Annotated in this window: 44 protein-coding genes (1 of these 44 running past the window's edge); 18 read left to right on the top strand and 26 right to left on the bottom strand. The window is 42.1% G+C overall.

What is annotated here, in order from left to right:
* On the bottom strand, window positions 1–252 hold the 5' end (the start) of the coding sequence (locus tag AC6UDF_RS04165) for an AEC family transporter (RefSeq protein WP_500695836.1). Its footprint begins 720 nt before the window's first position; the window shows 252 of its 972 coding nt (coding positions 1–252); it begins with the start codon at window positions 250–252; its stop codon lies beyond the left edge, outside the window.
* A gap of 16 nt (window positions 253–268) precedes the next feature.
* Window positions 269–1,924: a malolactic enzyme gene (locus tag AC6UDF_RS04160; protein WP_500707415.1), complete on the bottom strand. Its 1,656-nt coding sequence runs from the start codon at window positions 1,922–1,924 to the stop codon at window positions 269–271.
* 119 nt (window positions 1,925–2,043) lie between these two features.
* Between AC6UDF_RS04160 and AC6UDF_RS04155 the strand changes: the two genes are divergently transcribed.
* Entirely contained in the window at window positions 2,044–2,934 is an 891-nt protein-coding gene (locus AC6UDF_RS04155) for a LysR family transcriptional regulator (RefSeq protein WP_500707414.1), read from the top strand.
* Window positions 2,935–2,981: 47 nt separating this feature from the next.
* On the opposite strand, the gene adhE is transcribed toward AC6UDF_RS04155, so the two are convergent.
* The 3 genes from adhE to AC6UDF_RS04140 form a co-directional block, all read right to left on the bottom strand.
* On the bottom strand, window positions 2,982–5,600 hold the full coding sequence (gene adhE / locus AC6UDF_RS04150; RefSeq protein WP_500723875.1) for a bifunctional acetaldehyde-CoA/alcohol dehydrogenase: 2,619 nt from the start codon (window positions 5,598–5,600) through the stop codon (window positions 2,982–2,984).
* Between the two features lie 227 nt (window positions 5,601–5,827).
* Window positions 5,828–8,179: an HAD-IC family P-type ATPase gene (locus AC6UDF_RS04145; RefSeq protein WP_500694097.1), complete on the bottom strand. Its 2,352-nt coding sequence runs from the start codon at window positions 8,177–8,179 to the stop codon at window positions 5,828–5,830.
* A gap of 160 nt (window positions 8,180–8,339) precedes the next feature.
* Window positions 8,340–8,762 (bottom strand): Hsp20/alpha crystallin family protein, encoded by a 423-nt coding sequence (locus AC6UDF_RS04140; RefSeq protein WP_500694098.1) that lies wholly within the window; start codon window positions 8,760–8,762, stop codon window positions 8,340–8,342.
* Window positions 8,763–9,097: 335 nt separating this feature from the next.
* Between AC6UDF_RS04140 and AC6UDF_RS04135 the strand changes: the two genes are divergently transcribed.
* The 4 genes from AC6UDF_RS04135 (at window position 9,098) to AC6UDF_RS04120 (ending at window position 15,645) form a co-directional block, all read left to right on the top strand.
* A complete protein-coding gene (locus AC6UDF_RS04135; protein ID WP_500694099.1) occupies window positions 9,098–10,477 on the top strand; it encodes a hemolysin family protein in 1,380 nt (459 codons plus the stop codon).
* Window positions 10,478–10,539: 62 nt separating this feature from the next.
* Window positions 10,540–13,575 (top strand): YfhO family protein, encoded by a 3,036-nt coding sequence (locus AC6UDF_RS04130; protein WP_500723873.1) that lies wholly within the window; start codon window positions 10,540–10,542, stop codon window positions 13,573–13,575.
* A gap of 129 nt (window positions 13,576–13,704) precedes the next feature.
* Window positions 13,705–14,190, top strand: coding sequence for a class Ib ribonucleoside-diphosphate reductase assembly flavoprotein NrdI (gene nrdI / locus AC6UDF_RS04125; RefSeq protein ID WP_500723962.1), 486 nt, complete (start codon window positions 13,705–13,707; stop codon window positions 14,188–14,190).
* Window positions 14,191–14,298: 108 nt separating this feature from the next.
* Window positions 14,299–15,645, top strand: a complete 1,347-nt coding sequence (locus AC6UDF_RS04120) for an FAD-dependent oxidoreductase (protein ID WP_500723871.1) — start codon at window positions 14,299–14,301, stop codon at window positions 15,643–15,645.
* 73 nt (window positions 15,646–15,718) lie between these two features.
* On the opposite strand, the gene AC6UDF_RS04115 is transcribed toward AC6UDF_RS04120, so the two are convergent.
* Together AC6UDF_RS04115 and AC6UDF_RS04110 are read right to left on the bottom strand one after the other, a co-directional pair.
* Window positions 15,719–16,897, bottom strand: a complete 1,179-nt coding sequence (locus tag AC6UDF_RS04115) for an aminotransferase class I/II-fold pyridoxal phosphate-dependent enzyme (RefSeq protein ID WP_500723869.1) — start codon at window positions 16,895–16,897, stop codon at window positions 15,719–15,721.
* A 365-nt stretch (window positions 16,898–17,262) separates the two neighbouring features.
* On the bottom strand, window positions 17,263–17,679 hold the full coding sequence (locus AC6UDF_RS04110; protein WP_500694103.1) for a hypothetical protein: 417 nt from the start codon (window positions 17,677–17,679) through the stop codon (window positions 17,263–17,265).
* 194 nt (window positions 17,680–17,873) lie between these two features.
* Here AC6UDF_RS04110 and AC6UDF_RS04105 point away from each other — a divergent pair, with 194 nt between their 5' ends.
* Entirely contained in the window at window positions 17,874–18,635 is a 762-nt protein-coding gene (locus AC6UDF_RS04105) for a hypothetical protein (RefSeq protein ID WP_500723867.1), read from the top strand.
* A gap of 45 nt (window positions 18,636–18,680) precedes the next feature.
* Here the strand turns inward: AC6UDF_RS04105 and AC6UDF_RS04100 are convergent, their stop codons facing one another.
* The 3 genes from AC6UDF_RS04100 to AC6UDF_RS04090 form a co-directional block, all read right to left on the bottom strand.
* Complete coding sequence (locus tag AC6UDF_RS04100) at window positions 18,681–20,954, bottom strand: ATP-binding cassette domain-containing protein (RefSeq protein WP_500723864.1); 2,274 nt, start codon at window positions 20,952–20,954, stop codon at window positions 18,681–18,683.
* 11 nt (window positions 20,955–20,965) lie between these two features.
* Window positions 20,966–22,159 (bottom strand): MDR family MFS transporter, encoded by a 1,194-nt coding sequence (locus AC6UDF_RS04095; RefSeq protein ID WP_500694106.1) that lies wholly within the window; start codon window positions 22,157–22,159, stop codon window positions 20,966–20,968.
* Window positions 22,160–22,279: 120 nt separating this feature from the next.
* Entirely contained in the window at window positions 22,280–22,402 is a 123-nt protein-coding gene (locus AC6UDF_RS04090; RefSeq protein ID WP_500694107.1) for a hypothetical protein, read from the bottom strand.
* Between the two features lie 279 nt (window positions 22,403–22,681).
* On the opposite strand from AC6UDF_RS04090, the gene AC6UDF_RS04085 reads away from it, so the two are divergent.
* The 4 genes from AC6UDF_RS04085 (at window position 22,682) to AC6UDF_RS04070 (ending at window position 24,885) form a co-directional block, all read left to right on the top strand.
* Window positions 22,682–23,518, top strand: a complete 837-nt coding sequence (locus tag AC6UDF_RS04085) for a DegV family protein (protein ID WP_500694108.1) — start codon at window positions 22,682–22,684, stop codon at window positions 23,516–23,518.
* A gap of 63 nt (window positions 23,519–23,581) precedes the next feature.
* A complete protein-coding gene (locus AC6UDF_RS04080) occupies window positions 23,582–23,968 on the top strand; it encodes a fluoride efflux transporter FluC (protein ID WP_500694109.1) in 387 nt (128 codons plus the stop codon).
* Window positions 23,961–24,314, top strand: coding sequence for a fluoride efflux transporter FluC (locus AC6UDF_RS04075; RefSeq protein WP_500694110.1), 354 nt, complete (start codon window positions 23,961–23,963; stop codon window positions 24,312–24,314). The genes AC6UDF_RS04080 and AC6UDF_RS04075 overlap by 8 nt, the downstream gene beginning before the upstream one ends.
* Before the next feature lie 67 nt (window positions 24,315–24,381).
* A complete protein-coding gene (locus AC6UDF_RS04070; RefSeq protein WP_500694111.1) occupies window positions 24,382–24,885 on the top strand; it encodes a TetR/AcrR family transcriptional regulator in 504 nt (167 codons plus the stop codon).
* Between the two features lie 68 nt (window positions 24,886–24,953).
* On the opposite strand, the gene AC6UDF_RS04065 is transcribed toward AC6UDF_RS04070, so the two are convergent.
* Entirely contained in the window at window positions 24,954–25,790 is an 837-nt protein-coding gene (locus tag AC6UDF_RS04065) for an aldo/keto reductase (protein ID WP_500694112.1), read from the bottom strand.
* A gap of 111 nt (window positions 25,791–25,901) precedes the next feature.
* Here AC6UDF_RS04065 and AC6UDF_RS04060 point away from each other — a divergent pair, with 111 nt between their 5' ends.
* The 3 genes from AC6UDF_RS04060 to AC6UDF_RS04050 all read left to right on the top strand — a co-directional run bounded on the left by AC6UDF_RS04060 (window position 25,902) and on the right by AC6UDF_RS04050 (window position 30,953).
* Entirely contained in the window at window positions 25,902–27,647 is a 1,746-nt protein-coding gene (locus AC6UDF_RS04060; protein ID WP_500694113.1) for an ABC transporter ATP-binding protein, read from the top strand.
* Between the two features lie 92 nt (window positions 27,648–27,739).
* Complete coding sequence (gene yjeM, locus AC6UDF_RS04055; protein WP_500694114.1) at window positions 27,740–29,224, top strand: glutamate/gamma-aminobutyrate family transporter YjeM; 1,485 nt, start codon at window positions 27,740–27,742, stop codon at window positions 29,222–29,224.
* Window positions 29,225–29,366: 142 nt separating this feature from the next.
* A complete protein-coding gene (locus tag AC6UDF_RS04050; protein WP_500694115.1) occupies window positions 29,367–30,953 on the top strand; it encodes an L-lactate permease in 1,587 nt (528 codons plus the stop codon).
* A gap of 73 nt (window positions 30,954–31,026) precedes the next feature.
* Here the strand turns inward: AC6UDF_RS04050 and AC6UDF_RS04045 are convergent, their stop codons facing one another.
* The 8 genes from AC6UDF_RS04045 to apf all read right to left on the bottom strand — a co-directional run bounded on the left by AC6UDF_RS04045 (window position 31,027) and on the right by apf (window position 39,393).
* The gene (locus tag AC6UDF_RS04045; RefSeq protein WP_500694116.1) at window positions 31,027–31,407 is read right to left on the bottom strand and encodes a hypothetical protein; all 381 of its coding nucleotides are present in this window, start codon (window positions 31,405–31,407) and stop codon (window positions 31,027–31,029) included.
* Between the two features lie 133 nt (window positions 31,408–31,540).
* Window positions 31,541–32,326, bottom strand: a complete 786-nt coding sequence (locus tag AC6UDF_RS04040; protein ID WP_500694117.1) for a TMEM175 family protein — start codon at window positions 32,324–32,326, stop codon at window positions 31,541–31,543.
* 191 nt (window positions 32,327–32,517) lie between these two features.
* On the bottom strand, window positions 32,518–34,902 hold the full coding sequence (locus AC6UDF_RS04035) for a hypothetical protein (protein ID WP_500723862.1): 2,385 nt from the start codon (window positions 34,900–34,902) through the stop codon (window positions 32,518–32,520).
* 69 nt (window positions 34,903–34,971) lie between these two features.
* On the bottom strand, window positions 34,972–35,940 hold the full coding sequence (locus AC6UDF_RS04030) for a WxL protein host-binding domain-containing protein (RefSeq protein WP_500694119.1): 969 nt from the start codon (window positions 35,938–35,940) through the stop codon (window positions 34,972–34,974).
* A 7-nt stretch (window positions 35,941–35,947) separates the two neighbouring features.
* A complete protein-coding gene (locus AC6UDF_RS04025) occupies window positions 35,948–36,349 on the bottom strand; it encodes a hypothetical protein (protein WP_500694120.1) in 402 nt (133 codons plus the stop codon).
* Window positions 36,350–36,369: 20 nt separating this feature from the next.
* Window positions 36,370–37,437, bottom strand: a complete 1,068-nt coding sequence (locus tag AC6UDF_RS04020) for a DUF916 domain-containing protein (protein WP_500723860.1) — start codon at window positions 37,435–37,437, stop codon at window positions 36,370–36,372.
* Window positions 37,438–37,554: 117 nt separating this feature from the next.
* The gene (locus AC6UDF_RS04015; RefSeq protein ID WP_500694122.1) at window positions 37,555–38,235 is read right to left on the bottom strand and encodes a WxL domain-containing protein; all 681 of its coding nucleotides are present in this window, start codon (window positions 38,233–38,235) and stop codon (window positions 37,555–37,557) included.
* Between the two features lie 327 nt (window positions 38,236–38,562).
* Complete coding sequence (gene apf / locus AC6UDF_RS04010) at window positions 38,563–39,393, bottom strand: aggregation-promoting factor (protein ID WP_500723858.1); 831 nt, start codon at window positions 39,391–39,393, stop codon at window positions 38,563–38,565.
* 721 nt (window positions 39,394–40,114) lie between these two features.
* Between apf and zwf the strand changes: the two genes are divergently transcribed.
* From zwf to AC6UDF_RS03985, 5 genes are all read left to right on the top strand, one after another.
* The gene (gene zwf / locus AC6UDF_RS04005; protein ID WP_500706762.1) at window positions 40,115–41,590 is read left to right on the top strand and encodes a glucose-6-phosphate dehydrogenase; all 1,476 of its coding nucleotides are present in this window, start codon (window positions 40,115–40,117) and stop codon (window positions 41,588–41,590) included.
* Window positions 41,591–41,696: 106 nt separating this feature from the next.
* Window positions 41,697–43,127 carry an NADP-dependent phosphogluconate dehydrogenase gene (gene gnd, locus AC6UDF_RS04000; RefSeq protein WP_500694125.1) on the top strand — a complete coding sequence of 477 codons (1,431 nt, stop codon included), beginning with the start codon at window positions 41,697–41,699 and terminating at the stop codon, window positions 43,125–43,127.
* 136 nt (window positions 43,128–43,263) lie between these two features.
* Window positions 43,264–44,811 carry a multicopper oxidase family protein gene (locus tag AC6UDF_RS03995; protein ID WP_500723856.1) on the top strand — a complete coding sequence of 516 codons (1,548 nt, stop codon included), beginning with the start codon at window positions 43,264–43,266 and terminating at the stop codon, window positions 44,809–44,811.
* A gap of 310 nt (window positions 44,812–45,121) precedes the next feature.
* Complete coding sequence (locus AC6UDF_RS03990) at window positions 45,122–46,369, top strand: MFS transporter (protein WP_500699561.1); 1,248 nt, start codon at window positions 45,122–45,124, stop codon at window positions 46,367–46,369.
* A gap of 4 nt (window positions 46,370–46,373) precedes the next feature.
* The gene (locus AC6UDF_RS03985; protein WP_500723854.1) at window positions 46,374–47,924 is read left to right on the top strand and encodes a bifunctional metallophosphatase/5'-nucleotidase; all 1,551 of its coding nucleotides are present in this window, start codon (window positions 46,374–46,376) and stop codon (window positions 47,922–47,924) included.
* Between the two features lie 30 nt (window positions 47,925–47,954).
* On the opposite strand, the gene AC6UDF_RS03980 is transcribed toward AC6UDF_RS03985, so the two are convergent.
* The 7 genes from AC6UDF_RS03980 to AC6UDF_RS03950 all read right to left on the bottom strand — a co-directional run bounded on the left by AC6UDF_RS03980 (window position 47,955) and on the right by AC6UDF_RS03950 (window position 57,497).
* Complete coding sequence (locus AC6UDF_RS03980) at window positions 47,955–48,716, bottom strand: amino acid ABC transporter ATP-binding protein (protein WP_500723851.1); 762 nt, start codon at window positions 48,714–48,716, stop codon at window positions 47,955–47,957.
* A complete protein-coding gene (locus AC6UDF_RS03975; protein ID WP_500723849.1) occupies window positions 48,709–50,178 on the bottom strand; it encodes an ABC transporter substrate-binding protein/permease in 1,470 nt (489 codons plus the stop codon). Before AC6UDF_RS03975 ends, AC6UDF_RS03980 begins: the two co-directional genes overlap by 8 nt.
* A 145-nt stretch (window positions 50,179–50,323) precedes the next feature.
* The gene (gene argH / locus AC6UDF_RS03970; RefSeq protein WP_500694131.1) at window positions 50,324–51,700 is read right to left on the bottom strand and encodes an argininosuccinate lyase; all 1,377 of its coding nucleotides are present in this window, start codon (window positions 51,698–51,700) and stop codon (window positions 50,324–50,326) included.
* A complete protein-coding gene (locus AC6UDF_RS03965) occupies window positions 51,697–52,923 on the bottom strand; it encodes an argininosuccinate synthase (RefSeq protein WP_500694132.1) in 1,227 nt (408 codons plus the stop codon). Before AC6UDF_RS03965 ends, argH begins: the two co-directional genes overlap by 4 nt.
* Before the next feature lie 96 nt (window positions 52,924–53,019).
* On the bottom strand, window positions 53,020–54,483 hold the full coding sequence (locus AC6UDF_RS03960) for an APC family permease (protein WP_500694133.1): 1,464 nt from the start codon (window positions 54,481–54,483) through the stop codon (window positions 53,020–53,022).
* A gap of 18 nt (window positions 54,484–54,501) precedes the next feature.
* Complete coding sequence (locus tag AC6UDF_RS03955) at window positions 54,502–55,833, bottom strand: aspartate aminotransferase family protein (protein WP_500694134.1); 1,332 nt, start codon at window positions 55,831–55,833, stop codon at window positions 54,502–54,504.
* A gap of 377 nt (window positions 55,834–56,210) precedes the next feature.
* On the bottom strand, window positions 56,211–57,497 hold the full coding sequence (locus tag AC6UDF_RS03950) for a cation:dicarboxylate symporter family transporter (RefSeq protein WP_500694135.1): 1,287 nt from the start codon (window positions 57,495–57,497) through the stop codon (window positions 56,211–56,213).
* Window positions 57,498–57,671: the final 174 nt, after the last annotated feature.

Genomic DNA, 57,671 nt, shown 5'->3' with positions numbered 1-57,671 from the left:
GACAACGTAACCTAACGCAAAACTAATTACGGTGTATAACAGTCCGCCTGCCAGCCCGACTAACTTTCCACGGGTCAAATTATCTAATACTGATACGAAGATTGAAATGGGCAAAGCCACATTCATGATTAAGAATGAGATGTTTCCCTTGAAACTGTCGGCGAATTTTCCAGACTTTCTCAAGAAATATCCAAGTGCAATGACAATGACAATCTCAGCAACACTTTCTAGTGAAGTAATAAACGCTGCCAATGTAACATTCCTCCAATTATTTGTTTAAATTAGTTAAATCTGGGTATTCGGGATACCATTTTTCATCATCAACGGCCGACTTAACGTCCGTAATCTTTTCGCGCGTAATCCCTTGATCAACTGCGCTCTGAGCAACAGCAATCGCAACGGTCTCAGAGAATTCGGTTAACTGGTCAACTGGTGGCAAAATGGCAGCCCCAGGAACCGTTGAATCCACAATTCCACCAAGGGAATGAGCAGCAGCACTAATCATGTCGTCGTTAAGTTTAGTGGCGGTGGCAGCAATGGCACCTAACCCAATTCCTGGGTAGACTAAGGCGTTGTTAGCCTGCCCAATCTCATACTTAACTCCGTTGTATTCAACGGGTGCACTTGGAACACCGGTAGCGACTAAGGCACGACCATCAGTCCATTTGATCAAATCGGAAGCAGTTGCTTCAGCCAACTTAGTTGGGTTTGAGATTGGCATGATGATTGGACGGTCAGTATGAGCGGCCATTTCCTTAATAACGTCTTCAGTGAAGGCGCCGTGTTGAGTAGAAGTTCCAACCATGATTGATGGATGAACAGCCTTCACAATTGAGAGTAAGTCGGTCAGGTTTTCTGAGTCAGAGAATTCAGAACGACTTCTCGCAAACTCTTTTTGTCCAGGAGTTAGGTCGGACATGTCGTCAAACAAGAGGCCTTGCTTATCAACCATGTAGAAATGCTTCTTAGCTTCTTCCTCGGATAAGCCAGCTTGCACCATCTCTTCACAAACCCGTTCGGCAATTCCGACGCCGGCAGTTCCGGCACCAAAGCACAGGTACTTCTGATCGGTCATCTTTTCACCAGAAATCTTAAGGCCACCTAAGACACCAGCAAGGACGATAATTCCAGTTCCCTGGATGTCATCGTTAAAGACCAAGTAGTCATCCTTGTACTTATCAAGGATGTTTGAAGCGTTGGCACGCCCAAAGTCTTCAAAGTGCAAGTATAAATTAGGAAATAAGTCTTCTGCTTCTTTTACAAACTTGTCAACGAAGTCGTAGTACTTTTGACCGTAGTCGCGGTCCTGATGATTACCAAGGTAGAGTGGATTGTCGAGTAAACTCTTGTTAGTAGTTCCAACGTCTAAGACCACTGGTAGGACTTCAGATGGGTCAATGCCAGCAGCGGCACTGTAAACCATTAATTTACCAACTGGGATGTCAATTCCTTGAGTTCCCCAGTCACCAATTCCAAGGATTCCTTCGCCATCGGTTACAACGATCAACTTGATATTGCGTCCGGAAGCAGTGTTCTTCAAACTTTCACGGATCGTTTCAGGGTCATCGTGATTGATTGATAAAAACGCCGCGTTTTGTGGGTTAACGTACAGTCTGGAGTAATTTTCAATTGAGTCAGCAATCGTTGGATCGTAAACGACTGGCATGAATTCAGTGACATGTTTAGCGAAGGTAGCATAGAATAGAACCCGATTTTCGTTGAAAATACTCATCAAGTAGATGCGTTTTTCAAGGTCACTACCCTTGTGTTGGTATTCGTCATAAACGTTTTCAACCTGTTCGCCCAAAGTTTGAACGTTCGGTGGAAGCATCCCCACCAGTCCTAATGTCTTTCGTTCATCATCAGTAAATGCAGTCCCTTTATTGATAAAGGGATTGTTCAATATTTCTTCACCTTTAGCCATATTTTAAGACTCCTTTTTGTAGTAAAATAGTCTGTAATTGATTCTTTTAAATACTAATTCACTATCAAAAAGATAGTCAAACACAATTTATTCATAAATTTAATTTATATGAGGTCATCATGAAGCTAAAAGATTTAATGTACTTCAACAAGTTAACCGAGCTTAAAAATTACACCGACGTTTCTAAGTATTATCACGTTAAACAGCCGACGATTACCATGGCCATTAAGCGTTTAGAGGATAACTTCAACGTCGAATTAATTAATCGAAATCAGGCCCACCACCAAATTAAACTCACTAAGGCCGGCGCCGACCTTGAAAAACACGTCCAGGTAATTATGAAGGAAGTAGACAAAATTAACAACGAAATGGGCAGCATCAGTGACCATGTCATTCGCTTTGGTCTTCCACCAATCATTGGCAACTATTATTTTCCCAAGCTGGCGTCTAAACTATTTTCACTTGGGATCCTAAATGATCTTGATAACTCAGAGAGTGGTTCCAAAAAGCTTTTAGGGGAATTAAAAGACGGTCGAATCGACTTAGCACTTTTAGGATCATCCAAACCGCTTGAAAGTAGTGAGATTGACGCAACGGTTTTAACCAAAGACCACTTCATGCTGGTCGTGAATCGACAGTCACCACTGGCAGACGCTCACTCCGTTAAATTTGCTGACCTCAAAAACGAAGAGTTTGTGGGCCTCTCCAGTGACTTCGTTCACACTCAGGTTTTTTCGGATCTGTCTAAGCTTCACGCCATTCACCCCAAAATTAAGTATCGTACGTCTGACATTGAGCTAGCCAAACAATTAGTCTCTGAAGACGTGGGGATCACCTTTTTGGTTAGTAAGGCCATTAAACCTTCCGACAACCTTGTCCCCATCCCAATTGACGATGAAGATTTACCCCCGTTTTATGTTTCGGTGGCCTTTCGTAAAAGTCACGTTCTTTCACCCGAAGAGCAAGAATTAATCAACGTTTTAACCAAATCAATTGCACAAAAAAAGTAGGAATTCCGTTTGGAATTCCTACTTTTTAGTTCTTAATAACTTAGAAACTAAACTTCTTTATCAGTTTGCGTTTCAACCCCAACACCTTCGTATTCGTCAAGAATCATCTTCTTGAGATCTGCGATCAGTGGTTCTTTCGGGTTAGCAGTTGTACATTGATCAGCATATGCCAGTTCGGCAAGATGATCGGCAGCTGCTTCTAACTCTTGTTTGCTTACACCCTGTGACTTCAGATCAAGTTCAACTCCAACCGAGTGAGCTAATTCGATGAAGCGGTGAACCAAGGCTTCCTTCAATTCTTCATTGGAGTTTCCAGGAAGACCAAGGTAGCGAGCGATGTTAGCGTAATCGTCGTCGGCTCTAAATGATTCGTACTTAGGCCATGTGGCAATCTTCTTTGGTTTCTTGAAGTTATATCTGATAACGTGTGGCAAAGTAATGGCAATGGCAAGCCCGTGGGTGATCCCGAATTGTCCACCAATCTTATGAGCAATTGAGTGGGTAATTCCAAGGAAAGCGTTCGCAAATGCCATTCCGGCGATCGTTGAGGCAGTATGCATCTTGTCTCGAGCTTCCATGTTACCGTTGTACGAGTCAGTCAGGTTATCAAAAATCATCTTGATGGCCTGAAGTGACATTGGACGAGTGTAATCTGAAGCCATGGTTGAGACGTATGACTCAATCGCGTGAGTTAAGGCATCAAGTCCTGAGGCAGCAATGGTGCCCTTTGGTACCGTCTTAACAAACTGTGGATCAACAATGGCAACGTCAGGTGTCAAAGCGTAGTCAGCTAATGGATACTTAACGTGAAGCTTTGAATCAGTAATAACTGAGAATGGCGTTACTTCTGAACCAGTTCCAGAAGTACTTGGAATGGCAACCATTTGTGATTTTTCTGGTTTGTTGTATCTGTAAGCACGTTTTCTGATATCCAAGAACTTCTGTTTTGCACCAAAGAAGTCAGTCTCAGGGTTTTCGTAAATCAACCACATCATCTTAGCGGCATCAAGTGGTGATCCTCCACCAAGGGCGATGATGGTATCTGGCTTAAAGGCGTTCATTTGGGTAACCCCAGCGTTAACCATGTCAGTTGTTGGTTCACCATGAATGTCATCGAAGATGTAGTACTGAACGTCATCTTCTCTTCGGTTCAATTCATCTAAGACTTTGTCAACGTAGTGATACTTAACCATGGAAGGACTAGTAACAATAAAGGCCTTTTTAATACCAGGCATGTCGTGGAGGTAGCGAACTGAGTTCTTTTCGAAGTAGATTCGAGGTAGTTTAATCCATTGCATATTATTTCTTCTCTTTGCGATAGTTTTAATGTTCAACAAGTCATAATCAGTAACGTTATGGGAGATTGAGTTTTTACCCCATGATCCAGTTCCAAGCGTAAGTGATGGAGTCATGTTGTTGTACAAGTTACCAACTCCAGCAAGACCAGATGGTGAGTTAACGATCACTCTCGAAGCCTTAACGGCTACCCCAAAGTCAACGGCCAATTGATCATCTGAGGTTTGAATTGCTGCGGTATGGCCTAATCCACCGTAGTTTAGAAGCTCAGCACAAATTCTGAAAGCATCATTGTGGTCTTTTGACTTGTAGACCGAAAGAACTGGTGATAATTTTTCCCCTGACATTGGGTACTTAGGACCAATTCCAGTCATCTCAACGGCAAGCACTTGAGTGTCTTCTGGGATCTTGATCTTAGCCATGTCAGCAATTTGTTGCGCAGTGGCACCAGCAATTGGACCCTTAACACTAAGACGCTTGCTGTCAAACATGGCGTCAGTTAATTTTTGTTTTTCTTTTTCTGGAACAAAGTAAACCCGGTTTAATTCGAGCTGTTCCTTTACATCCTTGTAAATGTCAGCATCGATTACGGCACTGTTTTCAGTGGCACAGATCATCCCGTTATCAAAGGTCTTTGATAAAACGATATCGTTAACGGCACGTGGGATGTTGGCGGTTTTTTCAACGTAAACGGGACCATTACCAGGACCAACTCCTAAAGCTGGTTTCCCAGCGGAGTATGCGGCCTTAACCAATCCAGGACCACCAGTTGCAAGAGTAATGTCAACGCCAGGGTTCTGAATCAAAGCGTTCGTAGCTTCTCGACTAGGCTTTTCAATCCATTGAATGGCGTCCTTAGGTGCACCAGCTTTCACCGCAGCATCACGCACGATTCGAGCAGCTTCAATTGACGATTGAAGGGCTTGAGGGTGCAAACTAAAGATGATGGCGTTTCTAGTCTTCATTGAAATAATTGCCTTGAATAAAGTAGTTGAGGTTGGGTTAGTAACTGGAGTGATTCCAGCAATAACACCAAGTGGTTCAGCAACTTTAATCAGGTCATTTTCAGAGTCTTCTGAGATGATCCCAACGGTTTTATCATTACGAATATCGTGCCAAATTTCTTCGGTGGCAAACAAGTTCTTAATGGCCTTGTCTTCTTCAACACCACGTCCGGTTTCTTCATAAGCCATTTTAGCTAATTTTTGGTGGGCGTTAACCCCAGCAAGTACCATGGCGTGGGTAATCTTATCAACCTTATCCTGGTCGAAATTACTCATCTCATCTACGGCAATGCGTGCTTTTTGAACTTTGGCATCAATATTCTTATCGATCTCTTCAACATTGGGTTGTTGCTTTGCATCTGTCATACTTCCAGCCTCCAATATTTTCTTGTTATTTTCTTCACAACTAATATCATATCATCATCTTTTTCAAAAAGCAATGGTTCATTGTTATTTTTATCACTTATTATTCTGACGGTTATTAAACTCTTAAAAAATAATTAATTAATTTGACGAATACTATTGTTAAATAATGCACTAACTGTTAATTAAAAAGACAAATAACGCCCTCATGACGCTATCTGTCTAAATCCTTATTTGTTAAAAAGTTTATGTCTAACTAATCTGACACACTTTTGCACCCCAACAAATGTAAAATCAGTTGTAAGAGCTAATAATAATCCAATTCCTCCGACTGACCACGTAAAGATCGTGACCAACGAGAAAATTTTACCAAGAAAGATGAACACCGACAAAAAGAGTGTGATACTCAAAACGACGATGGTTAGTTTGTAGCGGTTAAATGGTCGACAAACCATTGTCAAAGCCAACCAACAGATGACACCAGTAATCAAAACACTCAGTGATGAAGTAATTGAGGTGAATAGTCCAAAAATATCGCCAATCACACCAATCACTAAAATGTAGAAAACGACACTTAGTGCGGCTGGAAGTGAAATTTCATAAATGTTAGAAGCAAAGCGGTCCTTTAAAGCTCGATAATTCGGTTCAAGCGCCAAGAGAAACGATGGGATTCCGACCATTAAGTCATTAATCGGAGTGAGTTGAATTGGTTGAAACGGATAGTTTCTGGCAAAAAACAGAAAGAGCACGCTGAGCATGACCGAGAACATGGTCTTAATCAGGTACAGGCAGGCGATGCTATCAATGTTGTTAATAACCCTCCGACCTTCGTTTAACACTTTAATGAGGGCGTCGAAGTTGGAATCAATAATCACAAAATCGGCAATACTCTTGACACTCTCAGATCCTGATGCCATTGCGATTCCACAGTCTGACTGCTTTAAGGCCAGTAAGTCGTTGACCCCATCACCAGTCATGGCAACCGTCCGACCGTTTTCTTGTAGCGCCTTAATTAGCCGTTGTTTCTGGTCGGGTTTGACCCGTCCAAACACCAAGTACTGCTTGACCAAATCACGGTAGTCGGCGTCGTCTTCAATCGTCGTCATGTCAATGTAATCGTAGGCATTGTGAATGCCGACCCGATTGGCAATGCTTGAAACGGTGACCGGATCATCGCCAGAAATGACCTTTAAGTCGACCCCCTGGTTATAGAAGAACTGCAGGGTTTCAGAAGCGTTTGGTCGAATGACATCCGTAATCAAGATTAAAGCAATCAGTTCACTACCCGCGATACTATCCTCGTTTAGTTGGTCCACCTTGGCGAGCGCAATGACCCGAAAACCCTGTTCGGCGTAATGTTTAACTTCTTGTTGTTGCTTGTCAGTTAGATCCAAAATGAACTGAGGTGCTCCGAAGACGTATTTGCCTTTGTCGTCTAACTCAGCCCCACTCCACTTTCTCGCTGAAGAGAACGGCACGATCATACTAGCAGCGTATGGGTGCTGCTTGAACTCATTTTTAAGCGCTGAAGCGGTCTCGTTATTGTCATCAATTTCATGGACCAAAGAGCCCATGATTTCAGCAATTTGTTGATCAGTGTAATTAGGGGCTTCTTTCACCATCTGTTTAAATTTCAATTCGCCACTGGTAATCGTCCCGGTTTTATCCAGGCAGATCGTGTTCACCCGTGCCAGAGTTTCAATGGAAGAAAGGTCTCTGACTAAGACCCGTTTTTTGGCCAGGTGATAGGCAGAAATTGCGAGGGTCACTGACGTCAAAAGAACCAATCCTTCAGGAATCATCCCAATCATGGCCGCCACGGTTCCCAGAATGGCATTATTAACGCTCACTCCGTGCATCAAACGGGAAACAAAAAGTGCTACTCCAAGTGGAATGATAATAAACGTCAGAATTTTGATGATTTTTTTAATCAGTGAGATTAAGACACTGTTCTTACTCTTGTCGGTCTTAGCCTGGTTTGTAATCGTGTTAACAAAGGTCTTATCGCCAACTTTAGTTGCAAGCATGAATGCTTTTCCACTAACCAGAAAACTACCAGACGTCAGTTCATCGCCAGTGGTTTTCTCAATTGGATTGGATTCACCGGTGATTTGAGACTCATCCACCTCAATCCCCTTGGTTTGTTTTACGACTCCGTCAACCGGTACCTGGTCCCCACGATCCAGTTCAACGATGTCTCCTAAAACAATCTGGTCCGGTTGAATAAGTTCAATTTTTCCGTTCCGTCTAACTTTGATCTTGCTCTGAGACAACAACGCCATTTTGTCAACCTGGCGCTTAGAACGAATCTCCTGAAAGATTCCGATGGTAGTGTTCGCTATGGCAATCACCAAGAACAACATGTTGATATAGCTACCGGTATAGAATACTAGCGCACCAAGAACTACGTTGATTACGTTAAACAGCGTAAAGATGTTTTCCACCAAGATCTGTTTCACAGACTTCGTTAGTGGTTTAGGCGCCGTATTCTTATAACCGTCTGCCACCTGTTGTTTAACTTCCGTACTCGTTAGTCCCTCACTTGAATTCACGTTATTAATATCGATCTGGTCACTTGCCACAGTTACACCTCCTTATGTAATTAATTCATTTCTAATTAATATTGTATAAGAAGGAATTAAATTTTGCACCACTAATGAAAGAAAAGCGCAAAGCTTTAAAAATAGTTAAAAAAAGAGATGGTCCAACCGGATCATCTCTTAACACTTATTCTAAATTAAATTAGTCGATTTCAACGTGATGGTTTTGGGTTTCATCATCTTGTGATTTTGGTAAAGTAATGGTTAAAACACCGCCATCGTAATCAGCTGAAATCTTGGTCTCATCAACATCAGGGATGTAAAACGAACGGTTAACGTCACTTGATGAACGTTCTCTACTTAAGATCCGACCATTGTCACCCTTGTTTTCCTTGTCAATGTCATGAACAGCATGAATTGATAGGGTATCATTATCATAACTGATGTCAATATCATTTTTTCTAAAGCCAGGTAATTCTGCCTTTACGACGTAGTCATCGCCTTGGTCTAAAACATCAGTTTTCATTCTGTTGCTTCCAGCAACTGAGTTTAATAAACTCTTGCCAAAGTCGCCAAAAAAGTCATCCATTGGATCATAACTAGCTTTTCTTAAATCGTTTGCCATAACTAAAACCCCTTTTTATTATTTTATTTGCTAATCTCTTAGCACCGTCTATACTAGGATGGATCGTCCCTTTCACACAAGAAATTAGCTCATAATTGGGGTAAAAAGTGCTACTTACAAAATAACTTTCGTATTAACCGTTAATTTTTCTTAGAAACCGTAAAATCAAACATTTTTCGTAACATAATAAGGAATTTATTTTAATAAATTGCTTCCATTCAAGCGGCTTTATGATAAAATCAATTAATTATGCCACTCATCTTAAATACTTAAAAAAATGGATAAGTACGTTATAATATATTTATTGTTTAAAATTTTGAAATGAGGAATGAAATTTGAATACCGGTCAGATAATACTTGATCTAATAATTATTTTAATAACGTTCTTCTTTGCTGCATTCTTTGTCGCGTGTGAGTTCTCACTGGTCCAATCAAGGCCAAGTGCCCTCCAAGAAAAACTGGATGATGAAGATATCAGTGACAAAAAGAAGAAAAAAGTTAATCGTGAAATGAAAATGGTAACCAACCTTAATGAGTATCTTTCGACAACCCAAGTAGGTGTTTCACTTGCGGGAATCATTCTTGGTTGGATTGGTGAATCATTCGTGATTGAAATCCTGGTTTCCATCATGGAATTAAAGGATTTCAGTGTTAATCCTGCTACCGCTCACAGTGTTGGTGCGATTGTTGGGGTACTTTTACTTACCTATTTAGAAGTGGTCTTTACCGAAATTGTGCCTAAAAATATTAGTATTGACATGCCACTGAAGGTTTTGAGCGTGATTGCTGGTCCGCTTCACTTCTTTCACATTTTATTCTATCCATTTGTGTGGTTACTAAATGTGTCAGCAACTGGCGTAGTTAAGTTACTGGGAATCCCCGTGGCAAACGAAAACGACGAGGCCTTCTCACAATCAGAAATTTTGAGTCTTTCAAAGGATGCCGTTAAAAATGGTGATCTAGAGCGAAACGACTACTTGTACATGCAGCGTTCGTTTGAATTAAACGACAAAGTGGCCAGGGACATCATGATTGACCGGACCCAATTGGTAACGATCGACATCAACGATACGGTCCAAGACGCCATCAACGTTTACATTCAAAAGAAATTCAGTCGAATTCCCGTTGTCAAAGACAACGATAAGGATAACATCCTTGGCTATGTCTACAGTTACGATTTGGTCAGACAATCGCAGGTCGATTCAAACGTTAAGGTCGGAAAGTTAATCCGAAAGATTAGTACCACCCCCGAAACCACTCCCATTACGATGGTGCTTCAACAAATGATTAAGATGCACCAACCGATTGTCGTGGTCATCGACGAATACGGTGGAACTTCGGGATTAATTACCGATAAAGATATTTACGAAGAGTTGTTTGGAACCGTTCGAGACGAGATTGACCCACAGGTTAATGAGTACATCTTTAAACAGCCCAATGGCACCTTCCAGGTGAACGGAAAATTAAACACGTATGACTTTGAAAAGTACTTCGACGTTGAGATGCCTGCTTTTGACGACTCTGACATCGTTACGATTGCTGGTTTCATCATCGAACAGAACCCTCACATTAAAGTGGGTGACGTTGTTACAATTGACGGCTTTCAGTTTAAAGTTCTTGACTACAAGAACTCGTTCATTAACTGGCTAGAGGTCAACAAACTGGAACCAACTGATGATGAATCAGACGCAGATGACGACCAAAAAGACAAATAACTAATATCAATAAAGCCGAGGCTGTCCCTCGGCTTTACTAATACATAGGGGTAATAGAAACAATGAAAACAGTTTTAAAAAAATGTCCGGATTGGCTTTTTTACAGTCTAATTTTTCTGATTATTATCATGGCCTACATCTGGACGTTTTACTTAACCGGTAACTCACTAATTTGGGGAATGGACGGAATTGCCCAACACTATCCCATCCTCGTAAACTTTAAACACATGCTAACTGAATTTCTTGCCCATCCCAGTCACGGCTTTACCAACTGGTCGTTTAACATTGGCCTCGGTGCTGATCAGTTAACCAGTTTTTCGTACTACGTTGTCGGTGATCTCTTCAACTACCTGATCGTTTTATTTCCAGACCACTTACTGGAACTGGGTTACGGACTCCTGGTAATCCTGCGCCTGTACGTTGCTGGATTGGCCTTTTTACTATTCATCAAACAATTTCATTTTAAAAAATACAGTGTCGTACTCGGAACTTTAACTTACACGTTTGCGGGTTACGCCCTTTATTCGGGGATGCACCATCCCTTTTTTATTCTACCGATGATTTTCTTCCCACTGATTTGCTACGGCGTCGAACGCATCATTTCTAACCATTCCTTCATTCCACTGATGCTGGCCGTTTCCTTAACTTTTTTAAGTAACTTCTACTTTGCCTACATCATTGGACTTGGCAGTATTATCTACGTCATCATTAGGTATTTCAGCATTCGTAAAAATCCTGATTTTCATTTTGTGAGTTCACTGGTAAAAATGGTTGCGGCCATTCTAGCGGGAATTTTGATTAGTGCCGTCATTTTCGTTCCGACGCTCTTATTTGCCCTGAGTTCCACGAGGACCACATCGACCTTTGCGAACGGCTATCTTTTCTATCCTCTCTACTATTACCTTTCCATTCCAAGTAAAATTCTCGGAAATGGCTACCTGACCATTAGCTTCTGGCTCATTGTTGGGATTAGTGGACTCGGATTTTTTGGCATTGTTTACACGATGACTCACTTCAAGAAATACCTTTACCTAAACATCGGCCTGTTGGTGGTTTTCATTGGTGCCCTGATTCCGGCTTTTGGAGCGGTCTTTAACGCCATATCGACCCCATCAAACCGGTGGATGTGTTTGGGCTTACTTCCAATTGGGATGGCTGCCACAATTCTTTCAGATCATCTCACCACGTTAACTAAGCGTGACGTAGAAGTCATGATTGTCGCAATCATCGCTCTCATTGTGTTTATTTGGGCTTCTCGTGGATTCATCATGAAGTTAAGTGCGCATGACTACGGCGAAATCGTCCTCCTGCTGATTTTAATGGGAGTCATCCTATGTAGTCAGCTCTTCCATTTAAAGCCAGTGACAACCATTGGAAGTGTGACCGCGGTTTTAATCGTTAACCTTATCTCACTTGGCATTGGCTACTACAGTCCCAACGTTGCCGGCTTTTCAAAGGGCATGCTTAATAAACACGTTGCCACTAACTTCATCAATAATTTCTACGACGGAGCCGATCAGTACGTTGAACCACGGTTAGGTGGATATCGGACCTCACTTGGTAATCGATACCACTATGCTGGTCGAAACGACGTCAACTTATCAAACTACTCTAACATCAATACCAACATCCCGATGTTATTTTCGACCCGTGATATTTCATCATATCTGACGGTGGAAAATGGGGCCGTTGGTCAACTTGAAAACTCCGTTCAAAATAACCAACGGACCTTTAACGCTCCGGTCGCTCAAAATGACTACCGCACCACCCTCGATAACCTAATGGGGGTCAAGTACCTCTTTATTCGCACGGGTCAACAAAACAAATCACAACCCTTTGGCTTTAAGATGGTCAAAGGTAAGGACAAAAAGCCGCTCCTATTTGCGTCTGATAATCCGCTCGTGAATCAAAAAGACCCCGACGGAACCTACGTTTTAAAAAACAAAAACGCGCTCCCAATTGCTTACACCCAGGATCAAACAATCTCAAACCAGCAGTACCAAAAACTATCACCAACCGCACGTGAACAAGCAATGATCAGTGGGGTCCACGTTGACTCGTCAATTCAGGGCATCAAATCAGCCAAGCTAAAACAGAACCAAAAACAACTTAGTTATGAGGTGAAACCGGACTACGAAAAGACCCTTGATAACTACGATAAATTAACGGCATTCACTAACAATTCTAAGAGTATTGAGTACAACGAACCAACCATTAATCACACGTCTCAGAAGACCGCCTTAAAGATCCTTTCCGAAAACGTCCAATTAGAAAATGACACCAAGAAGCAAAATCAAGACGGTCTCCACGTGGTAACTAAGGATGCGCTTGGTAAATCAGTCCCGTATTTTCTTAAGATTAAGCAACCTAACCGCACCAAAAATGCCGAAATTTACTTACAATTAGAGGGTATTCAGAGTCACGATTACTCGTCGGCTTCAAAGGAAAGCATGACCAAAAGACAGCACGCCATCAAAAATCAACCGTACACGAAGATGATGAAACTAAACGAGAAACGAAAGAACCTCCACACTCCGTTTGTCGGTCAGTACTCCTTAAATGCCGCAACGAAAGGAATGAAGAACGGTTACTCACAGTATGGACGCGACAATCTCTCAAACTACACGCAAAAGAAAAACGCTTTAATTAACCTAGGGTATTCCACCAAACGCCGCAATCAAATTAAATTGACGTTTGATGGTGTCCACCAGATTAATTTTAAACATGCCAAGATTATCGCCGTTCCGTTTGGCAATTCGTATGAACAACAGATTCAAAAACTTCAACGCAACCGTCTCCAAAAACTTCAGGTTAAAAAGAACGAAGTCAAGGGAATCAGTAATAACCCGAAGAAATCCGTCTTAACCACTTCCATTCCATATTCAACGGGATGGAAACTCTTCGTCGACGGCAAACAGGTGCCCACTAGTCGGGTCAACACTGGCTTTGTCGGAGCACCCATTCAGGCTGGGAAACACCAGATTGAACTGAAATACCAAACTCCCGGACTGCTATTAGGATCAATTGCGAGTGCCTTTGGAATTTTAATCCTCGCTATCAGTGGAATCGTCATCTGGATCGTAAAGAAACGAAATTAAATTAAAAACGTACGGATAACTAACTCCGTGCGTTTTTTGGCTGCTTTAACTTCTAAGATTCTGTGCATTTAAACTTGTTAGAGGTTACACTAATAGTGACTATTTTTCATATTTAAGGAGGTAGTAATCATCAAACCCATTCGCATTTTATACATCTCAATTGCCGGCAACACCCGCAATTTCGTGCAAAATTTAGAGGACTACGCGGAAGCCGAGCACCAAAAAGATGCTAGTAATCCACTAATTGAATCAACCGAAATCTCAGATCAAAGTGACTTTGCTGACGAAACATCACCGTACTTTGTTTTCGTGCCAACCTATCTTGATGGCGGAAACGGAATCGATAACGGAGTTAAAGAACTCATGACCAACACCATGGGCGAATACGTTGCTTACGACCATAACGCTAACTACTGCATGGGAATCGTCGGCAGTGGTAATCGCAATTTTAACGTCCAATTTTGTCTCACAGCCAGAAGATATGCGGAACGTTTTAACGTCCCTGAAATTGCAGAATACGAATTAAGGGGCACCGATCGTGATGTCGTTCGCATTTATCAAATCATGTGTGAAAGATCCAGAGAGTATAGCAATGAAGTCGCTTTCAAAAAATAACAAATAAGAACCATTTTATGAGTGTATTGATTAGCATTTCACAATTTTATCTGGTAGGATAGCCTATAATTCATGAATATTGTTTCACACTAGGAGGTAAGTTGCATCATGAAAATTATTGTTGTTGGTTGTACCCATGCGGGAACTTTTGCGGTTAAACAAATCTTAAAAGAGCATCCCGATTATGACTTAACTGTCTATGAAAAAAATGACAATATCTCATTTCTATCATGTGGAATCGCCCTTTATTTAGGTGGCGAAGTTAAGGATCCAAAAGGCCTGTTCTATTCTGATCCAAAGGAATTAAAGGGACTTGGCGCCGACGTGCAAATGAAGCACGAAGTCACTAACATCGACTCAAATAACAAGGAAATCACCGTTAAGGATTTAGAATCCGGTGAAAGTAAGACCGAACATTACGACAAGCTCGTAATGACCAGTGGTTCCCTTCCGGTTGTCCCTCCAATCGAGGGCGTTCATAGCGATCACGTCAAGCTTTGTAAGAACTGGACCGACGCTCAGGTACTTTTCGATGACGCCAAGGACGCTAAACGGATCGCTGTCATTGGAGCTGGATACATCGGGGCCGAACTAGCCGAAGCCTATTCCAAGACTGGCCATGAGGTCACTTTGATTGATGGAGTTGACCGGGTTTTAAGTAAATACTATGACCCTAAGTTTACTGACATCGTTGAAAAAGACTACAAGGACCATGGGGTTAAATTCGAAGGAAACCAAATGGTGCAAAAGTTCATTGATAACGGTGATACAGTCTCAATTAAGACCAGCAGTGACGAATTTACTGCTGACCTAGCTATTTTGTGCATTGGTTTCAAACCCAACACGAGTCTACTCAAGGGTCAAGTTGACATGCTTGAAAACGGTGCAATCATCACCGATGATTACATGCATTCATCTAACAAGGACATCTTCGCCGCTGGTGACAGTGCCGCCGTTCACTACAATCCAACCCACAAAAACGCCTACATTCCGCTTGCCACCAATGCGGTTCGTCAAGGAATCTTGGTTGGAAAGAACATCGAAAACGACACCGAAAAATACATGGGAACGCAATCCTCATCTGGTTTAAAGTTGTACGACCGAAACCTCGCCTCAACCGGATTAACCATGAGTGCCGCTAAGGCTCAGGGCATTAACGCTCATCAAGTAATTGTTGAAGATAACTATCGTCCTGAATTCATGCCCACCACGACTCCTGTTCTAATGTCACTGGTTTACAGTCCTGACACCCGCAAAATCTTGGGTGGCGCATTGACCAGTCTTTATGACATTTCACAATCCGCTAACGTGCTTTCGGTTGCCATTCAAAACGAAAACACCATTGACGACCTGGCTATGGTTGACATGCTGTTTCAACCAAACTTTGACCGTCCGTTTAACTACCTCAACATCTTGGGTCAAGCGGCTCAGGAAAAAGAAGCCAAAAACAAGTAATTGTAAGTAAAATAAAATACACCGCAAAAGAGCCCTTAACTATCGTAAGTAGTTAAGGGCTTTAATGTCACAACTATTTCCCCATTTCTTTTTCGACATACTGACTAATTCGGTCCATGGCCTCTTTTAAGTTTTTCATTGAAGTAGCATAACTAATACGGACGTAACCCTCACCACCTGGGCCAAACGCACTTCCGGGAATGACGGCTACCTTAGCTTTACGGGCTAAGTCATAACTAAAGTCCATACTATTTTGAATTAAGCCAGCTGGGATTTTAGCGAAAATGTAAAAAGCGCCATCGGGATTGGCCATCTTAAAGCCCATCGCATTCAATTTCTCGTAAACAAAATCACGTCGCTTTCGGTACTCCTTTTTCATGGCATCAGTATCATTCATTCCGTTTCCAAGGGCTTCGGCGGCCGCAGCTTGCGCGTTTGTAGTGGTTGAAGTGATCGTAAATTGATCGATTTTTTCAAGTTGGCTGGTGATGTCTTTAGGCGCCGCCATGATCCCAATTCTCCATCCGGTCATCGCGTGTGACTTTGAAACTCCATTCAATAAAATGGTTTGTTCGGGAAGATATTTAGCGATTGAGGCGTGTTTGCCATCATAAGTCAGTTCGCTGTAAATTTCGTCAGAAATCACAAAAATATCATGCTTTTTAATCACATCGGCCAGTTTTTGAAGTTCGACAGGATGATAAGTTTTGCCAGTGGGATTAGTGGGAAAATTCAAAACAATCGCCTTGGTTTTGGGATGATCCTTTAAATTTTGTTCTAACTGTTCTGGAGTGAGGACAAAGTCAGTTTTAGCGGTGTCCATAAAAATCGGGGTGGCTCCCCGCAGTTTAATAATCGGAAAGTAGAGTGGAAAAATCGGCGTTGGAATTAAAACCTCATCCCCGGGATTTAAAACCGATGTTAACGCCGTATAAATTCCGCCGGTAGCTCCAGCGGTCATAATGATCTCCGTCTCCGGGTCGTAGTTTAAATCGTATTTACTTTGTAAAAAGTGCGCAGCTGCATCCCGAAGTCGCTTAGTTCCCTTCGTGGGAGCGTAGTGACTCTCATTTTGTTGAATGCTTTTAATTGCGGCATCCTTAACGTGTTCAGGGGTGTTAAAGTCTGGTTCACCTAACGTTAACGGAATAATATCAGGAATCTGACTCACCTCATCATTAAATTTTAAAATCGACGATGGTGATAGCTGCAGCATTTCTTGATTCATTTTACTTATTAGTGATTTTGACATTCTAATTCTCCTTTCGATAGACAAAAAAATCCCAGTTAACATTCGATGCTAACTGGGATTAAAAACACATTCGTTATTAGGAATATCCAACGATAATCTGTAATTAGCCTAGTTAGTATCCTTACGGTATCTAATTAGGCCCTCAAAACAACCTTACTTAGATACGCACTTGTACCAAGTAAAGTAAGTATAAAGGTCGTTTTGATGATCAATATGATTATTCATGGAATATTCCTCCTCTTCTTTAATTGCCACTAATTAAACAACTCAAATCATTTTCTGTCAATCATTTTTAAAATATTTACTTCAAAAACGCCATAAAAAAAGAGCTAACACCGAGATGTCAACTCTCTTTACACTTAATCTTATTGTTCGTTAAATTGTAAGTCCAAGCTAATGTGCTTACCATCTTTACTATCAATAACACGTGAATCAACAAAGACACTGTTCTTCTTAGTCTTAGTGATGTTGTCCGTTGGGTCAACGTCAACTAAAGTTTGAAAAGCGGCATCAGTTAATTTTGATAGTGGAACGTAAGGGATGAATGGAACACCCAAGTATGAGTGTAATGTTTCATCGTATTGGTCACGCAAAACGTTCATTTGGTCCAAAACGTCTTGAAGGTCTTTCCCAAAATCAGTTACATCCAAGAAGTAAACGTTTCGAACTTCATCAGTTTGTTCCCAAGGTTGGTCGGTCAAGATTGCTGATACTAAATCAGCCATTTTGTCTTCGTAATCTTTAATGTCATCGAGTTTTTCAATAATCTTTTTTTCGCTCATGTCATTCTTCCTCTCAATATTCAGTCTGATAGTTAATGACTATCACTTACAGTAATCATGATATCACATTTGAGGCGACTAATCGACACCTGATCACCCATTAAGGTGCGGGAAATTGGGTTGGATTCTTTTTGTGAGATTGAGAAATAATGGTAAGATAATGCATATAAACTGATTAAAGGAGCACTCAATCAATGAACAATGAAACAGTTGGTAGTCGAATGGACCGCAATGTCGGAAACGTAGTTATTAACGTTGTTGATAAAAACGGTCAAAATTTGACTAACCCATTAAAATATTCGCAAACTCCCGGGGAAGCATTTTCAATCGAAGTCCCTGACCTAAAGGGATACGTCGTTCAGGGACTTAGTGGTGATCAAAATGCCGTCAGTTACCTCACTAACGTCACCTTTAAACGAAACGTTGATTATCCGGCAAACATGGGTCGGGTTGTGGCCGTCAATCCGAACGAGAATATCAACGGAACTTTTGCAAGAGGAACGCTCACTTACAACTTGGTGTACGCACCAAGTGCGCAGGTGGTTTCCCCTGGTGTTGATAGAACAGCACCCAATCAAACGCTGTACCAAAGTGCTCCTAAAAAGAAGAAACACCACTGGTTCCGCTGGATCGTAATTATTTTCCTGATTATCATTTTGTTGGGAATCTTTGGCTTATACCGTTCAGGAAAGAGTGCCCAGCAACAGGTTAAACAAAATCCGCCCGTGGTGGTTAAAAATTATAACAATAAACCTGAGAATAATGCTGATAATGGTGGCAACAATGGCAGTAATGAAGCTAACCAAAAAACTCAAGATGTCATTGAAAAAGCCAAACAAGAAATCGAACAAAATGCTAGTGAACGGGATAATAATGCTCTTCAACAAATTATCATGACCATCCAAGATGGTATCAATATGATAAAAGCCAACATTGAGTCTTTCATCGGATTCTAATTCAAAAAGAGATCATCACTGATATCAGTGATGATCTCTTTTTGTTTATCTTTCTTTATAAGGCAACATGTACTTTTTAAGGGCTTTTCCAGTAAACGACTGAGGAACTTTTTCCGATCCCTCGGGAATTCCACTGTACAGGACGTTTCCACCGTACGTTCCGGCTCCAGGTCCCATGTCAATCAACCAGTCAGCCTGACTGATTACATCAAGGTTATGTTCGACGATAATTAAACTGTCACCCTCAGCAACCATCCGTTTAAATAGCTTCAGCAATCGTTGCGTATCATTCATGTGCAGACCAGCCGTGGGTTCATCAAGAAAGTAAATCTTGCCCTTCTCTTCTAGCATCTGGGCTAATCGTAGTCGTTGCAGTTCACCACCGGATAACGTGGTCAAAGCCTGATTTAACGCTAAATAATCCAGTCCAACTTCGCTCATCTGCTTCAACGGATTAGCGATTTCAGGGACATCCTTGAAGAATTCAGCCGCGTGAGCAACCGACATTGACAAAACGTCAGCGATGTCTTGTTCGTGATACTTATATCCTAAGGCTTCCTGACTGTAGCGTTTTCCGTGACACAACTCACAGGTCTGAACGACCGGATCCATAAAGGCCATGTTGGTAATTGTGACTCCTTTCCCCTTACAACGCGGACAAGCACCCTTGCCGTTGTAACTAAAGAGTTGGGTCGAAACGTTGTTGGCCTTCGCAAAAAGTCTTCGAATTGGGTTTAAAATGTTGAGATAGGTCACGGGAGTGGAACGAATGCTGATGCCGGCTTGTTTTTGCGTCAGATCAACGTAATCGCCGTTTAAATGGTCCTTCATGGCCTCCGCTAGTGAACTCTTACCTGAACCGGCAACTCCCGACAGAACGGTCATAATCCCGGTTGGCACCTTGACACTCACGTCGTCAATGTTATGCATGTGAACGTGCTTCAAGTCTACAAATCCCTTAGGTTGAAGTGGTTTGGCGAAGTGATGGGGTGCCCTTAACCATTTTCCGGTCAGGGTGTCAGAATCCAACACTTCTGGATAACTTCCAGTAAAGGTGATTTTACCACCGTCGGCACCAGATTTTGGTCCCACTTCGACCACGTGATCGGCAATCGACATGATCTCTGGGTTGTGGTCAACGATAAAGATGGTATTACCCTTTTTCTTTAGGTTAATCATGGCTTTTTTTATCAAAGCGATGTCGTGGGGATGAAGACCCACACTTGGTTCATCAAAAACGTACAGAATATCTGATAATGAATTAGTCAGGTGTTTAGCAATCTTAATACGTTGCACTTCACCACCTGATAAGGTGCTGGTGGTCCGATCGAGGGTCAAGTACCCTAATCCAATGTCGATTAAAGGTTTAATCTTAGACTCTAAACCCCGGATGATTTCATCTCCAAGGTTATCTTTAATGGACTCCAAAAAGTCCAAGAACTGAACCAGGTCCATCTTAGAAACGTCGTTAATGTTAAAATCATTAATCTTAACACTCAAAGATCTGGGGTTAAGTCGAGCTCCCTTACATACCGGGCAAACTTCCCGGGTCACAATCTCACTAATGGCTTCTTTGTGGTGCTTACCCTCACGACTGTTGATGATTGAACGTTTGATTCTGGGAACCACACCCTCGTACTGGCTCGTTTTGTAGTAAGCGGGCGCATTGGACAGTTTTTGTTGTGGCGCGTGCATCAACAAGTCATACTCTTCGGGAGTATAATCTTTAATTGGTTTGTCATTATCAAATAAACCACTGTAACCGTATCCCCGCCAACGCCAGGTTCCGGGTCCAAAACTAACGAAGGTAATCGCTCCGTCATTAAGTGACTTTTCTGGATCAATTAACTTTGACTCATCAACTTCATCGACATAACCTAATCCCTGACAGTACGGACACATCCCCTGCGGCAGGTTAAACGAAAAGACCTCCGAGTATCCCACAAATGGCTTTCCAACCCGTGAGAACAGGAGTCGTAATAACGAGTAGATTCCCGTATAGGTGGCAAGCGTCGACCGGGCGTTGCCGGTTAGTTGTTTCTGTTCAATTGCAATGGCAACTGGCAAATTTTTGATGTCACCAACGTGCGGCTGCCCGTACTTTGGGAGATACTGTTGTGAAAAACTAGGAAACGTTTCGTTTAGTTCACGACGTGACATGGCCGCAATCGTGTCGAATACTAACGACGATTTCCCCGATCCGGACTCACCGACAAAAACGGTGATTTCGTGTTTAGGGAGTTTGACGTTAACGTGCTTTAAATTATTTTGGTGTGCGTCAGACACATCAATTGAATCTTTATAATAAGTGTCGACCATGGTTTACCTCACTAATCTTGACGTGTTTTACTTAACTTTCTTGATTCGCTCATCACACAGAACAATGCGAATAAAATCAGTCCGCCGGATACGATAAATAAAGCGGGATAGTTGAAAAATTCAACCATTAATCCACCAAAGAGTGGGCCCACAGCCCTTCCAAGTGACATAAAAATATTAAATAGTCCCTGAAACTTTCCTTTTTGTCTGGGGTCCGCTAACGTATCAATCCACGCCGGAATTCCCGGCAATCCGTTCATCTCACCAAAGGTCAAAATAACCATGATAATTACGAAAACGGCGTACTGTCTAGCAAATATTAACATAAAGAAGCTTAGCGCGAAAATGATTACCCCAAAGGCAATCTGACGACTCATCTTAAACCGAGCCCCGATTTTATTAATAATCGGTTGAATGAAAACAATCAATAACCCATTAATCGTCCACAAGAAACTGTAATTTTCAAATGAGATCCCTAGTTGAGTCATGTGGACTGACATGACACTTTCCCAGAGCGTATAACTCATATAAATACAAAAAACCATGATGCAGATTAGCCAAATCAGTTTTAAACCGTGACTCTTTTTCTCAGAAACATCGTCGTCATCTTGTGAACGCTTAACGGCCGTCGGTTCTGGCCGATGTAATTTAATGTTGAATTCAAAAATCGTCATCAACAACAACACAATGTAAAAACCCGTTGCCACGATGAAAACAATCGAAATGCCGTACTTCATCAAGAAACCAACCAACGCGGTTCCGACAACGACCCCAAGGTTAAGTCCAACGTACAACGAATTAAAAACGTATCGCGTACTTTTAGAGGTGATCATTGAAGCATACGAATTTAAGAGCGTCATGCTGGACCCGTTACCCAGTCCATACAGCAGTAACATAATTCCAAAGATGGGCCAGCCGTGAAAGAAGATCAAAGTCACAATCGAAGTCATCGTAATTAGAACACTGATGATGGCAGTCTTGTATGGTGACCAGCGATCGAAAAGATAACCACCCAGATAGTTCCCAATAATCATGAACATTGACATGGCAAACAGCACGATGCCGGCCGTTGTCAGAGATTCATGAAGGTAATTATGCATGTAGACCGTGGTTAGCGGCCACATAAAGGATGACCCGGTATTTAATAGTAACGAATAGATTAAAACGGTACTCAACCTTAATTCTTTTTTTCTTCCCTTTACCATTTGCTTGCCTCACTTCATTATTCATTTTAATTTTTTCTTTAATTTCAATGCTTACACGATCGACCATAATAAAAGGGGAAACCCAACCGTAGTTGAAATCCCCCTAATAATCAGCAATGCTTACTTTTTTGTCGCATGCTTCTTTTCGTTATCACGCTTTTTGGCAACCAATCCGGCTACCATCGAACCCGCTACCAGCACCGAAACAACACTGGTTAACAGGATTTTCATTTTATTTTTCATGATGAAACTCCCTGCTTTTCTCCCTAATATAGTTATATCTTGTTTGCGACAAAAAAGCTACTTCTTTCTCTAATTTATAATTTTTATAATGTGATTGCCGACCGGTTACACCATTCACACTATGTAACCGCACTTTCAAAGATGAAGTTACCTGTCCCACGCTTAACCAAACTCTCTACTAAAATTAAATCCAATTTTAACTGGGAAAAAACCGATCCTTCTACTATAATTAAGGTCCATAAGGCAAATTAACGAAACGTTAATTGGAGGGAGAAACACATGATTCATATTGTTACTGATTCAACTGCTCAATTAACCCCAGATGAAATTCAAAAAAATAATCTCACGGTCGTACCACTTCAGGTTACCATTGATGGTAAAACTTATGAAGATGGTGTTGACATTACCAGAAAAGAATTCTCCGATCATCTTGCAAACGACAAAGAATTTCCGAAGACCAGTCAACCTTCTCTGGGTCAATTCATTCAAGCCTACGAAAAAATTCAAAAAGAAGATCCAGACGCTTCAATCATCTCCATTCATTTAACCAAGGTTTTAAGCGGAACGGTTGAGACGGCTAGGACCGCTGCCAAACAAGTGGGCGGAGACATCTCAGTCCTAGACAGTGATTCCACTGATAGTGGTCTTACTTTTGCCGTCATACGCGCTAAAAAATTGGCCGATCAAGGCAAGTCTGTTAACGAAATTATGGACAATTTAAAGGCTTTTGTACCAACCATCATGACCTACGTTTTCATCAACAGTTTTGATTACATGGTCAAGGGTGGGCGTGCTAGCCGGGCGGTTGGCTTTATCTCCTCACTAATTCAACTAAAGCCCGTAATTCAACTGACTGAGGGAACTTTAAAACTGAAGTACAAGTGCCGTGGCATCAAGAAAATGACCAAGATTGCCAACCAAGTCACTGATGAAATCATCAATAATAAGGATATTTCTGAAGTTGGTCTTTCATACGTTGATGACGGAACGGCCCCAAAGAAAATTGCCGCTAAGATCAAGGAAGCTAGACCTGACATCGACGTCACCTGCCGTCTGACAAGTCCCATCGTTATGACGCACGTTGGTCCCGGTGGATTTGGCTACATCTTCGCATAACTTAATCCTAACAATTAAGATCGGACATTTATGTTCGGTCTTTTATTATGAAAAGAGGAAATCATGGAATCTCTGTTAATTTTTGTTTTTGGTGCTCTTGGGGGAATTAGCCGATTAGCAATTACCAACTTAATCTACTACCACACTTTTCCCATTGCCACCCTTTTAATCAATTTAATTGGGACATTTCTTTTACCAATCTGGACGGACTACGGTTTTAAAAAGTTACGTCTTCCCAAAATCTTCAATCGGGTCATCGGCACGGGCTTCATTGGCTCGTTTACCACCTTTTCTGGTATCATGGCCGACACCATCAAGTTAGCACTGATGTCTAAATGGCTCTTTTTAGTCATCTATCTCGTAATTTCCATTTTTCTTGGTTTCGCCTTAGCATTGTTTGGCACTAATCTTGCCGCCAAATTAGTTGAAAGGAGTGAATTTAATGATTAGTTCATACCTTTTAGTCGCAGTTGGAACGGGGTTAGGCGCTGTTATGAGATTCACCATGACTCAATTATCCAAAAAACACAATCGTGGTGTGCTTGCCACACTAACTGTTAACACCGTGGGCAGTTTCATCTTGGGCATGTTAATTCCATTCGCGGGATCTGGACTAGCTTTCTTAATTGGGACAGGATTTTGTGGTGGTTTTACCACTTTTTCCACCTTCAACAGTGAGATTGTCAACTTTAAGTTCGAGCATAAATTCAAAGCGGCCCTCACCTATCCCATGATCAGTTATTCGTTAGGAATCCTTGCATATCTCTTCGGATTTTTCATCAATCGATTATTGTGAATTAGCGGTTAACACCGTGTCAACATGTGGGTATAATTAAATTATTACATAGAAGGAAGGATTTTTTATGCCATCATCAACTTTTGTAAATCTCCCCCAGGCAAAAAAGGATCGCATCAACAGTGCCCTTTTAAATGAATTTTCCGCTCATCCCTTCTCTGACGCCCAAGTTGCCAGGATCATCAAGGATGCCAAAATCTCACGTGGAGCCTACTACAAATACTTCATTACCTTAAAGGGCGGCTATGATTACACGCGCAGACTGGTTTTATCAACCATTCACCAGCCTTTCACAAATAAAAAGCTTGATGAACTGAAACCAAGCGACTACGTTGATGCCGCCCGTTCCTTTCTAGAAGATAGTGCTGAAAGTGAATACTTTGAATTTATTCAGATGGACATCCTGCATAATCAGAAAAACATTGATGATTCGGCAATCATTAAGCTGCCAGCCAAACGGTGGGCCATTACCGTTCTGTGCCACCAGACGATTAAAGAAGCAATGGAATCTCCCAAAGATTCTGAAAAATTACTTCATCGGCTTCAAAAAGTTCTTGAAATTATTTATTAATTAATCCGTACAAAAAGGAGACCCACTTCTGGGCCTCCTTTATTAATTGATTTCAAGCATTAATTAATCTAAAATTCTTCGTAAGTGGCTGGATCTTGATTATGAGTTCGACCATCTGGCTTGGTTAACGAATCAATCGTTTCCATATCTTCAGGAGTAATCTCAAAGTCAAAGACGTTCAAATTACCACTCTGTCTACCAGGATGAGCTGACTTAGGAATTGGCAGCGTTCCCAACTGAATCTCCCAGCGTAAAATCAATTGACCAACGTTTTTATGGTACTTAGCGGCCATATCAACCAGAACTGGGTTCTTTAACATCTCACTGGCACGACCAAGTGGGCTCCAGTCTTCGGTTAAAATCCCGTGTTCTTCATCATAGTGACGCATATCAGCCTGATTAAAGTAGGGATGAAGTTCAATCTGGTTGATTGATGGAATGACACCAGTTTCATCAACTAGCTTGTCCAAGTAGTCTGGTAGGAAGTTACAGACTCCGATCGTCCGAATCAAACCATACTGTTGGGCATCAATCAGTGCTTGCCATGCTTCAACGTAGTTCCCCTCTTTGGGATTAGGCCAGTGCAACAAGTAGATATCAAAGTAGTCTAGACCAGCCCGATAAAGTGACTCTTGAATGGCATTAATGGCACTCTTTCGGTCGTAGTAACGGCCTGGCAACTTTGAAGTTACCAACAAATCAGAACGCCGTACGTTCGAGTTTTCAATTCCACGACCAACGGCCCCTTCGTTTTCATAATTATAGGCAGTGTCGATTAACCGATAACCTTTATGAATGGCAGAAGTGATCGCCATTGCACCTTCAAAACCCTTTAAAAGATAGGTCCCAAAACCAATCTTTGGAACCTGCATTCCGTTATTTAACGTGTAATACTCATATTCCATGATGAGAACTCCTCTCAATGTGTTTCTACGATTAGGATAGGCGGAATGAATATTCGTTTCAAGCAAGTCGATTTGTGATAGGATAGTAGTTACGATTTAAGGAGTGATAACGTGAAAAAGAAAAACCAAAAAAATAACGGATCCTTTAACTTTCGGGGATTCTTCCATCTAATTCGACAAACTAAACCCCACTACTGGCAACTAATGGTCGGACTGATCCTGGGACTAGTCGCTACTGGAGCCCAACTAACGGTTCCAAAGATTGCCCAGGTCATGGTGAACGACTTCGCCAAGGGCGTGAGTCTAGTCCTGATTTTTGCCATGGTTATTTTATTCGTCTTAAGTGCCCTAATTAACGCGGGCTCAGGAACGCTCCTGGGTTTCTTCGGTGAAGACGTAGTGGCTAACCTTCGAGAACTACTATGGGAGAAAATGGTGAAGTTAAACGTTCACTATTTTGATAGCGTGAAGACCGGAAAAATGACTTCGCGGCTCGTGAGTGACACGGATCAGATTAAAGACTTATTGTCAGTTTCATTTCCCAACACGATTACGTCGATCTTTCAACTGATCGGGGCTCTAATCATCATGCTAATCATGGACTGGCGAATGGCCTTAATCATGTTTATTGCCATTCCCATCGTCATGACTGTGATGCGACCCATTATTCACAAGTCAAGTCAGATTGGGAAGTCGCGTCAGGACCAAATGGCTGATTTCAGCGGAAAGGCGCAGGAAACTTTAAACGAAATTCGCTTAGTTAAATCATCAAATGCCGAACCGTACGAAACCAACGCTGGTTCTAACTTAATTCACAATCTGTATCGAATCGGTCTCAAAGAATCGGTCTATGACTCCATCGCGGGACCAATTCTGAACACGGTCATGATGGCCATGATCGTCGGCATTTTAGCATATGGCGCTCATCGGGTTGCCATTGGAGCCATGACCATCGGAACCATGTTTGCCTTTCTAATGTACCTGTTTCAAATCATTGGTCCCGTTAGCATGCTGGGTCGTTTTGTCACTGACCTCTCGAAGGCCAATGGTTCTACCGAACACGTCCGAGAACTCCTCATTGAACCCGAAGAAGACTTTGCGTCAGGCTTCTCGGATGATATTGGAGGTAAAACGTTGCGTCTCAATGACGTTAGTTTTGCCTACGACCCCGACGAACCGGTCCTAAAAAACGTCAACGTTGCCGCCAAGCCCAATCAAACCACGGCCTTCGTCGGACCTTCTGGAAGTGGTAAATCAACCATCTTCAGTTTGATTGAACGTTACTACCAGCCAACGTCTGGCACCCTTACGATTGGCAAGGAAAACATCGAGGACATTAACCTCTCTAACTGGCGACATCAAATCGGACTGGTTAGTCAGGATTCAGCCATCATGGCGGGAACGATTCGCCATAACTTGACCTATGGACTAGACGAACAGTTCACCGATGAACAACTTTGGCACGTCCTAAGCCTGGCGTACGCGGAGGGCTTTGTAAGGGAGATGCCTGAGGGACTTTCCACTCAAGTTGGTGAACGAGGAATCAAGGTCAGTGGTGGTCAAAGACAACGACTGGCGATCGCCCGGGCCTTTTTGCGGGATCCAAAGATTTTGATGCTTGACGAAGCTACCGCCAGTCTTGATTCACAATCAGAGGCCATGGTTCAAAAGGCGCTTCATCAACTCATGAAGGGTCGTACCACTCTCATCATTGCTCACCGATTGAGTACCATCGTTGATTCAGACGACATTTACTTTGTTGATCACGGTGAAATCAGTGGGCATGGGACTCATGAAGAGTTAATCAAGACCCTGCCCAAGTACCGCGAATACGTTAAAATTCAATTTAAAAAATAAAGAATTCAGCAATGAATTCTTTTTTTGTGTCACAAATCGGGATTTTCCTGTTATACTTTAAGAATTATTTAAGAAATTGGAGGTTACATTTGATGGACAATAAAAAGTTATCATTATTTGCGTTAGTCTTAATGATCTTTACATCCGTCTTCGGATCAGCGAACATTTCCAGAGCGTTCTATCTAATGGGGTATGCCTCAATCATCTGGTACATCCTGGCAGCGCTCTGCTTCTTCATCCCGTTCGCGTTCATGATTGCGGAGTTTGGTGCGGCTTTTTCAGAAAAACACGGTGGCATCTACACTTGGATGAGCGAATCAGTTAACCCTAAATTCGCCTTCACGGGAATCTCAATGTGGTATGCTTCCGCCATCATCTGGATGGTCAACACCAGTTCCGCCATCTGGGTCCCACTTTCAAATGCAATCTTCGGCGTTGATAAAACGTCAGATGCTCATCTCTTTGGACTTTCAAGCGTTGAAACCATCGGACTTTTAGCCGTCCTTTTAATGGTCGTAATTACGTTCATCGCTACCCGTGGAATCGGTCAAATTCAAAAGGTCACTTCCATCGGCGGGTTTGCGGCAATGCTAACCAACGTAATCCTCATTGTTGGTGGGGCCATCATCCTTTTAATTAACGGACATACCTTTCAGCCACTTTCCTGGAAAGCCGTCTTAGTATCACCCAATCCGCAATACGATTCATTAATTAATGTCCTCGGATTTATCGTATACGCAATCTTTGCCTATGGTGGACTAGAAACCATTGGGGGGCTCGTTGATCAAACCAAGACTCCCGAAAAGACTTTTCCTAAGGGAATCACCATCTCGGCCATCACTATTTCCGTTGTCTATTCGATTGGCATTTTCATGGTCGGAGCTTTTACGAACTGGAACCAGATCTTGGATTCAAAACACAACATTAACTTAGTCAACATCCCTTTCGTTATCATGAATAACTTTGGTTATCAACTGGGGACCGCCCTGAACTTTCCTCATGGCGTCTCCGTTCAAATCGGGATGTGGGTCAGCCGTTACGTCGGGGTTTCCATTTTTCTTGCGCTAAGTGGGGCCTTCATTACCCTCGTTATTTCGCCAATCAAGACGATCGTGGAAGGAACACCCAAAGAAATCTGGCCGAAGTTCTTTACCAAAATCAACCGACACAACGTACCAGGCAATGCCATGGTGATTCAGGGACTCTTAGTCATCTTATTCATCCTCGTAATCTCGTTTGGAGGACAAAGTGCCAAAGCTTTCTTCAACATTTTGGTTCAGATGACCAACGTGGCCATGGTAATTCCGTACCTGTTCATTGCCTTCTCGTTCATTGGTTTTAAAGCCAACCAGAAAATCAAGAAGCCCTTTGTCTTCTACAAGAATTCACTGGTCGCTAAATTAGCGGTCTGTGTCGTAATGCTAACGGTCGGTTTTGCCATTATTTTTACGATTATCGCTCCCGCTTTGAGTGGCAACTACGTAAGCAGTATCTGGATGGTCGTAGGACCAGTACTGTTTGGTATTGTGGGTTATCTTTTGTACCACCACTACGAAAAAAAATATCTAAGTAAATAAGCAAAAATGAGGTGTCCCTTTGGTGAGGGGCGTCTCATTTTACGTTTTAACTGTTCGATCTCCCTTAGCTTGAACTCGGTGACTCATGTATAATAGTTATAAGACATCTTTACCGCAAAGCACTAAGAGGAGAAAACATTATATGGAATTATTAGTTTCAATGTTTCCGATACTAGTCCCAATAATTCTGCTGGGCTTTTTAAACATGCCAGCTTTAAAGGGAATGAGTGTAACGGCAATACTTGTTATTTTAGCTAGTTTATTGGTTTGGAAGATGCCAATGAAAGCTCTGGCAGCCTCAGCCATTCAGGGAGTCCACAAAAGTCTGACGATTGCCTGGATTCTCCTTGGGGCACTGTTATTACTAAGAGCACTGGAATACACCGGATCAGTGGACCGGATTAACGCTGGCTTCACCAATTTAACCACCGACATGCGCCTGCAAGCCATCCTGATTGTCTTTCTGTTTGGGTCCCTAATTGAGGGAGTCTCGGGCTTCGGTGCTCCAGCCATGGTCACCGCGCCACTGCTAATTGCTCTGGGCTTTAAACCGCTCTCTTCAATCGTTTTAGCCCTTGTAGCCGACTCAACTGCCGCCTCGTTTGGAGCCGTAGGAACTCCAATAACAGTTGGTCTAAGTAACACCGTTAGTCCCGCTGAGATGGGCAAAGTCGGGTTAAAGATTGCTAACCTCGAGTTAATCAGTGGGACCCTGGTTCCGCTGATCCTCATCGTTATGCTGGTCTTTTTGCTTCCCAATCAATACACCAAGCACCGCTTCAAATCAGTTTTACAGGTTACTCCATGGTGTCTTGCCATTGGGTTAATCTACTCGACTTCAACCATTATCAGTCAATTATTACTGGGGTACGAACTAACATCCGTTATCAGCCCCATCATTGCCCTGATTTTCGCCATCTTAAGTATTAAATTCAACATCTTACTACCAAGGGATGTTAAGAAAAATCCATGGCAGCAGTCCGAAAAAGTAACTATCAAAGAGCCCCGAACCGACATTTCACTAATTAGAGCGTGGTTACCATACGTCCTCGTGGTCGTTTTACTGGTAATCCCTAAACTCGTCAAACCGGTCCATAACTGGTTAAACAGCCACGTCAACCTATCATTAACCAACATTCTTGGCTTTAAGGCAATTGACTCGAGCTGGCTCCTTTTAGCTTCACCGGGAACCGTCCTCTTGATTGTTGCCCTACTAACGGTTCTGCTTCGTGAAGAATCATTTCGTTCGTTTTCACACGAAGCGTGGGACGTGGTGAAATCAATGAAGACCACGCTTCTGACCTTAATTGTGACTTTAATCATGGTCCAAGTCTTTACTAACACCAATTTTAACGGCGCCAAATTAGACAGCATGCCCGGTTACTTGGCATCGTTTATGGCTACTCACCTGCATGGCGTCTGGCTAGCAATCGCACCAATCCTAGGCGCGGTGGGATCATTTGTCACCGGGAGCACGACCGTCTCCACCTTGACTTTCTCATCAATTCAGGCTGATGTCGCCGTGGACGCTGGTTTAGATAAATTTCTCATTCTCGCCGGTCAGGTCATCGGCGCCGCCGTTGGAAACATGATTTGTGTCTACAACATTGTTTCCGTGAGTGGCGTAGTTGGCTTGAAGGGACAAGAGGGGACAGTAATGCGGAAGACTGCCATTCCAGCAGCCGCTTATCTCTTTTTTCTCATTATCTCCATCTTCATATTCAAATAATTATAGGTAAACAAAAAATCCATCCCAATTCAACATTGGAATGGATTTTTTTCAGATTTAATTATCAAAAATTTTAATCTTTAAACGTCCATACTTCGTTAAGTAAAAAGCCAATAAATCCTAGAATCAGGATTAAATCAGTCCACATAACGGAAAGATGAGAGATCCCGATTATTACCAAAAGAAACACCAGCAGGGTCACAACCCCACCCCAAACACGTTGCTTGGAGGTAATTTCACCCGCAATCTCCATCGCTGGATTCTTAATAAATAAGGTGACCGCCCAAATGATGATACAGAGGGCACTCAAAATAATCAAAATCCAGTCAATGAAACCAATGGGAAAACCGTAGATAATCTCCTGAATCCCCTCAACCACGCTGGTTCCAAATAAAATCATGGCCATGGCCGTCCACAGTAAACTGATACGACTAGTAAATGCGTTTTTCTTCATATTTAACACCTACCTTTAGATAAATTTTAACATATATTTAACTTTGAAAGAAAAATGTTGAAAAAAAAGGGACTAACATCATTTGTTCATTGACGTCAATCCCTAAAAATATTTTATAGCAATGCTTTAAGTTTTACCTCTGATCAGCGGCCCACTTGGCAAACTGGGTCCAAATCTCATGCTTTTCTTTCTCATCATCAGTACCTTTTGACGCCTTAATCGTCGAAGCTAACTTGGCTTTTAAGGATTTTTTCTGATCAGCCGTTAAATTCTTCACCGACTCGGTTAAATTAACCTGGCCCTCTTCCATTCCTTGATTAGCCAAGTTCAAGGTCCCGTGCTCGTGGCTGTTTTCAATAAACGACCAAATTGGAATAATGATAAATAAAGTCAAAGCAATTCTAGGAAAGAAAAACGCCAAAATAATCAAAATGACGTACGCCGCAATTGAATAGTTAAAGTTTCTGGCAAAAATATAGTTGAAAACTTCATGTTGCTTGGAGTGCTTTCGGTACTTGACTTCCGCAATTTGTGACACAATGATGCGAAAGACCACCAATAAAATTAGTGAAAGAGTGCCATAAAGCATCACCGTGATTTGCGATGTATCGTCGGTCATAAGCTTTGTAAAAGTTGGAATTAACGACATGAAAAAGAGGAACACCAGGTCCATGACAACCGTCTTGTTGGCAACTTTTTCGGTATCATTGAATACTTGTGCATGCTGGTACCACAAGTTCCCAACAAAACAGAAACTAACGGCATAGATTCCAATGGCACGAAATAGAACCAGATACTCAACGTTTCCACCCATTTTCTCAATCGGCAGTTCCAACACCATCACGGTAATAATGATGGCAATAATGGCGTCACTGAAGGCATCAAGTCGATCTTTCATTTTTTTCTTGATTTCACCCATAACGTTTCCTCACTTTGATAGATTTACGCTAATTATAGCACGCCATTATAGAGATTTTAAGCCCATCAGAAAAGCGTTTCACAATTACCAACGTTATGTTTAATTTACATGCAACAAAAAAGGCTATCAAGTCCTTGATAGCCTTTCGTTTGGCAAAATATCTCATAATCACGATCACTGATTGACCGTCTTTATGGCGTTCCACTATCTTTTGAACCATACTTGATGCTCCAATTAAGCGTAGCGTCATATCCTCCGGTACTACCGACGGCACTCCCACTCTGGTTCATCCTTAAATCAAGTCCTTGATTAGCATTCCATTTAATTGGAGTCGTAATCTTACCATCTTCCTTTTTCCCAGGATAGTTGTAAACCTGGACGTTGCCAGATCCTGGATTCAAAATGGTGGGTTGCTTGCTGTTTAAGGCAAAGTAAGCCAGTGAAAATGGTGAGCCGGGTCTTCCAATCTCATGTGGATTTTCAGGAGTATTCTCCTGAGAGATCCAGACACTGTACGGACTCTTAACACGACGGTCATCGGTTAAACTAGCAACCTCGTACCCTTTGTTGATGTCAATCGGGGTCTTTTTCTTGCCAAGGTTTCTTGGTTGCATGTACTGATCCTTAAAGAAGTAGTCATTTTGAAAGCCGTAGTCTAAATCCTGCGGTTGATTCAAAACAACCGATCCATTGTAGAAATTATAGGTCTCTTTTCGTCCTTGAAACTTAAGTGAATCCTGGTTGCGATCGGTTCCCGTCAATTCAGGGATTGAACTCATATTATCAGGATTATTGTCCCCAAGCTGAAGGTCAGCGGTAACATTAGTTACCTCTCGACCATTCATGTCTGGAAGATTCTTAATCGTAATCTTCTTAGCGTTCTTAAAGTTAGAGTTGGAGTCTTTCCCACTAATCTCATAATCGGTGGTGTCACTTACCGTATAATCACTATTACTAATTGGTTCTCCGTTAACATCAATGTTCTTGATGTCTTTAATACTTGGAACCACAAATGAATACGAACCATCTTTAAACTGCGTGCCTTCAATCATGTTATGAAGGGAAATCTTGTACTGGACCTCACTTCCGTCTTTGACGTTGGTCAGATTATTGGTCCAAGTATTACCACCGTCATTTGACATCTGGTTTTGTAAAATAACCCGTGGCTTAACGTTGTCGTACGGGTTATTCGACATTTCGACAGTCGCCTGACTTGACTTAACCACTCCGTCATCCGGTGCCGTAAAGTTACTTCCCTTAGCGGTTACCGTATTCTGCTTAGTATTAGGATCTGGATCAGTAATAATCGTTCGAAATCCAACCGAGTCAGGTTTCCCGTCATCGTCGATGGGTTCAATTCCGTTGGGGTATTCTGCCACGATTTGATCGTTATCGTCTAGACCACGCATCCCTAGATTGGTCATGTCATCCGTGACCTTAACGTTATCCCAGGTATTTCCTAAACCATTATCTTTGTAGTTATAGGTATCGACCTTATAAAGCATCACGTCTCCAACCTTAGCGTTAGTGACAAGGTCCTTAAATTCGCTCGGATCAATTTCCTTAATCATGTCATTTGCGGCACCGGTATCACTATCGTAGGGATTAATGTCCTTATACTTCCCCTCACGTTGAAGTGCACTTAAATCACAAACTAATTTTTTAACTCCAGGAATCTGAGGAATTTCGGTATTGGCAATGGCACTGACCATGTTCAACGCACCAGTTGCACCAGTAAATCCCCACCATGCGTAGTTACCTTGAAATTGGCTCAAAGGAACATTTTCAGTAGTGGTATGCTGATCAATTCCGTCAATTGAGTGACCAGACTTGGGATCATTATACGTAACGGTTGCGGTGGCATGATCCGACCTGGCGTTACTATCTGGTTGCCAGTCATTAGGCATCCACTTATAAGTCACCGGGATCCATGTTCCCTGATTAGCCGTTAAAGATGGCGTCTGACTATAATCATGGTGATTGATTCCAATATGATCTTTATCGTGCCAGTCAAATGGACCAGTGAATTCATTTGGGTAAATGAACGCCGTATGTGGAATCTTTCGCGGCAATTTATGGTCACTATAATCTCCGTTGTAGTATGGATCAAACTCAAACGATAAAGCATTGTGAATAAATTGGGTTCTCAAATATGCTTTTTTAGGATTAACATGATCATTGTCAATTGCCTTTGAAGCGGTTCGGACGTTTCCATATGAACCGAGTGATTCACCCGATGATCCGATGGCATTTGGATTGTCATTTTGCAGGGTAAAGGTCAGTCCATCAGCTAATGTTTTAACTTTTTTCGGGTTTTTCATATAAACGTAAAACTTAATTGTAAACGGTTTTTGTAAATCAACTTGGTTCTTCCACCACATGGTTTGAGCAGAATGATCATCACCAGTATTATCAGTTACCACCTGAACGTTGGGATATCTTTTTTGAACGCTTTCATTCGGTTGAATCCCAGCAAACATAAATTCGTCCATTGACGGACCTGATTCCGGTGGTGCAGGAATGTTATACGGATTATCTGGATCCGCCCTAACACTCATCATTGCGCCACAAATCATAAATACAGCAGTACAAACCACTCCTATTAATAGCTTATAAAGTACTTCTCTTTTTATTCTCATTTTTTCTCAATTCTTTTTATTTTTCTTTTTGTGATAGAACATCCGACAAATCCAAAAAATAATCCAAATTTCGATGGTCAAAAATACCGCAATTAAAACCGGTACGTATGACTCTACTTGGTTTGATAACTTTAGTGGGGTAAACGTCTTGTGCAATCGAACCGTTTGCTTGTCAGAATGGATCATAACATCCATTCGATACCTACCAGGTTGCAATTTTTGATAGGGAATTGTCCACACCAAAGGAGTATTCGGGGCAATACTGACATTCGAATATTCCTTTATCGTATCCACTTTTTCGTTATGAAAAACTTTGACTCGCACCCTCGCATGTTGAATCAGCTGTGGGTAATTATTCTTAATCGTAACTTTAAACGCATTTAATCCATCATAATTTCCACTCTCAATGTTTGAAATTTTTAAACGATCTAATTTCAATCCATCCTGTCCACTTAACGAAACTCCAATAACGTAACTGGCTAAACTGTTAACCTTCTCGTTTGAAACGGAAGGAACCACTCCAGTAGCAGTGATGCCAGCAAGTTCTGTTCCCATAACTCGTGAATTTGTCCTGATTTGGTAATTGACTACCTTACTTGCATCCGGAGCCAAATTCACTTCTCTTTTAAGTTTTCCAACAACTTGTCTAGAAACCGAATTCTGATCATTTTTAAGCACGCTTGGATTAGCGTATGAAATACTGCCACTCGACGTGGTCGTTGCATTATTCAGCGTTAACCTAATTTTAATGGGACGGTCTCCATGATTTTTCAAAAGAAGCGGAAGCTGGTATTCCCGATTCGGTTTAGCTTGAATCGCAAAATACTCTTTGCCCTTTTGAAGCGGGAGTCCACCCAAAACTGGCGTGGCAGAAAATGACGGGTAATCATCCGAATTGGCCTGGGAAGTCATTGGCACAAACAGTTCAATCAACAAAACTCCAACTAAAATTATAATTTTAATTAGTTTTCGCATTTGAATTTTATTTCGAATTCTTCAATTCTAATTTTTTAATGAAATGACGGTTTAATATAATCAGAAAAGCGATAAAGAGAAAAATCACTCCGGCTACCATTGTGCCCCATTTAAGCATTTGTCCTGTTTGAGGTAACGTACCTTGTTGCTCTCCACTAACAGCAATGGTTGGCGGAATTTTAGTGCCTTCTGATTCAGAGGGACCTGGGGTTTTATTAGACATATCTTCAGGTTGACCACCCTGTCCATTGGGTGCTGGGGTTACATTTCTACCAATTCGAATTGTGGTATTTGAATTAGATTCACTCTTCGCAAACGAAGCTGCATTCGCTTCTAACCCAACGGCTATTAAAATAGTTAATCCAGTTAACAGTACCATCCTTAAAAACTTAGAACATTGTATTCGCATTTGTACATCTCCCAACCTAGTTATTTAGATTGATCGTTTCTTTTATCAAGTTCTGCTTGCTGTGCGGCAATCAAATCCTTTTGTTTTTTGTGTTGACGGTACAAAACATAGCATAAGATCAAGATTAAGATTAACAAGATAATCAATAGGATGATCCACCACCAGTTTTTATTAGCATTATTAATTGCTGCCTGAGCAATTGAAATATGGAAATCTTTTTCAATATCCCACTTGTTTCCGTTAATGTCTGAAGCCTGCAAACTCAAATGATAATTACCGGGTAACAACGCATTTTTGCCAAAATTATTCATAAAATTAAAGTTGGAATTAGGCGCCATACTTAAGCCACTCTGGTTGGCCTTACTCAAGACTTTCTTTGGATTACTCTTTCGGTAAATCTTGTCTTTTAAATGCATTTGACTAACTGTCGTGGGCTTTTCGTTCGCTAACTTAGTATAAATCACCGGTTCATTAGATACCTTCCCCGGTTTAATGCCTTGAGCCGTAAGCTTTGGTTTAATGGTTTGATTAGTGTTGTCACGAAGATAGACGGGCATTGCTAAAGCAAACTTATTATTAACGCTGACCCCCCTTAATTTAGCTGCAGAAGGTGGTAATTGTGGACTAACGTACAGTCCACCCATGATGACACCTTGATAGGTCTTGTCAGGAGCTTTTACGTTAAAGTTAACGTTGGTTCCCTTATTAGGAGCTAAGTTAATCGTCTGCTCCTTGTCTCCTTGGACTAAATCCTTGAATTTATACTTCAAAGTTTTATCAGTCGGAAACTTATTAGTCGGATTGAGCGCAATGGCACCACCACCGGAAGTAAAAGCAGTTGTTGGTTCAATGCTAAAGGACTGGGGTGATTTGGATAAATTAACGATGCTCAAACTAATTTGTTGGGTTTGACCCGGCTTGGTTTGAACAAAGATCACTCCATCTTGCTTAATTTGATTCTTAGTGTAATTCGGTTTAACCGCAATTGATGGACCTTGGGCTGCATTTGTTTTTAAGGTTCCAAGTATCGGAATCATCAAAAGAATGGTTGCAACGGCAAGTAAAAACGGTAACCAGAATTTCTTCAACCTTGATAAAATTACAATCACGTCCTACTTAATTAATTTTCTAATTTACTAAAAAGAAGACAAACCGTACGTGGTCTGTCTTCTTGGTTATACAATACACACCCGTAAAGAGAACTATTAGTTAGTTGGGTTTTGTGGGCCTTGTGCGTTAAGAGTCCAAATAATTGGTGCGTTGTAATCAGCTGGAGTAACGTTAGCTGGCATGTTCAAACTAGCGTCAGTACTCTTTGAGTAGTCAACTGAAGTCGTTCCTAAACCTTGACCAGCATTAGCTGAAAGAACTTGGGAAGAATTGTCAGCTCCAGCATTCAACAATGGAGTATTTACTTGAGCGGCACTTCCAATGCTGTTTTTAACAGCGGTTTGGTTCAATTGAACACCCCAACCATTACCTGGTTGATCATTGAATTGACCTAAAGCAGCTGAAACAGTCCAACCAGCACCATTTGGTTGATCTTTGACGGTACGACCATCAACAACAACTAATTGTGGTTTACCATTACCTGTTTGGTTATCATGCAACGGAATCCCAAATTGTGGGTTACTGTTGTTGGCTGCTTCACCGAAGTTTAAATCTGGAACTTCTTGTAAAGTTAAGTATCCGGTTCTTACTTGAACGTGAGCTTTTGATTGTCCTTGTACTGAACCAGTAGTGTCATTAGGAGTTGCACTAGTGTCTGCTGGAAGATGAACAGGAGCAGCGTTTACATTAATGTTCTCAATGGCCATTGACAAACCTAAAACGGCTGCTAATGATGCCACACCTAAAACTAATTTCTTACCAATATTTGCTTCCATAAAAAACTACCTCCAAAAAATATATTATTTTATTGCTAATAAATTGTATGTTTGTAATGGTGATAAAGCACCACAGACACGCAATCTAATAACATCTTTCACAAAGACATTATACCATAGAATAAAATCCTTGTGCAATAAAAATAGGAAAAATTTCACAACACCCACTTCTTTTCACAATATCCTAATAGAATCCTGACTTCATGCAAAAGTCTACTATTAGTATAACTTATAAATTGATTACTTTTCAAGCTAAAAAAATCACGGTGACCTTTCGATCACCGTGACTTCAATTAATTCTTATTAATTAGTTAGTATAAATTTATCTTAGTACCAACCGTGTGATTGCCAGAATGATTGGGCACCTGACCATGAACCATAACGTGAAGTTACGTATTGGTTAGCAACTCGATCTTGGTTAGCAGCTGAGTAGTCACCATTTAAGTATGACTTAGATAATTGGTACTTACCGTAGTAGTTACCATTTGAAGCAGTGTATGAACCACCTGATTCACGTGCAGTGATCCAAGCTTTGGCTGCATCATCACCACCGTTGCTTGAGTAGTTAACGTTAGATGGTTTAACAGTGTTAGTTTGTACAGTGTAAGTTCTTTGGTTAGTTCGTGGTGCTGCTGGAGCTGGAGTACTCTTTTGAGCTGATGCTTGTACATTAGCCTTTGGTGATTGGGTTGGTTGAGTATTAGCTTGTTGTTGTGGAGCTGGGGCTTGTTGTACGGGAGCTTGAGCTTTTGGTGCTACTGGGGCTGGGGCTTGTACTTGAGCCTTTGGTGCTGGTTGAGCAGCAACTGGTTGTTGTACAGGTTGTGCAACCTTAGCAACTGGAGCTTTAACAGCTGGAGTAGTCTTTGGTGCTTGGTAACCAGTAGTTTGTGCTGGTTGTGATACAGCATTTGGAACAGTAACACCAGTTGGGATTACTAATCTTTGTCCAACTGAGATTTGGTCAACATTTTGTAAATGGTTAGCTTTGGCGATTTGGTTAGTAGAAACTTTGTATTGTTGAGCAATTTCTGAAACAGTGTCACCTGATTTAACTGTAACGTTTGTTGAAGCGTGGGTGGTGTTAGCACCTACTGCTAATAAACCTAATGCTGCGGCACTTGATAAAACTACGGCCTTGATACTTTTTGACTTCATAATAATAATCACTCCTAATCTAAATTTCTTAACTAATTTTCGTTTTCCGGTTTTCTGTTTTTTAAATTCGTTGATCTCCTGTATCAATCAACAATGTATATACTAAACGGAAAACATTACACACAAATAACACAGTGTTTAAAAAAATCGCCGATTTTTGTTATTTTGTAACATAAGTAACATGTTTTGCAACATAACCCTAAAAATCACCGGATTATTAAGTATTTCCTGTATCATTTTGTAATTTTTACTCGTTTTTTTGCCATATATTCCCTTCAATTTCTTCAAAATCACTTCAAAAAAAGGTTGACAACCTTATTTTTAGGTCAATTCAACCTAATTTTCCCTTTTTTGACCTGTTTCTACTATATTAATGTAACGATCATTAAATTCACATCATCACCGTTTCCCGCTTTGACTTTCCCACTACCATTTTATTTTTAACCATCGATTCTCCACTATTATGGTAGAAAACTTTTTTATGTCGTTTAAATTATAAGCCTTTTTTTACGGCCAACCACTTTATGACCTGTACCAATTTGGCAATCAAAAAATTATTTTGAACTATTTATAATGAAGAAATGCGTCAAGTTAGGGATACTTTAGATAGCGCTTTCATATGTGGAACAATAAGGAATAAACCACTTTTTTTGGTAGCAGTAGTGTTATATAATTGGTCTTGTATACGAATAACTATAATTATTAAAAGGAGTGAGTATTAATGGCAACTGCTAACCGTGCATTATTCATGCTTTTCGGTGGCACTGGTGACCTTGCTTTGCGAAAGTTATATCCAGCCTTATTTGAACTTTACAAAAAGGGCAGTATTGACAATCATTTTGCACTGCTTGGGTTAGCTAGACGACCCCACACCGATGAGGAATTTCAAAAAATGGTTTTGGATTCCATCTCGTCAGAAGCAGATAATCAAGAACAAGCTGAAGAGTTTGCTAGTCATTTTTACTTCAGATCTCATGATGTTACCAACGTGGAACATTATCAGGCCTTGAGTAAATTAGCCGACGAACTTGACAAGAAATACGAACTTAATGGTAATCGGATCTTTTATGTTTCAATGGCCCCAAGATTCTTTGGAATCGTTGCTAAAAATCTGAAGGAACAACACGTTCTTTCAGACAATGGTGGCTTTAACCGCTTGGTAATTGAAAAACCATTCGGTCGAGACTATGAATCTGCTGAAAAATTAAATGATGAATTAACCGCTGCGTTTAAGGAAGACCAAATCTTTCGCATCGATCATTATTTAGGCAAAGAAATGGTTCAAAGTATCCCAGTTATTCGATTCGGTAACCCCATCATCGATGCCGTTTGGAACCACAACTACATCGATAATGTCCAGATCACCCTATCCGAAAAACTTGGCGTAGAAGACCGTGCCGGATATTACGACACAGCTGGTGCTTTACGTGATATGATTCAAAACCATACCATGCAAATCATGACCCTCCTTGCAATGGATAAGCCAGAATCATTTGTTGATACTGACGTTCGTGCTACCAAGGTCAAAACCCTTGAAAGTATGAACTTCTATGATACTGAGGGTGTCAAAAAGAACTTTGTTCGTGGTCAATATGGAGCTGGTAGTGGTTCAGCCGCCTACCGTGACGAGCCAGACGTTCCACACGATTCTAATAATGATACCTTTGTTGCCGGAAAAGTAACTTACAATCTTTCTAGATGGGAGGGCACTCCTTTCTACGTTCGAACTGGTAAGAAGTTAAAAGCCAAAGCCACTAGAGTTGATATTGTCTTCAAAAAAGACATTAACAACATCTTCAGTAAAGCCGGTTTGCCAGATACTCTTAAAACCAACGTCCTCTCAATTTTAATTGACCCTCGTGGTGGAATTACATTGAGGGTCAACGTCAAGGACTCCAAACAAGGTTTCCATACCGAAACCATCGACCTTAGTTACCTACAAAATGATGCTCGGGCTTCAGAAGTTCCTCAACCATACGAGCGTCTTTTCCATGACATCTTAAATGGTGATCACACCAACTTTGCAAGCTGGCCAGAAGTTGCCGCCGCTTGGAAGTACGTTGACCCCATTCAGAAGTACTGGGACGAAACCAAACCTGATTTTCCTAATTACGAACCAGGCTCAATGGGACCAAAGGCAGCAGACGAGTTATTAGCTCGAGATGGTCACAGTTGGTACTTCCCTGCTGAAAAGTAAAGAAAGTGCTTACAAAATTTGAAGTTTCTATTTCACAATTCTAATGTGAAATGGTAAACTACTAGTGTAATGAATTAACATATATATTCGAAAAGGAAGGTATATTATGGCTGATAAAAAAGCAAACATTGGTGTTGTTGGTATGGCTGTTATGGGTAAGAACCTTGCCCTCAACATTGAAAGTCGCGGTTACACAGTTGCAATTTATAACCGTACTGCAAGTAAGACTGAACAAGTAATGAAGGATCACGGTGACAAACACTTGATTCCAAGTTACAACGTTAAGGATTTCGTTGAATCAATTCAAAAACCTCGTACGATCTTATTGATGGTTAAAGCTGGAAAGCCAACTGATGCCGTTATTGCTGAACTATTACCATTACTTGATAAGGGTGACACTCTTATTGACGGTGGTAACACTAACTTCCACGATACTATGGCTCGAAGTGAAAAACTTGCTAAGTCAGGTATTAACTTTATCGGAATGGGTGTTTCTGGTGGTGAACTTGGAGCCCTTAAAGGCCCTTCACTAATGCCCGGTGGTCAAAAAGAAGCCTACGACCGTGTTGCTCCAATCCTTGAAAAGATTGCTGCTAAGGCCGAAGATGGCGAACCATGTGTTGCTTACATTGGCCCTAACGGTGCTGGTCACTATGTAAAGATGGTCCACAACGGTATCGAATACGGTGACGAAGAATTAATCGATGAAACCTTCAACCTTTTGAGAAATGCTGCTGGTTACTCAGTTGATGACCTTGCTAAAATCTTCAAAGATTGGAACAAGGGTGAGTTAAACTCATACTTGATCGAAATCACCGCTGACATCTTGACTAGAAAAGATGACTTAGGAGACGACAAGAACAAGCCAATTGTTGACGCAATCTTAGACCGTGGTGCTAACAAGGGTACTGGTAAGTGGAGTTCAATCGATGCTTTAGACATCGGTGCTCCTCAATCAGTTATCACTGAATCAGTTTACGCTCGTTTCATCTCAATGATGAAAAAAGAACGAATGGCCGCTTCAAAGGTTCTTCATGGTCCTGCCAAAGAACCTAAGTTTAACAGCGACGAAATCGTTGAAAAGGCTCGCCAAGCATTATACTTCGGTAAAATCATGAGTTATGCTCAAGGTTTCGAACAAATGCGAATGGCCTCAGAACACTACGGTTGGGACTTGAAGTACGACCAATTAGCTAAGATTTGGCGTGCTGGATGCATTATCCGTGCCCAATTCCTTCAAAACATCACTGATGCCTTTGATAAGGATCCTAAGTTAACTAACTTGTTAATGGACCCATACTTCTCAGACATCGCTAACAAGTACCAAGACTCAGCTAGAGAAATCGTTTCGTTAGCTACTGAAGCAGGTATTCCTGTTCCATCATTATCAGCTGCCGTTTCATACTTCGACTCATACAGAGCTCAAGTACTTCCAGCTAACTTGCTTCAAGCACAACGTGATTACTTCGGTGCTCACACTTACGAACGTACTGACCGTCCAGGTAACTTCCATTACCCATGGTACAAAGAACAATAAAACAAACGTTTTAAAAAGATCGACTTTAATAGTCGATCTTTTTCTATGTTTTTAGCTAACAAACAAGCATTATAGTCTAAAAAGCTGTATTATGATGGTGTAGTAGATAGTTAAACAATTAGGGAGGAACAAGACAATGTCCGAACGAAAAGTATACAATGATTATTTCTATGATGAACCAGCTTTTAACACCCATGACGGTGGATACATTCCACTCAAGGTGCCTGATGTTCCAGAACACAAATTAAACATCCCCGAAATTTTAAAGCCCGACAAAGAAACCGATACCGACATGTGGTACACGGTGGATGCTCAACCAGGTGAAACTCAGATTTTACCCGGTGAAAAAACAAAGACTTGGGGTTACAACGCTAGTATTTTAGGTAAGACAATCATTTTAAAAGAGGGTAAACACATGCATGTGACCTTAAAAAATGACTTACCAGTTTTAACCACCTTTCATTGGCACGGACTAAATGTTTCCGGTCCATACGTTGACGGTGGTTGTCACGCACCAGTTTACCCTGGTGAAAGCAGTGAAATTGAGTTTACGGTGGATCAGCCTGCTGCCACATTGTGGTTGCATGCTCATCCATGTCCAGAAACTTCTGAACAAGTCTACAAGGGTCTTGCTACCCCAGTGGTTGTTCAAGACGACATTGAATCCAAGTTACCCTTCCCAAGAAATTACGGGGTCGATGACATTCCCGTTGTCCTACAAGACCGTCATTTCCACAAGGGTAACCAACTAAACTACAAAGAAGACTACGATCCAGACGGTGTTCAAGGTCCAACTGCCATGATTAATGGTACCGTGAACCCCTACTTTGACGTTACTACCCAACGAGTACGACTCAGATTCCTGGACGGCTCCAACCGTCGTGAATGGCGCCTTCACTTTGATGACGATCTGAAGTTCACTCAGATTGGTTCTGATGGCGGAATTCTCCCTGAACCAGTCGAGTTCACTCACCTCATGATGGTTTGTGCCGAACGTGATGAGGTCATCGTTGATTTCAGTGGTTATAAACCCGGTGATGAAGTTCAACTCTACTCCGACGACGTTCCCATCATGACGTTTAAGATTCATGAGTTTGCACCAGACAACACCAAGCTCCCAGATCACCTCGTTGACATGCCACCATTTGCCAAAATTGACAAGGATGCTCCCGTTCATAAGGCAGCTATGTCTGGAATGGACGAATCCGTTGAAATCAACGGTAAAAAGTTCGATATGCAACGAATCGATGATCGCCAAGAAGTCGGTAAAGAACGAATTTGGGAAGTATCTAATTCAAACGAAATGGATGGTGGGATGGTTCATCCTTACCACATGCACGGAACTCAATTCCGAGTACTTTCCAGAAACGGTGGTGACCCTTATCCAAACGAACACGGTTGGAAGGACACAATTGGGGTTAACCCCGGCGAAGTCGTTCGCTTGCAAGTTAAGTTCGACTTCCCTGGCGTTTACATGTATCACTGTCACATTACGGAACACGAAGACGGTGGCATGATGCTCCAAATCCAGGCTTATGACAAGAATGATCCACACAAGAAGTACAAGTTAATGAACATGGATACCCTACTAAACGCTCTTTCAAAAGAAGAGGGCATCCCAGTGAAGGAATTAGATATCCCAGCTATGAATTCATACAAAAAGATGGGAATCCACATGTGTTAATTAAAGATTGGAAAACAGCTGCAGTGATGCGGCTGTTTTTTTGTGGGTAAAATTATTTATGTAATTTATTAATGTTAAAAACAAGCATCATGATGCAAATTCATCCAATTATCATCTAATAATTACAAACTGGCTCCGTTGCATTTTATCAACTTTATGATAATATTAATTACAATATAGAGCTTTAAATGGTTCAGAGAAGCCACAAGCATAACATGTTATACATATAATGATTGAACGATTGTGTTCTCATGCTATTCTGTGCGGTGAATCTGGACCCTGCAGAATTAAATGGGAGGACAATTTTTTTATGCCAAAATTGACAAAGTATCAAAAGCGCATCACGTGGTCAACTGGGATTGGGTTCATTCTAGAACGAATGGACGCCATGTTTATGTCACTGGCACTGGCTTCAATCATCATTAGCTTAAACATCTCAAAGGCTCAGGGTGGCTTACTGCCAGCCATTACCGCCATCGGATCAATTTTCGGTGGGATTGGCTTTGGCGCAATCGCCGACCGTTATGGAAGGGTCAAAACCCTCTGCTGGACGATCATCATCTATGCCATTGGAACCGCCGGAATGGGACTTACCAACTCGTTCTGGATGCTATGTCTCTTTCGCATCATCATCGGAATCGGTAATTCTGGTGAGTATGGGATTGCGATTACCATGCTAAGTGAGGCCTTCTCAAAGAAATATCTTGGTCGCTTGTCGGCCGCTGCTGGAGTCTGCGGTCAGATTGGTTCAATTATTGCCTCCCTCCTATCTGCCTTTATTCTTCCCCACTTTGGTTGGCACGTCCTCTTCTTCATTGGGATCGTTCCCGTTATCTTAGCTTGGTTTATCAGATTTCACTTACCCGAGAGTAAAGAATTTACCGAGAACCGAAACGCCATTGAAAAAGATCCTAACCGTGATTTCAGCCACTGGACCGAATTATTCGCCACCCCGAAAGAATGCTTTCTAACGGTCAGAATCATGATTATGTTCATGATCCACATCGCCGGATATAACGGTCTCATTAGTTGGCTTCCCTCAATTGCTCAAGAAAGAATGCACATCTCAGTGGCCGGTTCCTCTCTCTGGATGATTGCGACCATCGTCGGCATGTCGCTGGGAATCATGTGTTTTGGAATCGTTCAAGATCACCTCGGCAGTCGCCTAGCATACGGCATCTGGCTACTAGCCGCCGCTGCCTCGGTCTTTTTGCTGATTATCGCTTCAAATAAGTTGGAATTTTTAATCGGTGGTGGAATCGTTGGTTTCTGTTCCGACGGGATGTATAGTGGTTATGGAACCATCGTCAGTAAGCTCTATCCCACCGAGATTCGGGCAACGGCCAACAACACCATCATGAGTATTGCCAAAAGTGTCGGCAGCTTTTCCACCGTCCTGATTGGATTCTTGATGGATCGCTTTAACCTCATGGCTGTGATCCTCTTTTTGAGCGGAATTTACCTCGTTAGCTTCGTAATCATGCTGTCAATCAAGGAATTAAAACACGAAAACAAGGCGCAAATCACTACATCAGAAAACACGGAAAAGGTGGCATAATAATTTGAAAGTCCGAATTTTATCAACCAGTGACGTGCATGGATACGTGTACCCCACTAACTATACAACCCGCAATAACCACGCTTCACTTGGCATGCTTCAGGCGGGTGCCATCATCAAGAAGGCTCAACAGGACGAAAAAGACGACGAAATTGTCGTAGCAATTGAAAATGGTGACTGGATTCAGGGATCACCATTTTCAACCTTTTTGTCAGAACAGGGCGTAGACAAACGTCGTCTTCTCAGTCAAATAACGGCTGACGTTGGATATGATGCTGCCACCCTGGGAAATCACGAGTTCAACTACGGCCAACAGTACATTAGGGACACTGAGAGTAAACGGAACTACCCCATTTTGAACGCCAACATTGAGGGTGCCATTTCTAACAAGATTGCCGATCAACCGTACGTAATTATTGAGAAAAAAGGCGTCAAGTTTGCCATTCTAGGACTAACGACCGCCTTTATTCCCAATTGGGAGCGTCCCAATAATATTCAAGGATTAAAATTTAATTCAGCACTAGCAACGGCTAAGCAGTATGTTCCCGAATTACGTCAAAGGGCTGACGTGGTCATTGTCGCCTACCATGGTGGGATTGAAGCCGATCCCAAAACTGGTCAGCCAACCGAAAAGGACACATCAGAAAACGAAGGCTACCGCATTGCGACGGAAGTCCCTGGAATTGATGCCCTCATTACGGGTCATCAGCACCGTCAGTTGGCGGGAAAAATTAATGGCGTTTCCTTCACTCAACCTGGAGTTCACGGCAGTGATGTCGGTGAAATTGACCTGGATTTAACTTCTAACAAACAGCTTGTTAGAAGTTCCAGTCATCTCATTTCAACGGCTCACACCCAACCAGACTATGACCTAATTCCCGATCATCAAATCGAAAGCGAGGTGGAAGACTGGCTGGATCAACCAGTCGGCCAGACCACGGGAGCAAGCATGCTGATTGACGATCCCATGAAGGTCCGAATGAACAATCATCCCTACATCGACTTTATCAATCGGGTGGAGATGGATGCAATGAACGTTGATATCGCCGGAACCGCCCTCTTCAACGATGATATTAAGGGCTTTCATCATGACATTTCAATGCGTGAAATCATCAACGGTTACAGTTACCCCAACACCATTATGGCCGAAAAAATTACCGGAGCGGATTTAAAGCGGGCCCTCGAAAAATGTGCCGAATTTTTCGCCATTCAAAACGGTAAGATTGTCATTGACCCCAAATTCATCACCCCCAAAATGCAACTATTCAACTACGACATCTACAGTGGAATTGACTACGAATTTGACATCTCCCAACCGGTTGGCAAACGGGTGGTTAAACTCAACTATCACGATCAGCCCGTTGCTTATAATCAGGAATTAAAGGTTGCGTTAAATAACTATCGGGCCATTGGTGGTGGCGACTATGACATGTTTAACGCCCAGAAGGTAATCAACGAAAGTCCAGACAGTGCCTCCGACTTAATTGTGCAGTATCTAAAAAGACACGACCCCTATGTCGCCACCATCCCGAATAATTTAACGGTCAGAAAATAAAAAGAGCTTCCGTTTGGAAGCTCTTTTAGTCTACTCATCTTCATTAATAATTTTATCGATAAATTCTTTAGTTCGTTGATTTTGGGGATGGTCAAAGAGCTGATCCGGTGTATTCTTTTCCTGGATGTAACCGTTCGCCATAAACCAGACTTCATCGGCTACCTTTTTCGCAAACCCCATCTCATGGGTCACCACTATCATCGTCATGCCCTCATTAGCCAGTCCTTGCATGACATGAAGCACTTCACCGACCATTTCAGGATCAAGTGCACTTGTCGGTTCATCAAATAACATAACTTGCGGATTCATGGCAAGTGCTCTAGCCATGGCAACCCTTTGGGCCTGTCCACCAGAGAGACTGGACGGATAAACATTGGCCTTCCCCTTTAATCCCACTCGGTCTAGTAATCTCAGTCCAATTGAAGCGGCCTCCTGATCTCTGACGTGTTTCACTTTTTTAGGAGCCAGCTTTAAATTTTCTAAGACGGTCATGTTAGGAAAAAGATTAAAGCTTTGAAACACCATCCCAATCCGTTCACCCAAAGTAGCAACCTCTTTGTGGTTGAACCTGGTAAGATCCTTTCCATCAAAGATAATTTGTCCACTGGTGGGTTCTTCCAACATGTTCAGACACCGCAAAAAGGTACTCTTACCAGAACCAGAGGGACCAATCACACAGATGACCTGGCCCGTTTTAATGGTTCCGTCGATGCCTTTTAAGACCTCATTTGCTCCAAAATCTTTTTTCAAATCGTTGACTTGAATCAACGCTTCATTATCAGTTTTAGTCATGGTTCATCCTTCTTTCAAAGTAGTTCAGCACCCTTGACAACGAGAACGAGAGGATAAAGTAGAGAATCATTGCGACGGCAATTGGTGCCACTCCTCTGTAAGTGTCAGCCCGAACGATGTTTAGTTCGTACACGATTTCTGTTACTCCAATGATTGAAACGATGGAACTGTCCTTGATAATGGTGATAAATTCATTTCCAAGGGCGGGCCAAATGTTCTTAAAGGCCTGGGGCAAAATAACCGATGCCATCATGTCTTTTTTAGAAAGCCCCAGACTTCTCGATGCTTCTGACTGCCCCTTGTCAACGGCGTTAATCCCACCTCTGATAATCTCACTGACATAAGCACCACTGTTTAAGGAAACGGCAATAATGCCGGCGGTTAACGCGGGAATGTTAACCAGGACGCCTAAACCGAAGTAGACGAACAGGACCTGTACCATCATAGGTGTTCCTCTGACAAACTCGGTGTAGGCGACTGACGGCCAGCTCAAGAACTTGTATTTCGAGAGTCTCATCAGTACCAAGATGATGCCAAGAATGATGCCGAAGAAGACGGAAACGACTGAAATAATTAAAGTATACTCAACCCCAGTAGCGAAGTATTTCCAGTAGTGCCACATTGACGTGTTGTGGGTATTAACCTTCATGTGCTTCCCGGCATCCTTTAAGTATTGTGGAATCAGTTTCTTTTGGTGAATCTGATCAATACTTTGATTGACGGCGCTTACAAGGGACGTGTTACCCTTCTTAAACGCAATGGCAGTCCCAACGTCGTTTTTATTTAATTTGTACCCCGAATCAACGGCCTTTAGGGCATGATCGTTTGCGACATAGGCTTGAGCCACCGGCTTTTCAACCCCGACGGCAGCAACCTTGTGGGTCTTAAGTGCCAGAACTAAATCTGGTGTCTTGTCCATCCCAACTACGTGCGCGTTGGGAATATACTTTTTAGCTAAACTTTGTTGCAGGGTCCCGGTCTGGGTTCCAACCTTTTGCCCCTTTAAACTATTTTTGTTTTTAATTTTGCCGGCATCATTTTTGTTGATGAGAAAATCCTGTCCACCGCTATAGTAAATCTTGGAGAAATCAGCATTCTGCTTCCGTTCGGGAGTCGGATTAATTCCGCCAATTGCCATGTCAATCTTACCCGACTGAACGGCTACCAACAGGGAATCAAAACTCATATTCTTAATCTTTAACTTAACGTGTAAATTTTTCGCAATCTGTTTGGCAATGTCAATATCAAGTCCGACATCGTCCTGTTTCCCATTCCTATTAACCTGAAACTCAAACGGAGGGTAATCCGGAGCGGTTCCAACCGTCAGTGTGCCTGATTGCTTGACTCGGTTCAATGATTGGTCATCCGCGTGTGCTGGTCGTCGTGTTAACAAGGTACCCATTCCAACAATGACAACGACTAACAACAACTGCATGACCGTCTTTAACTTCGACTTACTCATTGAACTTCATCTCCTTAACAATTTCTTAATTAATTTTTCAAAGTGTACCACCTGTGAAATGAAAAGCAAATCTAATTTAAGAAAATTTGCTACCAGAGAACACAAAAAGACTGAAGCCATGCGGCTTCAGTCTTTTTTGCTTTTTTTATTTTAATTCAGCTTTAGCCTTGTCAATCTGCGCTCTGACCTGCTTAAACCCGGTTCCACCTTCGGAGTTACGGCGCTTTACGGCCACTTCTGGATCAAGTTCATGATAGACATCGTCCTGGATTACAGATGAGGCTTTCTGTAACTCTTTTAAACTCATGTCCTGTAAGTCACGGTGCGTCTGAATGCAGTTTAAGACTAATTTACCAACAATTCCGTGGGCCTCACGAAACGGAACCCCCTTGGCCGCCAAGTAGTCGGCCAGCTCGGTTGCGTTTGATAAATCATGCTTGGTACTATCACGCATCTTGTCCTTATTGATCTTTAGGGTGGAGAGCATCCCGTTGAACACCTTGAGTGCCGGCAAGACGGTCTTAACCGCATCAAAGACCCCTTCTTTGTCTTCCTGTAAGTCTTTATTATAGGCCAATGGCAGTGATTTCATGGTTGACAGAAGTCCCATCAAGTCACCATACACGCGCCCGGTCTTTCCCCGAATCAGTTCGGCCATGTCTGGATTTTTCTTCTGCGGCATGATTGAACTACCAGTCGAATACTCGTCACTGATTTCTAAGTACTGAAACTCATAACTAACCCACATACTAATCTCTTCACAGAAACGGGACAGATGCATCATCAAGATGGAACAGTTACTCAGAAATTCCAGGGCAAAGTCACGGTCAGAAACAGCGTCTAACGAATTGGCATAGACCTCATCAAAGCCAAGTTCTTGGGCAGTAAACTGCCGGTCAATGGGAAACGTGGTCCCAGCAAGAGCCGCCGCTCCCAGTGGCAGCATGTCCGTGTGCTTCTCATTAAACTCAAAACGTTCCTTGTCCCGCTTCAACATCTGGTAGTACGCCATCAAGTAGTGGCCGTACGAGATGGGCTGGGCATGCTGAAGGTGCGTATAACCCGGCATGATGGTTTCCACGTTTTCATCCGCCATCTTCACCAACGTCTTCTGTAAAATCGTAATCTCGTCAATGATTTTGGGAAGCCGCTTTTTTAGGTATAAATGAAAATCCGTTGCCACCTGATCGTTTCTGGAACGCGCCGTGTGAAGCTTTCCGGCTACCGGACCAATCCGATCGGTGAGGATCTTTTCAATATTCATATGAATATCTTCATTTGCTTTGGAGAACTTAATTTTACCAGCGTGCAAATCGGTTTGAATGCCCTCTAAGCCACTGACAATCTGTTTAACGTCGTCAGCGGGAAGAATGCCAGTCTTTTCTAGCATTTTTACGTGAGCCAGCGATCCCTCAATATCCTCGTCAGCCATTAACTGGTCAAAAGAGATTGACGAACCAAAATTATCAACCGATTCATCAGGTTGCTCGGTAAAGCGGCCACCCCATAGTTTATCGCTCATTTACTTTTGTCCTTTTGCTTTTGATTTTTAATCTGAACCTGGGAGTTCACCTTCGTTGGAAGACCCCACAATTTGATAAAGCCCTTGGAAGCCACCTGGTCGAATGAATCCGATGAGGTGTAGGTAGCAAGATCCTTATCATACAGCGAGTTCTCTGACTTCCTACCAAGGACGGTGACGTTACCCTTAAATAACTTAACTCTGACCACCCCACTGACGTGTTTCTGCGAATCCTTCAAAAAGGCCTGAAGTGACTCCATTAGTGGTGAGAACCAGAGTCCGTCGTAGATGACCTCACTGATTTCGTTTTCAACAATGGGCTTGAAGTGTGCCAAGCCTCTTTCAAAGGTCAAATCTTCGAGTTCCTTGTGAGCTTTAAGGAGCACCGTTGCCCCAGGAGTCTCATAGACTTCTCTGGATTTGATTCCAACTAACCGATTCTCAATGTGGTCAATTCGACCGATTCCATTTTCACCGGCAATCGTATTTAACTCCTTGATGATATCAGCGAATTTCATGGGCTTGCCGTTCAACGCAACTGGAAGACCTTTTTTAAACGTAATTTCTAGTTCGGTTGGTTCATCGGGCGTTTCTTCAACCGGTTTGGTCATATCAAAGGCATCTTCTGGAGCGCTAACCCATGGATCTTCTAAGACCCCGGCTTCGTTAGCACGACCCCAGATATTACTGTCAATTGAATATGGTGAATCTAAATCAATTGGGATATCAATATTGTGATCCTTAGCGTACTCAATCTCGTCTTCTCTAGACCAGTGCCAGTCACGAACTGGACTTAACACGTCTATGTCGGGAGCAAGGGCATGAATAGCAACTTCAAATCGGACCTGATCGTTTCCTTTTCCAGTACAACCATGAGCGATCGCATCGGCGCCTTCGTTCTTTGCGACCTCAACCAATTTCTTTACAATCAAAGGTCTTGATAAAGCAGAAACAAGCGGATACGATCCTTCGTACATGGCGTTGGCCTGTAAGTCGACTGAAGCATACTCATCAGCGAATTCATCTTGAGCGTCAATGACGTATGAGCGGACGGCACCCACCTTTAGCGCTTTATTTTTAATGAATTCTGGGTCCTTGTTTTCGCCAACGTTGATGCAGGTTGCAATGACGTCATAACCTTTATCAGTCAACCAAGCGATCGCAACTGAAGTATCAAGACCACCAGAATATGCTAGAACAACTTTCTTCCTTTTATCTGACATTACTAATTCACCCTTTTCTTTTAAGATTGTTCTAAGAGTACTACGCGAATATTGATTTTTCAACCACCTTTGGGATAAAAGTCACATATTCAACACTTAAAGGTTCTCGTCAATCTCTTGATCATCACTGTCGGGAATCTTGGAGTCGGCGTGACGCATGCCATAAACGAAGTAAATAATGACACCCAACAGGAACCAAACGACCGCATAAATTTTAGCCTGAATATCGAGTCCCATAAAGACAGCGAGGGAACCCAAAAAGCCTAATGCGGGTAAGATTGGATAAAAAGGAATCCGGTAAGCCGCCTTGGGGAGGGTTTTCCCTTCGCGTCTTCTGAGTGGATACATGGACAGTGAGACCGCCATGAAGGCAATTAACGTCCCAGCTGAAATCAATTGGGCGAGGAAGGTAAACGGAAAAATGGCCCCCAGAATGATTCCAATGATGGTGATGATCCAGAGCGCATTACTTGGAATCTTTTTTTGATTCAGTTTGCCAACGGCCTTGGGCAACATTTTGTCACGGCCAAAGGAATAGATTAAACGGGAACCAGCCATCATCATTCCAATTAAAGCCACTAACATCCCGGCAACCGCCACGGCCTGAACGACGGTGGCAACGATGGTGTGACCACTTTGTCGAAGCGCCCACCCCACTGGTTCGGCGTTGTTAGTATACATGGTGTACTTAAACATCCCTACCAACACTAGTGAAACACAAATAAAGAAAATCGTAGCGATTACTAACGAACCGATGATGCCACGTGGCATGGTTTTTTGGGGATTCTTAGCTTCACCAGAGTTAGAGGCAATGGAATCAAACCCAATGTAGGAGAGAAAAATCGTTGAAATTCCAGCGTAGATCCCTTGCCAGCCACCAAAGACCGTTCCATCAGGATTCGGATGACTTTTCGGGAAGAACGGAACGTAGTTTTGGGCTTTGATAGCGGTCGCCCCAACCACGATAAAGGCAACGATTGCCAGCAGTTTCAACACTACCAACACGTTTGAAATTCGAGTTGTTTGTCGGTCACCACGCATCAAGATGTAAGTGACAAGTGCCAACACTAAAACGGCAATAATATCAATTACCCCTCCGTTAGTACCAAGTGGGGAAGAAATTGCCTTCGGTAGCGTAATTCCAAGCGGCGAGATTAGTCCTTGGACGTTTGATGAGAGTCCAGCGGCAACAAAGGCCACGGCGATTAGGTATTCCGCTAGTAGCGCCCAGCCAACGATCCAGCCCCAAAATTTACCAAACAGGACTGAGATCCACGAATAAGCAGAGCCGGCAAAGGGCAAGACGGACGCCATTTCAGCGTAATTCATTGCTACGAGGCCAGCTACTAGTGCTGCTAGGATGAACGAAATGACAACGGCCGGACCGGTGTACTTGGCTGCTACAATCCCAGGTAAGGTGAAAATTGACGTTGAAAGGATGGTTCCAAGGCCAAGGGCGAGGAAGTCCTTGACGGTCATGGTTTTTTCCAAGTGTTTATCTTTAGATATATAGAAATGAAAATCAACTTTTTCATTCATCTTGTGCCAAATATTTTTCATGCTTCAAACTCCTTTTGATTACCAACCCATATTTGCGGGTGATTTAGTTAATTTTCCGTCATTTAATTCTTGCATTGCCTGCTCAATCATTGAAAAGGCTTTTTGTAAATCGGTTTCTTTAATTACCAACGGTGGTTGGAAACGTAAAACATTGCCACGGACGGTAATCATGATGGCCCCTAACTCAAAAATCCGATAAATTAGTTTGTTGGCAGTATTACCATCTGGTTTCTTGGTCTGAGGGTCAACAATGTCAATTCCACCGTTTAATCCATACATCCGAACGTCCCCAATAAAGGGAAACCGGTTTTGCATTTGCTTAAAGAATTGATTGGCCTGTTTGCCTAATCTTGCGCTTCGTTCTACCAAGTGTTCGTTTTCAATGACGTCTAGAGTAGCGTTAGCAGCGGCCGCCGACACTGGATTACCAGCCGTCGTAAAGGTATTCCCAGGTGCATCCAAGGCATCCATAATTTCTTTTCGACCCGCAACGGCACTGAGCGGCAATCCGGATGCAATTGACTTTCCAATCGCAACTAAATCTGGATGAATATCCTTAAAATAATCAATTGACCACATCTTCCCACTTCGTCCGAGTCCTTGATTAACCTCATCTACGGCAAATAGGATGCCATGATCCTTGGCGAATCGATACACCCGATTTAAAAAACGTTCTGGTGCTTTAATAAAACCACCATCACCTTGAATGGCTTCGATCTCAATGACCGCCGTCTCTTCAGCTGGTAAATAAGTCTCAAATGGCAACTTAAAGGCCTCAAACATCCGATCACTGAATTCATCATCATTTTCACCCTTTAGACGATTCCATGGACTTGGATAGGGAACCTTAACTACACCAGGTAAGAGTGGCCCAATTTTGCGTGACATGTTGAGACTAACTGCCGAAGTACTAATCGATCCATACGTAGAACCATGATAAGCACCGGTAAAACTCACAATGTATTGACGGCCCGTGAATGCTCTCGCAAATTTAATGATCGCATCATTCGCGTCAGACCCAGAATTACCAAAGGCCACTTTAGTTTGCCCGTCAATTGGAGCCAATTCAGCTAATCGTGGCGCTAACTTAGCTTCTTCAGAAGTCGCAAAATAGGCTGGAGTGTATTGAATCAACCGGCTAGCTTGATCTGAAATGGCTTTGACAACTTTCTGATGACAATGTCCAGTATTAGTTGATGAAGCACTGGATAAGAGGTCAATGTAACTGCGTCCATCTTCGTCCGTTAAAATGGCTCCGGCCCCTGATTTAATTACAATATCAAAATATTTAATTCGTGCCGCCTTTGAATAAGCCCGCTGTTCGTGATCCAGCGTTTCTTTATTTGTCATTTCAAACCCTCCTTAAACTATTTATTAAAGTTAACTTCTTGAAAATAAAAAAGTCCCCCAGTTCACATAACTGGAGGACATTACCTACTTACCCCCGCAGTTACCAACAAAACTGTGAGGACTTAAAGAAGAAGTTAGCTCTGACTTAAAGGCATCTTATTATCCACACAATTTTTAATCATCACTGTGACTAAAATGAATAATAAAATGCTAATCATGGAAACTACGGGTGCCGTCATCGCTAAAACTTCCTTTCATTAGTTTCACTGATTGTAAATTGAAACGACCAATCCTGTCAATGCTTTTTTATCAATTTCTTAACAAACGACAAAATAAAAACTGAAGCCAGCTTAAATGTCCAACTTCAGCTTTAACGATTATGCTTTTTTTGATTTAACTTGTTTGACATAACTATTCGCTTGCTTCCGGTTAAATTCATGTTCAGAACTTCCAATTACAACCGTCGCAAGTGAATTGCCGACCACGTTGACTGCCGTCCGACCCATATCAATGAACCGATCGATGCCGGCGATGAAGGTCAAACCAGACATGGGAACGCCAATCGTTGAAATAGTGGCAAGCAGAACAACAAAGGAGGCCCCTGGAACTCCAGCCATTCCTTTTGAAGTGATCATCAATACAATCAGTAAGGTGACCTGCTGTCCAATCGATAAGTGAATGTTATAAGCTTGAGCAAGAAAAAGAGCCGCCAGTGACTGATAGATTGCCGAACCGTCAAGATTAAAGGTGTACCCAGTTGGGATAACGAACGAAACGATTGATGGACTAACGCCAAAGTGATCCATTTTTTGAATCATCTTAGGTAGAACCGCCTCAGAGCTGGCAGTCGAAAAGGCTAAAACAATTTCATTCTTGATAACCGCCAAAAGGTCCGAGAGTTTGAAATGACAGAGGCGAGCCACGACTCCCATTACTACCAGAACGAAAACAAGCATAGTGAGGTAAACTAAGAAAACAAAATAACCTAACGGTAACAGGGCCTTAATTCCTAGTTCGGCCAAGGTGACCCCAATTAGGGCACAAACTCCAATTGGAGCTAGGTGCATGACCCAATTTGTAATTTTAAACATAACTTCTGAGACCGCACTCATGAAGTTAATAATGATTTGTCCCTTTTCACCGATGGCTGCGGTTCCTAAACCAAAGAAGACCGAAAAAACAATGATGGGCATCATATCACCCTTGCTTAATGACGCAAAGATGTTAGTAGGAATTAAGTTCATGATCATGGACCAGATTCCTGTATTTTTGGATTGCTTGGCAGTCGCTATGTATTGACTAATGTCCGTCGATCCATGCATTTGATGAACATTAATGTAAGTTCCGGGATGAGTGATGTTAGCGACTAAGAGACCCAAAATAATAGCAACCGTGGTCATTAATTCGAAGTAAACCAGCGTCTTTACCCCAATTCGTCCGACCTTTTTGATGTCACCCATTCCGGCAATCCCAACCGTTAAACAAGAAACCACAATTGGTAAAACAATCATTTGAATTAGGCTAATAAACATAGTCCCAATGTTTTGCATTACATTAATGGCATCTTTATTCTGATAAAAAATAACACCTAAGATAATCCCTAAGAACAAGCCAAATACAATTTGCCAACCGAGTGAAAAACGATACCAGCGTTGTTTTTTCATAAAATCACTACCCTTATGACTTAATTGTTGGTAATTATACACCTAATTTACGGCACAAAAAAAGAGTTCCTAACCAAATGGTTAAAAACTCTGGGTTGCGTGGCAACGTCCTACCCTTGCAGGGGGCGATCCCCCAACTACTCTTGGCGTGCTGAAGCTTAACTTCTGTGTTCG

The sequence above is a fragment of the Fructilactobacillus sp. X2R6C1 genome, from assembly GCF_059901295.1.
Note: the sequence above shows the minus strand (reverse complement) of the source record. Positions and strands in the feature narration are given on the sequence as shown.

Excerpts from the sequence above, each read along its gene's own strand:
- AC6UDF_RS04160 (WP_500707415.1), bottom strand. The coding sequence starts at position 1,924 with ATGGCTAAAGGTGAAGAAATATTGAACAATCCCTTTATCAATAAAGGG.
- AC6UDF_RS04155 (WP_500707414.1), top strand. The coding sequence starts at position 2,044 with ATGAAGCTAAAAGATTTAATGTACTTCAACAAGTTAACCGAGCTTAAA.
- adhE (WP_500723875.1), bottom strand. The coding sequence starts at position 5,600 with ATGACAGATGCAAAGCAACAACCCAATGTTGAAGAGATCGATAAGAAT.
- AC6UDF_RS04140 (WP_500694098.1), bottom strand. The coding sequence starts at position 8,762 with ATGGCAAACGATTTAAGAAAAGCTAGTTATGATCCAATGGATGACTTT.
- AC6UDF_RS04130 (WP_500723873.1), top strand. The coding sequence starts at position 10,540 with ATGAAAACAGTTTTAAAAAAATGTCCGGATTGGCTTTTTTACAGTCTA.
- AC6UDF_RS04120 (WP_500723871.1), top strand. The coding sequence starts at position 14,299 with ATGAAAATTATTGTTGTTGGTTGTACCCATGCGGGAACTTTTGCGGTT.
- AC6UDF_RS04115 (WP_500723869.1), bottom strand. The coding sequence starts at position 16,897 with ATGTCAAAATCACTAATAAGTAAAATGAATCAAGAAATGCTGCAGCTA.
- AC6UDF_RS04110 (WP_500694103.1), bottom strand. The coding sequence starts at position 17,679 with ATGAGCGAAAAAAAGATTATTGAAAAACTCGATGACATTAAAGATTAC.
- AC6UDF_RS04105 (WP_500723867.1), top strand. The coding sequence starts at position 17,874 with ATGAACAATGAAACAGTTGGTAGTCGAATGGACCGCAATGTCGGAAAC.
- AC6UDF_RS04100 (WP_500723864.1), bottom strand. The coding sequence starts at position 20,954 with ATGGTCGACACTTATTATAAAGATTCAATTGATGTGTCTGACGCACAC.
- AC6UDF_RS04095 (WP_500694106.1), bottom strand. The coding sequence starts at position 22,159 with ATGGTAAAGGGAAGAAAAAAAGAATTAAGGTTGAGTACCGTTTTAATC.
- AC6UDF_RS04090 (WP_500694107.1), bottom strand. The coding sequence starts at position 22,402 with ATGAAAAATAAAATGAAAATCCTGTTAACCAGTGTTGTTTCGGTGCTG.
- AC6UDF_RS04085 (WP_500694108.1), top strand. The coding sequence starts at position 22,682 with ATGATTCATATTGTTACTGATTCAACTGCTCAATTAACCCCAGATGAA.
- AC6UDF_RS04080 (WP_500694109.1), top strand. The coding sequence starts at position 23,582 with ATGGAATCTCTGTTAATTTTTGTTTTTGGTGCTCTTGGGGGAATTAGC.
- AC6UDF_RS04075 (WP_500694110.1), top strand. The coding sequence starts at position 23,961 with ATGATTAGTTCATACCTTTTAGTCGCAGTTGGAACGGGGTTAGGCGCT.
- AC6UDF_RS04070 (WP_500694111.1), top strand. The coding sequence starts at position 24,382 with ATGCCATCATCAACTTTTGTAAATCTCCCCCAGGCAAAAAAGGATCGC.
- AC6UDF_RS04065 (WP_500694112.1), bottom strand. The coding sequence starts at position 25,790 with ATGGAATATGAGTATTACACGTTAAATAACGGAATGCAGGTTCCAAAG.
- yjeM (WP_500694114.1), top strand. The coding sequence starts at position 27,740 with ATGGACAATAAAAAGTTATCATTATTTGCGTTAGTCTTAATGATCTTT.
- AC6UDF_RS04050 (WP_500694115.1), top strand. The coding sequence starts at position 29,367 with ATGGAATTATTAGTTTCAATGTTTCCGATACTAGTCCCAATAATTCTG.
- AC6UDF_RS04045 (WP_500694116.1), bottom strand. The coding sequence starts at position 31,407 with ATGAAGAAAAACGCATTTACTAGTCGTATCAGTTTACTGTGGACGGCC.
- AC6UDF_RS04040 (WP_500694117.1), bottom strand. The coding sequence starts at position 32,326 with ATGGGTGAAATCAAGAAAAAAATGAAAGATCGACTTGATGCCTTCAGT.
- AC6UDF_RS04035 (WP_500723862.1), bottom strand. The coding sequence starts at position 34,902 with ATGATTTGTGGCGCAATGATGAGTGTTAGGGCGGATCCAGATAATCCG.
- AC6UDF_RS04030 (WP_500694119.1), bottom strand. The coding sequence starts at position 35,940 with ATGCGAAAACTAATTAAAATTATAATTTTAGTTGGAGTTTTGTTGATT.
- AC6UDF_RS04025 (WP_500694120.1), bottom strand. The coding sequence starts at position 36,349 with ATGCGAATACAATGTTCTAAGTTTTTAAGGATGGTACTGTTAACTGGA.
- AC6UDF_RS04015 (WP_500694122.1), bottom strand. The coding sequence starts at position 38,235 with ATGGAAGCAAATATTGGTAAGAAATTAGTTTTAGGTGTGGCATCATTA.
- apf (WP_500723858.1), bottom strand. The coding sequence starts at position 39,393 with ATGAAGTCAAAAAGTATCAAGGCCGTAGTTTTATCAAGTGCCGCAGCA.
- zwf (WP_500706762.1), top strand. The coding sequence starts at position 40,115 with ATGGCAACTGCTAACCGTGCATTATTCATGCTTTTCGGTGGCACTGGT.
- gnd (WP_500694125.1), top strand. The coding sequence starts at position 41,697 with ATGGCTGATAAAAAAGCAAACATTGGTGTTGTTGGTATGGCTGTTATG.
- AC6UDF_RS03995 (WP_500723856.1), top strand. The coding sequence starts at position 43,264 with ATGTCCGAACGAAAAGTATACAATGATTATTTCTATGATGAACCAGCT.
- AC6UDF_RS03990 (WP_500699561.1), top strand. The coding sequence starts at position 45,122 with ATGCCAAAATTGACAAAGTATCAAAAGCGCATCACGTGGTCAACTGGG.
- AC6UDF_RS03980 (WP_500723851.1), bottom strand. The coding sequence starts at position 48,716 with ATGACTAAAACTGATAATGAAGCGTTGATTCAAGTCAACGATTTGAAA.
- AC6UDF_RS03975 (WP_500723849.1), bottom strand. The coding sequence starts at position 50,178 with ATGAGTAAGTCGAAGTTAAAGACGGTCATGCAGTTGTTGTTAGTCGTT.
- argH (WP_500694131.1), bottom strand. The coding sequence starts at position 51,700 with ATGAGCGATAAACTATGGGGTGGCCGCTTTACCGAGCAACCTGATGAA.
- AC6UDF_RS03965 (WP_500694132.1), bottom strand. The coding sequence starts at position 52,923 with ATGTCAGATAAAAGGAAGAAAGTTGTTCTAGCATATTCTGGTGGTCTT.
- AC6UDF_RS03960 (WP_500694133.1), bottom strand. The coding sequence starts at position 54,483 with ATGAAAAATATTTGGCACAAGATGAATGAAAAAGTTGATTTTCATTTC.
- AC6UDF_RS03955 (WP_500694134.1), bottom strand. The coding sequence starts at position 55,833 with ATGACAAATAAAGAAACGCTGGATCACGAACAGCGGGCTTATTCAAAG.
- AC6UDF_RS03950 (WP_500694135.1), bottom strand. The coding sequence starts at position 57,497 with ATGAAAAAACAACGCTGGTATCGTTTTTCACTCGGTTGGCAAATTGTA.